Here is a 57,085-nt window from a genome sequence, read left to right as displayed (position 1 = left end):
TTCTTGTTTTGAATGCCGTGTCTCGCGGCAGCCGTGCAACGAACCCGGTGTCTGACACCCGTGTGGGACGGTCATCAGCTTGGGCCGTCGTCGCAGGGGTGTCAGACACCTGCCGACCTGCCGCAGTCGTGAATAGAACCCGGTGTCTGACACCCGTGTGAGACGGTCGTCAGCTTGGGCCGGCGTCGCAGGGGTGTCAGACACCTGCCGACCTGCCGCAGCCGTGAATAGAACCCGGTGTCTGACACCCGTGTGAGACGGTCGTCAGCTTGGGCCGTCGTCGCAGGGGTGTCAGACACCTGCCGCCCTGCCGCAGCCGTGAATAGAACCCGGTGTCTGACACCCGTGTGGGACGGTCGTCAGCTTGGGCCGGCGTCGCAGGGGTGTCAGACACCTGCCGACCTGCCGCAGTCGTGAATAGAACTCGGTGTCTGACACCCGTGTGAGACGGTCGTCAGCTTGGACCGGCGTCGCTTGGGTGTCAGACACCTGCCGCCCTGCCGCAGCCGCGAATAGAACCCGGTGTCTGACACCCGTGTGAGACGGTCGTCAGCTTGGGCCGGCGTCGCAGGGGTGTCAGACAACTGCCGACCTGCCGCAGCCGTGAATAGAACCCGGTGTCTGACACCCGTGTGAGACGGTCGTCAGCTTGGGCCGGCGTCGCGGGGGGTGTCAGACACCTGCCGACCTGCCGCAGTCGTGAATAGAACCCGGTGTCTGACACCTGCCTGCGTGTCAGGGCCGCTTGTACGCCACGCAGTCGACTTCCACTTTCGCGTCAACGACCAGGCTCGACTGCACGCAGGCACGCGCCGGCGGGTTGGCGCCGAAGTATTCCTTGAATACCTTGTTGAACGACGCAAAGTCACGCGCGTCGTCCAGCCAAACGCCGCAGCGCACGACGTGTTCGGGGCCGTAGCCGGCTTCCTGCAGGATCGCCAGCACCTGCTGGATGGCCTTGTGGCTTTGCGCGACGATGCCGCCTTCGATCACTTCGCCGTTGTCCATCGGCACCTGGCCGGAAACATACAGCCAGCCGTCGGCGGCGACGGCGCGGGCGAAGGGCATGTGCGAGCCGCCCTGGCCGGTGCCGCCGGCCACGCCGAAGCGGGTGATGCCGTTGTTGTCGGGAGTGGGGGTAGCGCTCATGAGATGGTTCTCCTTGAAGATGTCCGGATGCCGCTGCGGTCAGGCGGCCGAAAGATCGGGGTAAGACGCGCGCAGGTCGCCGCTGCGCGGCAGCCAGCGGCCGGCGCGCTCGCCGGTGGCCTGGCCCTTGCGGTAGGACAGGACGCCGTTGACCCACACCGCCTCGATGCCCGCCGCGGTTTGCACGGGCGCGGCGAAAGTGGCGCTGTCGATGACGGTGTCGGGGTTGAACAGCACCAGATCCGCGTGATAACCCTCGCGCACGAAGCCGCGCTCGGCCAGGCCGAAGCGGGCGGCGGACAGCCCCGTCATCTTGTGCACGGCCTGGGCCAGCGGGAACAGGCCGACGTCCCGGCTGTAATGGCCCAGCACGCGCGGGAAGGCGCCCCACAACCGCGGATGCGGCATCGGATCGTTCGGCAGGCCGTCCGACCCCACCATGGTCAGGCGGTGTGACAGCACGCGGCGCACGTCGTCTTCGTGCATGTTGTGATACACCGCGCCGGCCGGTTGCAGTCGTTGGGCTGCCTCCAGCAGCGTCACGCCCCAGTCGGCCGCAATGGCGGCGAGCTTGCGGCGCGCCTGTTCCGGATGCGGCTCGGACCAGGTGATGTCGATGTCGAATTCGTCCGTGACCTGCTTCAAGTCCAGCGTCGACGAACTGGCGGAATACGGATAACAATCGCAGCCCACGTGCTGCATGCGCCCCGCGTTTTCCAGCGCGAACAGCACCTCTTTCGTGCGGCCCCAGTTGCCGGCGCCCGCGCATTTCAGGTGCGACACCACCACTGGCACGCGTGCGTGCAGGGCGATGTCGAAGGCTTCCTGCATGGCTTCCAGGATGGCGGCAAATTCCGAGCGCAGATGCGTCGTGTACAGCGCGCCGAACTCGTCCAGGGCCTCGGCCAGCAGTTTGACCTCGGCCGTGTCCGCTTCGAACGCGGACGCATAGGCCAGGCCGGTGCTCAGGCCGATCGCGCCGTGTGCCAGCGCGTCGCGCAACTGCTCGCGCATCGCCAACACCTCGTCGCGCGTGGCGGGCCGGTCCAACCGGTCCATGTGATTGCTGCGCAGGGCCGTGTGTCCGACCAGCGCGGCCACGTTCACGGCCGGCCGGGCGGCCTCGATGGCGCGGGTGTAGTCGGCAAAGGTGGCATAGCGGAAGTCCTCGCGCTTGCCCAGCAGGTTCATCGGGTCGGGCGGATCGCCGCGCAGCGTCACCGGCGAGGCGCTGATGCCGCAGTTGCCCACGACCACGGTCGTCACGCCCTGCGACAGCTTGGGCAGCATGTCCGGCGTGCGGATGACGGTGGTGTCGTCGTGGGTGTGGACGTCGATGAAGCCGGGGGCCAGCGCCAGGTCGGTGCCGTCGATGATCTGGCGCGCGGGGGCGCCGGGCAGGTCGCCGATGGCGGCAATGCGGCCGCCTTCCAGCGCCACGCTGGCGCGGATTTCCGGGCCGCCGGAGCCGTCCAGGATCCGGACGTTGCCTATGAGGGTGTCGTACATCTTGGTTTCCAGATCAATCGCCCAGCGGCAGGCGGTTCGGCCCGCCGCGGTGCTCGTCCAGCGCCAGCTTGATGCGGCGCAGGCGTTCGCGGTTTTCTTCCTGGTTCAGCATGGCCAGTTCGGTCGACAGCAGGTCGATGGCCAGCATCATCGCGTAGCGCGAGGCGGAGGGCTTGTAAATGAAGTCGGTCTCGTCGGTGCGGATGGGCAGCACCACGTCGGCCAGCTTCGCCAGTTCGGACGAGGCGTCGGTGATGGCGACGATCCTTGCGCGGTATTGCTTCACGATGCGCGCCGCGCCCACGATTTCAGGCGTGAGGCCCGATGCGGACAGCACCAGCACGGCGTCGCGCTCGTCCAGCGTGGCTGCCACCATGCGCAGCAGCACGGCGTCGCTGTAGACGGCAATGGGATAGCCCAGCCGCACCAGGCGCGACTGCACTTCCTGCGCCAGCACCGCCGACGCGCCGCCCATGCCGAAGACGTAGATCATGCGCGCCCCGTCCACGATCGACGCGGCCGCCTCGAAGAGCTGCTCCGTGAATGCGGGCAGGTGCGCGCGCAGCGTGCTTTCGATGTCGGCGTAGATGCGGGCGTAAAACGTGCTTTCCTCGGCCGGGGCGCTGGGATCCAGGAAGCGGCTGCCCACCGTGCTGGCCTGCGCCAGCTTCATTTTCAGGTCACGCGTGTCGTCGCAGCCGACCGTGCGCGCAAAGCGCGAGATGGTGGCGATGCTGACGCCGGCCTTGGCGGCAAGCTGGTCCACGGTGGCGCTTGCGCTCCAGATGATGTCGTCCAGAATGGCGTCGGCCACCTTGCGCTCGGTCACGCTCAATGCGTCCCGCCGACTGCGTATCTGGAAGACGATGTCGCGGATGATGTTCATGTGTGATTCCTGGATCAATTCGGGCGGGCTCAGGCCGCGAGCGCGGGATCGTCGAGGCGGATGCAGGACACGTAGTGGTCCGCGCTGACGCTGACGGCCGGCGGCACGGCCGCAGCACAGGCGTCGATGGCGTGTGGGCAGCGCGTGCGGAACACGCAGCCGGAAGGCGGGTTCACCGGGCTCGGGATATCGCCCTTCAGGAGGATACGCGAACGCGGCGCGCGCGGATCCGGCACGGGCGCGGCGGACAGCAGCGCGCGCGTGTAGGGATGGCGGGGGCGGGCGTAGACCTCGCTGGTAGGCCCGCGCTCCATGACGCGGCCCAGATACATCACCACCACGTCGTCGCACAAGTAATCCACCACGGCCAGGTCGTGCGCCACGAACAGCATGGTCAGGCCCAGGTCGCGCTGCAGGTCCTGCAGCAGGTTCAGCACCTGCGCCTGCACCGACACGTCCAGCGCGGACACCGGCTCGTCGGCCACGATGAAATCCGGCTCCACTGCCAGCGCGCGCGCAATGCCGATGCGCTGGCGCTGGCCGCCGGAGAACTCATGCGGGTAGCGGCGGCTGTGATCCGCGTTCAGGCCCACGCGCTCAAGCAGTTCGCCGATCCGCTCGGCGCGGCGGTTCTGCGCCAGCTTGTGCGTGTCCAGCGCCTCGCCCAGGATCTCGGCCACCGTCATGCGCGGATTCAGGCTGGCGTACGGGTCCTGAAACACGATCTGCATGCGGCGGCGCCACGGCAGCATCTGCTTCTCGTTGAGCGTGGTGATGTCCTGTCCGTCGAACACGATGCGGCCGGCAGTGGGGGCGAACAGGCGCAGCAGCGCGCGCCCGGTCGTGGTCTTGCCGGAACCGGATTCGCCCACCAGGCCGACGATGGTGTTGCGCGGCACGTCGAAGCTCACGCCGTCCACCGCGCGCACGACGGGGGCGTTGCGCGCTTGCGAGGTCGGAAAGTGGACCTTCAGGTCATCGATGCGCACCAGCGGCTCGGCGGCGCGGGGAGTCGGAATGCTCGTCATATCTGATTCACCTTGATGCAGCGGGCGCGGTGTGCGGTCTGCACCGTCACCAGGTCGGGCACGCCGGCGCGGCAGTCGTCCGCGGCCAGAGGGCAGCGCGGCGCGAACGTGCAGCCGGGCGGCAGCGACAGGACGCTGGGCACGTTGCCCGGAATGGCGCGAAGACGTTCGCCCGACGCCAGCAGCGCGGCCGTCGGCAGACAGGACAGCAGGCCGCGCGTGTAGGGATGCGTGGGCTTTTCGAACAGGTCGTAGACGCCGGCGTCCTCGACCACGCGGCCGGCATACATCACGGCCACGCGATGCGCGATCTCGGCCACCACGCCCAGGTTGTGCGTGATGAAGAGGATGCTCATGTTCATCTCGGCCTGCAGGCGGCGCAGCAGATCCAGGATCTGCGCCTGCACCGTCACGTCGAGCGCCGTGGTGGGCTCGTCGGCGATCAGCACCGCGGGGTTGCATGCCAGCGCCAGCGCGATCATCACGCGCTGCCGCATGCCGCCCGACATCTGGTGCGGGTATTCGTTGACGCGGCGATCGGCCGCCGGTATCTCCACGCGCTCCAGCATCTCGCGGGCGCGCTTCAATGCCGCGGCGCGCGAGCCGCCTTCGTGCTGCAGCACCGCCTCGGCGATCTGGTCGCCCACGGTGTACAGCGGGTTCAGGCTGGTCATGGGCTCCTGGAAGATCATCGCGATCTCGGCGCCTCGGATGCGTTGCAGCGTGGCGGGCGTCGCGTGCGCCAGGTCGTGCTGGACGCCCTGGCGGTCGCGGAACAGGATTTTGCCGGCCTCGATGCGGCCCGCCGGCTTGGGCAGCAGGCCCATGATGGACAGGCTGGTCACGGACTTGCCGGAACCGGATTCGCCGACGATGGCCAGCGTTTCGCCGCGGGCCAGGTCGAAGGTGACGCCGTCCACCGACTTGGCGATGCCGTCGCGGCTGTGGAACCAGGTTTTCAGGCCTTCCACCGACAGCACGATGTCTCGGGTGCTTGCGGTCATGTTTACAGCTCCTTGCGCAGGCGCGGATCGAGAACGTCGCGCAGGCCGTCGCCCACCAGTTGCAGCGACAGCACGGACAGCACGATGGCGATACCGGGAAAGATCATGATCCAGTCCGCCGAGCCCATGTATTGCTGGCCGGCGTTGATCATGGTGCCCCAGGTCGGAATGTCGGGCGACACGCCCACGCCCAGGAACGACAGGCCCGCCTCGGCCAGGATTGCGTACGCGAAGATGAAGGTGCCCTGCACCAGAATGGGCGACACCAGGTTGCGCAGCACGTGCACGGTGACGATGCGCCACGTGGGCACGCCCAGCGCGCGGGCGGCCTCCACGAAGGGCAGCTCGCGGATCACCAGCGTCGAGGCCCGCACGATGCGCGCCAGGCGCGGCGTGTACACGATGCCCAGCGCAATCACCACGTTGACCAGCGACGGCCCCAGCGCGGCCACCAGCGAGATCGCCAGCAGGATGTCCGGGAACGCCATCATCGCGTCGATCAACCGCGACACGAACTTGTCGGCGGTGCGGAAGAACCCGGCGATCAGCCCCAGCGCAATGCCCAGCACGCTGGACAGGATGACGACGGAAAAGCCCACCATCAGTGACAGCCGTCCGCCGTGGATGACGCGGCTGAAAACGTCGCGGCCGAAGTCGTCGGTGCCGAACCAGTGCGCGGCGCCCGGCGCCTTCAGACGGTTCATGATGGACAGCTTGAACGGATCGTAAGGGCTGATCCACGGCGCCAGCAGCGCGGCGGCCGCCAGCACCACGATCACGATGAGGCTGATCAGCACCGTCTTGCGCGACACCAGCAGGCGCAGGACCTGCCAGCGGTCCGAGCCGGGATTCATGGAAGTTGCAGTCGTCATGTCGATGGCTCAGTAACGCACGCGGGGGTCGACCACGAGATACAGCAGGTCGATGAACAGATTGATCAGCACGTAGATGGCCGCGATGATCAGCAGCGCGCCCTGGATGACGGGATAATCCCGCCGCAGCACGGCCGACACCACAAGGCTGCCCACGCCGGGCAGGCCGAACACGGTCTCGGTCACAACCGCGCCGCTGATGAGCAGCGCCGTGGTCAAGCCCAGCACCGTCAAAATCGGGATCAACGCGTTGCGCACCGCGTGCTTCAGGATGACCTTGCGTTCCGGCAGGCCCTTGGCGCGCGCCGTGCGCACGTAGTCGTCGCGCAGCACGTCCAGCATGCTGGCGCGAATGAAGCGGGTAATCAGCGCCGAATTGACCAGTCCCAGCACGACCGCAGGCAGGATCAAGTGCGACAGGCGCGTGGCGAGCGAGGCGTCCGGCCCGCCATAGCCGGCCACCGGCAGCCAGCCCAGCTTCACGGAGAACACCTGCATCAGCAGCAGTCCCAGCCAGAAGCTCGGCACGCTGGAGGTGAACATCGAAAACGAAAGCACCGACTGGTCCAGCGTCGTGCCGCGCTTGACCGCCGACAGAATCCCCACCGGCAGCGCGATGGCGCTGGCAATCAGCAGCGACATCAGCGTCAGCAGGATAGTCGGTTCGGCGCGGTCGGCCAGCGCCGACAGCACCGGCTTGTTCATGAAAATGGACTGGCCCAGATCGCCCTGCACAAGCTTGCCCAGCCACGACACGTACTGCATCGCCACAGGCTGGTCCAGCCCGAGCTGCGCGCGCAGGGCGGCGATGTCCTGCTGGCTGGCCTGCGGTCCGAGCATCACGGCGGCCGGGTCGCCGGGCGTGAGGCGGATGATCACGAACACGATGGTCGCGACGATGAACATCACGGCCACCAGCCCGACCAGCCGATTCAAGAGATAACGCAACACGGTGACATCCTAGAAATCATTGCGTGGGCGCGAGCAATCGCGCGCGCAGGTCCGCGGCGGCGGGCGGCAGCGGCCGCCCGCCTGGCAGGGGCTTACTTGGGCGCCTTCCAGGCATTCCAGAAGTACGGCCACGGCACCGCCTGTGTGCCTTGCAGCGCGGGCGAGCGCGCGGCTTGCGCGTTGAAGTCGCCCACCTTGATGAACGGCACCTCGTCATACACGGCCTGCTGCACGTCGGCCCAGCGCTTGACGCGCTCTTCCTGTGAGCCGGCTTGATTGAAGGCGTCCAGCACCTGATTGCGGCGCGGCGTGTCCCACCAGCCCGGCGCGTCCTTGGACGGGAAGTCGATCAGCGCGGGTTCGGGCAGGAAGGGGCTGTGGGTAATGAAGATGTCCCACACGGCCGGATCCTGGCGGCGCTGCGTCAGCGTGGCCCAGTCCACGACCTGCATGTCCACCGTGAAGCCCGCGGCCTTCAGGTATTCGGCGGCGACCAGCGCCATCTTGTAGTGGAACTCGTACTGCTGGCTGGTCAGGATGCGGATCTTGCGGTCCTGCACGTTGGCGCCGTCCACCAGCTTCTTGGCCGCCGCGGCGTCGCCCTTGTTGTAGACCTTGCCGCCCAGCGACGTGGCCCACGGGAAGCCTTCCGGATACAGGTCGCCGTTGAGCTTGTAGAAGTTCTTGTCGCCGAACGCCGCGAACAGCATGTCTTCTTCGTTCAGGGCCAGCTGCACCGCCTGGCGCACGGCCTGGTTCGACATGATGCCCTGCTTGGTGTTGAGCACCAGGCGCGGCCAGCCGAAGGGCTTGAGCATGACGGGATCCGAGCGGCCGTTCTTCAGCTTGGCCAGCGACTCCACGGGCAGCGAATCCACATAGTCGAACTGGCCTGCCACCGCGCTTTCCACGCGGGTGTTGGCATTGCTGACCGGCACGAAGCGGATTTCGTCCAGGTATTGCTTGCGCGCGCCGCCGTAGCCGTTGGGCTCACCTTCGCGCTGCTTGTAGCCCTCAAAGCGGACAAGCTGCACGTACTGGTCGGGCACCCGGGCCTTGAGTTGATAGGGGCCGGTGCCGACGAATTCGGTCAGGGCCGGCGCAATCTTGCCCTTGGGCATGACGACAGCGGCGCTGTTGTTCATGGCCAGCAGCGCGGTCAGCGGCGCGTACGGCTGCTTGAGCGTGATGCGGATCGTGTTGGCGTCCGGGGCCTCGATGCCACTGATGATCTTGGCGGCCATCTTGCCGCGCGTGGCGGTCTCGGTCCAGCGCTTCAGGGACGCCAGCACGTCGGACGAATCCATCTTCGAGCCGTCATGGAACGTGATGCCCTGGCGCAGCGGAATCGTGTAGACCAGGCCGTCGGCCGACACTTCCGGCATCTTGTCGGCCAAGAGCGGCGTCAGGTTCCACTTGGCGTCAAAGGTGTACAGCGTCTCGAAGAAATGCTGGGTCAGGATGCCCACCAAGTCCGCGGTGCTGGTCATCGGGTCCAGCGTCGGCGGCTCGCCGATGGTGGCGACAGAAATCGTGCCTCCCTTGACCGGCGTGGCACAGAGGGCGGGGGTCGACAAAGCGGTCAAGCCAATTGCGCCGGCCGCGAGCAGGCTCTTCAGCCCACCGCCTCGCCGGGAGGTACGGAAGTTCATGATTCTCTCTCCAGAGGAACAGAAACAGGTTGTCGCGTGAAATCGGATGAGCGCCGGGTGCCCGGATGCTGCGGTCCCCGTCGGGCCTGGCGCGGTGCCGCGGGCAGGGGGACTAGAAGAAGGTTTCGGCCACGCCGGTGACGCCGTAGTGCTCATTCACCAGCAGTACCTGACGCCATTTGTCGAACGTCAGGCAGGGATGCGAAATATCGAAGGCGATCATGTCGCCGACCTGGATGTCGTCGCCGTCGCCCACCTGCATGAACGCGTGCTGATCCATCATGGCGGACAGCTTCCAGTGGGACGGCGCGGCGCCAGGCTGCACCGAACCGGGCCGGTACAGCAGGGCGGGAGTGGGCAGGCCCGCGTCAAAGGCCGCGTCGCGCTTGCCCAGGGCGATGATGGCGCGGCCTGGTTCGGGCAGCGACTGCACGTAGGCCCAGACCTGCAAGGCGGGCTGCAGGCCAGGCTCCATCTTGCGCGCCACCGGGTTCTGCGCATTGATGCGCTCGGCCGCGGTGCGGTAGATGCCCACGTCGTGCGACAGGTAGCAGCCCGGACGCAGCACCACTTCCAGGGGGCTGCCGATATCCAGTTGCGAGAATTCCTCGGCCACGACGTCGAACCAGGCCGAACCGGCGCCTGAGATGATGGCTGGACCGTTCTTGCGCAGACGGCCGGCGGCGGCCAGGCCGCGCAGCGCATCCGTGGCGCGGCGCAGGAACGCGCGGATGGCGCCTTCTTCCTGCAGCACGCCTTCGTAGACCTCGATGCCGGCCAGCGCCAGGCCGGGCCAGCGGGCGATCTCGTCGGCCACTGCCTGCAACTGCGCGTCGTCGCGCACGCCGGTGCGTCCGCCGGCCGGACCCAGTTCGATCAGTACGGGCAGCACCTTGCCCTCGTCGCCGAAGAACTTGCCCAGTTGTGCGGCGTTGGCGGCGGAGTCCACGATGCAGAAGAATGTGAAAGCGGGGTCTTGCAGCAGACGCGCGATGATCGCCATGTTGGCGCGGCCTACGAGCTGGTTGGCCATCAGCACCCGGCGCACGCCGTGCTGGTAGGCCGCCAGGACCTGCGGCGCGGTGGCCAGGGTGATGCCCCAGGCGCCATTGTCGATCTGGCGCTTGAACAGCGCAGGGCTCATCGTCGTCTTGCCATGCGGCGCCAGCTTGACGTGATAGGCCTCCATGAACTGCTGCATCCACTGCAGGTTGTGGCGCACGCGCGCTTCGTACAGCACGGCCACGGGCAGGCTCACGTCTTCGTTCAGCAGATTCCAGTTGAGCGCCGCCACGTCGGCGGTGGTACAGGACTCGGGAAACGCGCCCAGGCCTTTGCCATTCACGTCCAGCGGCGCTGCGGGGGAGGAGGAGTTGGTCATGGGAGCGGCCTGTTTTGGAAAATATTTACGTCAAATCCGGTTTTTTTCATTATCGTGAAAGAAATTTACAAGCGGGAGCTAGGAGTTTCCCGTAGCCCGGGCCGCGCCGACGGTGGGAAAATAGGTCCATTGCTGCGCGCCCCCACAGGGCGCGCCCGTGCTTCGACAAAGGAAAAGCCATGCTGAAAGTCGCCCTGGGCCAGTTCGCCGTCAGCCGCGTATGGGAAGAAAACGCGCAGGTCTGCATCGATCTGATGGAACGCGCCCGCGCCGGCGGGGCCGGCCTGCTGGTCCTGCCCGAGGGCATCCTGGCCCGCGACATCACCGATCCGCAGATCGTGCTCAAGGCCGCGCAGCCGCTGGACGGCCCCTTCATCACCCAACTGCTCGAGGCCAGCCGCGGTTCGGACCTGGCCACGATGATGTGCGTCCACGTGCCGACGGGCGAGGGCCGGGTGTGGAACACGCTGGTCACGATCCGCGACGGCCAGATCCTGTCGCAGTACCGCAAGCTGCACCTGTACGACGCCTTCACCATGAAGGAATCCACCAATGTCACCGCCGGCACCGACATCCCGCCGTTGCTGGATATCGCCGGCCTGCGCGTGGGCCTCATGACCTGCTACGACGTGCGCTTTCCCGAACTGGCCCGCCGCCTGGCGCTGGACGGCGCCGACCTGCTGGTGCTGCCAGCCGCCTGGGTGCGCGGTCCGCTCAAGGAAATGCACTGGGAAGTCCTGGTGACCGCGCGAGCGCTTGAAAACACCTGCTACGTCGCGGCCACCGGCGAATGCGGCGAACGCAATATCGGGTGCAGCATGGTCGTGGATCCGCTGGGCGTCGTCACGGCGCGGGCCGGCGAAGCGTCCGCGCTGGTCTTTGCCGATATCGACCCCGAACGGCTGGCTCATGCGCGCAAGGTCCTGCCCGTGCTGGCGAACCGCCGGTTCGGCTCGCCCGAACTGGCGTAGGCTTGGCGCGTTGCTGCCTCGCGGGGCGGCAGGCAGGCAAGGGGGCTGGGCATGGTGTAATGCAGGCTTGAAATCCTTGCTGTATTCCTTCATCTGCTGCCAATGAGCAACGATCTCTTCGCGGCCGATCCTGCGCATCGGCCATACGTTCCCCTGGCCGAACGCCTGCGTCCCCGCACCCTGGCCGACGTGGTCGGCCAGTCGCACCTGCTGGGACCCGACAAGCCGCTGCGCGTCGCCTTCGAATCCGGCCGTCCGCACTCCATGATCTTCTGGGGGCCGCCGGGCGTGGGCAAGACCACGCTGGCGCGCCTGATGGCCGACGGCTTCGATGCGCAGTTCATCGCCATCTCGGCCGTGCTGGGCGGCGTGAAGGACATTCGCGACGCCGTGACGGTGGCGCAGATCGCGCAAGGCCAAGGGCGCCGCACGATCCTGTTCGTCGACGAGGTCCACCGTTTCAACAAGGCGCAGCAGGATGCCTTCCTGCCCTATGTCGAAAGCGGGCTGTTCACGTTCATTGGCGCGACCACCGAGAATCCCTCGTTCGAGGTCAATTCCGCCTTGCTGTCGCGGGCGCGCGTGTACGTGTTGCAGTCGCTGACGGCCGAAGAGCTGCAGCAGCTGGTCGACCGCGCCGTGCAGGCGCTCAACGAAGGCCAAGACGATGGCGCGGCCATCCGCATCGAGCCCGACGCGCGCGAGCAGCTTGCCGCCTGGGCCGATGGCGATGCGCGCCGGCTGATCAGCGCGGTGGAAGTCGTGGCTGAATCGGCACAGTCCGCCGGACGCGATACGGTGGATGCCGCCTGGCTGGAAATTTCCCTGTCGCAGAACCTGCGGCGCTTCGACAAGGGCGGCGACGCCTTCTACGACCAGATCAGCGCGCTGCACAAGTCGGTGCGCGGCTCCAACCCGGATGCCGCGCTCTACTGGTTCTGCCGCATGATCGACGGCGGCGCCGATCCCAAGTACCTGTCGCGGCGGCTCGTGCGCATGGCGGTGGAAGACATCGGCCTGGCCGACCCGCGCGCCACGGACCTGGCCGTGAATGGCGCCGACATCTACGAACGCCTCGGCTCCCCTGAAGGCGAACTCGCGCTGGCACAGGCGGTGGTCTACATGGCGTGCGCCGCCAAGTCCAACGCCGTCTACAACGCGTACAACCAGGCGCGCAAGTTCGCGGCGGAGCACGGCAGCGCGCCGGTGCCCATCCACCTGCGCAACGCGCCGACCAAACTGATGAAACAGCTGGGCCACGGCAAGGCCTACCGCTACGCGCACGACGAGCCCCACGGCTACGCTGCGGGCGAGCAATATTTCCCTGATGGACTCAAGCCTTCCTTCTATCGGCCGACCGATCGCGGCCTGGAGGCTAAAATCCAGCAGAAGCTGGCATTCCTGCGCGAGCTGGACGCGCAGGAACGCGCCAAGAACCGGTGACGGGCAAGCCCCGCCGCCATTTTTTGCAACCTCACCGACCTCACCATGCTAGACCCGATACTGCTGCGTAAAGACCTGCAAACCGTCGTAGACCGCCTCAAGACCCGCGGCGTCGCCTTCGACACGGAACGGTTCAACGACCTGGAGTCTCGCCGCAAGGCCGTCCAGACCGAGACCGAGTCCCTGCAAGCCCGCCGCAATGCGCTGGCCAAGCAGATTGGCCAACTGAAGGCCAAGGGCGAGGACGCCAGCGCCGTCATGGCGGAATCGCAAGCCGTGCCCGAGCGCCTGAAGCAGCTCGAGGAAGAGCTGGCCGCCCTGCAGCAGCCGCTCAACGACTTGCTGATGTCGGTGCCGAACCTGCCGCACGCCAGCGTGCCGCTGGGCGAGTCCGCCGACGACAACGTCGAGGTCCGCCGCTGGCTGCCCGGCGAAGCCGGCGCCGACGGCAACCCGCCCGCGCTGGGCTTCGAGGCGCGCGACCACGTGGCGCTGGGCGAACCGCTGGGCCTGGACTTCGACATGGCCGCCAAGCTGTCGGGCGCGCGCTTTTCGTTCATGCGCGGCCCCATCGCCCGCCTGCACCGCGCGCTGGCCCAGTTCATGCTGGACCTGCAAACCGGCACGCACGGCTATACCGAGTGCTACACCCCCTACATCGTCAACGCGTCGACGCTGTACGGCACCGGCCAGCTGCCCAAGTTCAAGGACGACATGTTCGCGGTCTCCAAGGGCGGCGACGACGATCCCAAGGTCGACGACCAGGGCAAGCCGTACGTGCGTGAAGACCAATACCTGATCTCCACGTCGGAAATCACGCTGACCAGCGTGGCCAGCGGCGCGATCCAGGCCGCCGCCGACCTGCCGCTCAAGCTCACCGCCCACACGCCGTGCTTCCGCTCTGAAGCTGGCAGCGGCGGCCGCGACACCCGCGGCATGATCCGCCAACACCAGTTCGACAAGGTCGAAATGGTGCAGATCACGCAGCCGGACCAGTCGTACGAGGCTCTCGAGGAAATGGTCGGCCACGCCGAACGCGTGCTGCAATTGCTGAACCTGCCGTACCGCGTCGTGCTGCTGTGCACGGGCGACATGGGCTTCGGTTCGGCCAAGACCTATGACCTGGAAGTCTGGCTGCCGGCGCAAAACACCTGGCGCGAGATCTCGTCGGTGTCCAACTGCGAAACCTTCCAGGCCCGCCGCATGCAGGCGCGTTTCCGCAATGCCCAGGGCAAGCCGGAATATGTGCACACGCTGAACGGTTCGGGATTGGCCGTGGGCCGGGCGCTGGTCGCCGTGCTTGAAAACCACCAACAGGCCGACGGCAGCGTGCTGATTCCTGAGGCGCTGCAGCCTTACATGGGCGGTATTACAGTACTCAAACCCTGATATTCACCCCGCGTCCATCGGCCATATGGCGGATAAAAAGACGGAGCCTTCGGGCTCCGTTTTTTTTTATCATTGCCGACATATTCCTGTCGCTTTGGAACGCTATCTTGCTCGCGTGAGTGCTTGATTTTTGATGTGAGCAATTGTGTATTTGGCATAAAAGGGCCGGATAGTTACGGCACAATACACCGGCGTTCGACACGCGTCATTCACTTATATAACAAGGAGTTGTCCATGACTTCAAGAATGATTGGAGATTTTCGTGTGAGATGCTCTGTGGCAAAGGAAGACGAACAGGGCTATCGGGTGCAGATATGGACCCGCCGCGTTGGCGGTACCGCACCGGAAAAATGCTGGACCGTGCCGGGACAGCCGCCCTTCGCGGAATTGCACGAAGCAGAACAGGAAAGCCGTCATCTGTTCCAGGGCATTAATGGTGTGCGTTTCAACGGTGAACCGGAGTTTGCTCATGCGTCCGCATAATGGTTGGTGGCGGGCGTCCAGTGCGCCGCGCCGCTGGATTGATCTCGTTCAGGAATCGCCGCGTTGGGCCGATGACAAGGCCAAACCGGTATCGCAACAACCGGCCTCACTGGCCGCCAAACCTGTGCAGGCACCCGCTGCCTGACAGGGCATCGCGCGGGGCACCGGACATTGCCTCGACGAAATAAAAGGCCACTCGCTAGAGTGGCCTTTGCTTTTGCCGCAAGGTGGAATCAGTGACGGCCGTGACCGTGTCCATGGCCGTGGCCGCGGTAATAGCCGTGGCCGTGCCGGGGGCCGCGCCACTCGCGGCGATCGTAATACCGGCCGCCACCGTAATACACCGGCCCCGGGTAAACCACCGGCGGCGCCACATACACAGGCGGCGGACGGTAATACACCGGCGGGGGCGGGGCCACGTAGACGGGCGCCGGGGCCACATAGACGGGCGCGGGGTAGACGACGCCAGGCACGCCGATGGAGATGCCGACGTCCACGCGCGCCAGGGCTACGCTCGAGATCATCAAGCCCGCGGCGCCGAGACCTGCAATAAGCCATTTTTTCATTTTGCACCTGCCCGCTGCGAGCCGCAGCAAAGTTGAGTATTCGTTGACGCCATTTTCGGCGGTTTCCGCCAGCTATTCGTAAGCATGGCGACCGCAATGGCGACAATCCGAAACTGCCCCCATTTAAAATCTCGCGCATATGCTGCACTGCGGCAGCGGGCGTCCGCTCTGACGGATTTCGTGTTGAAGTCGATTGAAATAGGCTGGAATCAGCTGAATCCGAACGCCGCCGTTACACCTGGACACCATCTCTGGAGGCCGGCGGCGAGGAATGTTGCTGCGGCACGCCAGGTGCCTAATAGTCCGACTTGTTGTAAGGGGTGGTCTGGCGGTATTCCACGACCCACACCCACGGGTTGGCCGCCCACGCATGAGAGCCATACCGTTCGCACCACATCAGCGCGAACGCCGTTTGCAGAGGCACGCCCGGCAATAGCGCAGAACTCTGATAAAGCGATTGCGTGCCTTCGGCGCGCGCGTCGGCCTCGGTCAGGCTCTGTAGCCGTTGGATGCGTACGCCCACGACGACGGCGCTTGCAAAAGGCGCGCCCGCTTCATCAGCCAGGATGATGGTCTCGCCCGATTTGCCATACGGGCATCTGACCCAGCTCGAGGTCTTGCGCAATTCGGAAGGGTTATCGGGTGACGGTCCCATGGCCACCCATCTTCCGGAATCCGCAGCGTCCGCATACCAGACCGTGGTGAACTTGGACGGCTGCGGCTTGAGGATGCGCCGGCTCTGCACCTTGGCTCCATCCAGAATGGCTTGCTTGAGCGGTCCGCTGAATTGAAGTAACTGCCGTTTCATGTGCTAGCTGTATCCCTCGCGATGAACGCTTGCGCGCTTATTGCTGTTACGGCCGGGGCCGGCACGTGCCACCTGCTCGAAACGTACTCAATCTCTGTCCGGAGTATGACGTGTCACGACTTACCTGTCAGGAGGGCGCTTCATTTCTGTTGTCTTTTTGAAAACGGCGAGGCGTTATTTGTATACTCGACGCATGACTACCGACCTCCACAATCTCAAGCCCGGTTACTACTGGTACACCATGGCCAACGACCCGCTGGCCGTCATCCATATTCATGAAGACGGCGGCGCCACGCTCATGGGCACGGACTATCGCATCGGCGCCGAAGGCGTCGCCGACATGGTCCGGCAAGGCGAGCGCTTCTTCTGGATCGAGCCGCCTCAAGTCTGAGATGGCGGATCTGCTCCTCAAGAACGTTCGCACGGCAAAAGGCGAGGGCGTTGACGTTCTGGTGCGCGGCGGCCGCATCCTGCGGATCGGACCGGGGCTCGATGCCGATCCCGGCATAGCCGTCGAAGACGGCGGCGGCGCCTTGCTGCTGCCCGCCCTCATCGAGGGCCATACCCATCTGGACAAGACGACCTGGGGTTCCGCCTGGTACGTGAACCAGGTCGGACCGTCCCTGACCGATCGCATCGACAACGAACGCAACTGGCGCGCCGCCACCGGACACGACGCCGCCAGCCACGCGCACGCATTGGCCCTCGCATTCCTGCGTGCCGGCACGACGCGGATCCGCACCCATGTCGACGTCGACACCGACGCCGGGTTGAAACACCTGGAAGGCGTGCATGCCACGCGGCAGGCGCTGGCCGGCCGCGTCGAAATCCAGACGGTGGCCTTTCCGCAGTCGGGCCTGTTGGCGCGTGCCGGCACGGCCGAGCTGCTGGACCAGGCACTTGCCGGCGGGGCAGACGTGCTGGGCGGGCTGGATCCGTCCGCCATCGACCGCGATCCCGTGACATCCCTGGATGTGCTGTTCGGCCTGGCCGACAAGCATGGCAAGCCCCTGGACATTCATCTGCACGAGCCCGGCGAACTGGGCGCCTTCACGCTCGAATTGATCCTTGATCGGGTGCAGGCGCTGGACATGAAAGGCAAGGTCGTGATCAGCCACGCCTTCTGTCTGGGCGCCCTCGACGCCGCGCGTCTGAACGGGTTGCTCCGGCGGCTGGCGTTGCTTGACGTGGCCCTGTTGACCACCGCGCCGGCGTCGCGGCCGGTGCCTGCGGTGCGCGCCTGCCGCGAGGCAGCCGTGACGCTGTTTGGCGGCAACGACGGCATCCGGGACACCTGGACGCCGTACGGCAGTCCCGACATGCTGGAACGCGCCGCGCTGATCGGGCTGCGCAACGATCTGCGCCGCGACGACGAGATCGAGTGGGCGTTTGAATGCGTGACCCGCGCCGCCGCCCGTGCGTGCGGGTTTGCGGATTACGGTCTGGTCCCGGGCGCGCGCGCCGACCTGGTGCTGGCCGATGCGAGCTGTGTCGCCCAAGCCGTGGTGCAGCGCACGCCCCGGCGCCTGGTGGTGTCCAGCGGCGTGGTCGTGGCGCGCAACGGCGAAGACGCCATCGCCTAGCGGGCGCGCGGCACGGCCGCGGCACCCAGGCCGAGTTGCGACTCGGCCAATTCCACGAAGGCCCGCATCAATTCCGATCGCACGCCTGACCGCAGCCAGATCGCGCCCACGGTTCTGACCGGACAAGGCTCGGGCAGCGGCCAGCGTTTGACGTGCGCGGGCGGCGTGCCCGTGCTGGCCCAATCGGGCAGCAGCGCGACGCCCAATCCTTCGGCGACCAGTTTGGCAATGGATTCGATGCCGTCCAGTTCAAAGCGGACGCGCGGACGCAGGCTGCGCGCGCGCAGGTAGTCGTCCGCCATCTTGCCGCCCACCACGCTGCGGTCGTAGCAGATGTACGGTTCCTGGGCGATAACGGCCAAGGGGTCGTCGACCTTCATGTCGGCCGGTGTGACCAGCACCAGGGGTTCGTGCCGCAGGTCGCGCCACGCGCAGGTCTTGGGAATGGGAAACAGCGGATGCACCAGCAGCGCGCCGTCCAGTTCGCCGGACAGCACTTTGCTGTACAGCAGCGTGGTTGGCGCGGGTTCTATATAGATCTCGATGCCTGGGTGCCGCGCCACCCAGGTGCGGAGCACCGGCGGCATGATGCCGGTCAGGGCGGTGGGCGTTGCGCCCAGCCGCAATGGGCCCGCTGGCAGGTCCGTGTCCGAGGCGGCCGAGCGCAGGTCGCGCACGTCGCGCAGGATGGCGCGCGCGCGTTCCAGGATGCGCACGCCGGCGGGGGTGGGCTTGACGGTGCGGCCCGAGCGCGCAATCAGTGCGCTGCCCACGTCCGCTTCCAGCGCGCGCAGCCGCTGCTGCACCGTGGCCGGTGTCAGCCCCTGATGCCGGGCAGCCTGGGCGATGGAACCGAGTTCCACCACATGCACATATGTTTGTAGAAAGCGCGAATCCAAAGCGGTGAGCTCTACTCGGAAAATGGTTTTTCCATATTCTAAAGATGCATGAAGATAATTGTTGTTTTCTTTGGGGGCGGGAAGAATAGGGTCTTTCACTGCTACGAAGGAGCCACCCGTGCCCATCATTGAATCCATAGACGTATGCGCCGCGGCGGTGCCTCTGGATAAAGTCACCTCGTTTTCCAACCGCACCGTGTCCACCCGCCACTACGGCCTGGTCAAGGTGCGTTCCACCGATGGCGTCGAGGGCATCGGCTTCTGCTACGTCGGCAGCGCCGGCGGCGCGATCTTCGAGGCCGCCGTCCAAACCCTCTTGGGCCCCGTGCTGCTCGGCAAGGACTCGCACGCGGTCGAAGGGCTGTGGCAGTCCATGTATCAGGAAGCGCTGCTGCAGGGCCGCCAAGGCACGGTGATGCGCGCGTTGAGCGCGCTGGACATCGCGCTGTGGGACCTGAACGCCAAGACCGCGGGCCTGCCGCTGCACAAGTTCCTGGGCGCGGTCGAACTGGAATCCGTGCCGGCCTACGCCAGCGGCGGCTATTACCTCGATGGCAAGACCCCGCAGCATCTGGGCGAGGAAATGGCCAGCTACGTGGCCAAGGGGTTTGGCGCGGTCAAGATGAAGACAGGCCGCCTGTCGCCGCGCGAGGAAGAAGCACGCCTGAAGGCCGCGCGCGAAGCCGTGGGCCCGGACGTCGAGCTGATGATGGACTGCAATAACGCCTGGCAGGACGTCACGCAGGCCATGCAGTACATCCGCCGCTTCGAACAATACGAGCCGTACTTCATCGAAGAACCGTTCAGTCCGGACGACATCGACAGCCACGCCAAACTGGCGCGCCTGACCCACCTGCCGATTGCCACCGCCGAGATCGGCTACGGCCGCTGGTATCACAAGGAACTGCTGGACAAGGGTGCGGCGGGCATCCTGCAGACGGACGCGGCCGTGTGCGGCGGCATCACCGAGTGGAAGCGCATCGCCGCCACGGCCGCCAGCTACGGCGTGGTCGTGTGCCCGCACTGGTTCCACGACGTGCATGCGCCGCTGGTCGCGGCCACGCCCAATGCGCGCTATGTCGAGTTCTTCTGGGATGACCAGGTTCTGAACTTCCGCAAGCTGGTCGACCGCCAACTGACCCACAAGCAGGGCCGCGTGATCCTGCATCAGGAGCCGGGGCTGGGGTTCGGCTTTGACGAGCGCATGGTTGAACGCTTCGGCAAGTGGACGCGCGTCGCCCGCTAGGCCCGTCGCCCGGCGCCGCGCGCAAAGGTCGCGTGCCGTGCACATGCGGCAGCGGCGCCGGTTCATGCAGGCGTAGTACCGAAGGTCCGCATCGAGGCCGCGTCAGATGGCCGGATGCAACAGAGGCAGGCAGTTCCACATAACCAGTTGCCGGCCTTTGGACCGGCGCGCGAGGAGACAACAATGCAACGTAGGCAATTCATGACCGGCGCCGCGGCGCTCGGGGCGGCCCTTGTGCTGCCGTCGGCGGCGCGGGCGCAGGACATGCCGTCCGGGCCGGTGAAGATCGTGGTGGGGTTTCCCGCGGGCGGCGGCACGGACGTGCTGGCCCGGCTGCTGGGACAGAAACTCGGCGTGCTGTGGAACATGCCCGTGATCGTCGAAAACCGCGCGGGTGCGGCGGGCATCATTGCGGCCGAGCAGGTCGCGCGCCAGCCCGGCGACGGCAATACGCTGCTGATGGCGCACGTGAACAGCCACGGCATCGCGCCGGGCTTGCAGCCCAAGCTTGCGTATTCGGTGGACAAGGACTTCACGCCCATCGCGCTGGTCGGCAAGACGCCCACCATCCTGATCGGCGGCGCCAGCCAGCCGGCCAAGACGTTGCCCGAACTCGTCCAGCTGTGCCGCGCGCAGCCCGGCAAGATCGTGTTCGGGTCGGCGGGCAGCGGTTCGGCCCAGCACCTGGCGCTGGAAATCTTCAAGGCGCGCGCGGGCATCGACGTGCTGCACGTGCCGTACAAGGGCTCGGCGCCGCTCATGAACGACCTGCTGGGCGGCCATGTGCAATATTGCTTCGAGGGCATGACGACGGCCACGCCGCTGATCCAGTCCGGCAAGGTCATCGCGCTGGCGCAGACGCTGCAAAAGCGCTCCAAGAGCCAGCCCAATGTGCCGACGGTCGCGGAGCAGGGCTATCCGGGCTTCGAGGCCAGCATCTGGTTCGGAATGGTCGGGCCGGGCGGAATGCCCGCCGCCATGGTCCAGCGCATGAATCGGGATATCGACCAGGTGCTGGCGATGCCCGACGTGCAGGAAAAGCTGGCGCAGGTGGGCGCGGAAGACGGCGGCGGGGGCGTGCAGCGATTTGCCGAGTTCATGAAGAGCGAACAGCAGAAGTACGCCAAGACGATCCAGGACGCGAAGATCGTGGCGGAGGGATAAAGCTAAATACGGGCGGTGTCTGACACCCGGTGGCGCGGATCCGACACTTGATGACAATCTTGCTCGGGTGTCAGACACCGCGTGAATCAGATGGTGTCTGACACCCGGTGGCGCGGATCCGACACTTGATGACGGTCTTGCTCGGGTGTCAGACACCGCGTGCCAAATATGGGCGGTGTCTGACACCCGGTGGCGCGGATCCGATACTTGACGACGGTCTTGCTCGGGTGTCAGACACCGCGTGCCAAATATGGGCGGTGTCTGACACCCGGTGGCGCGGATCCGACACTTGACGACAATCTTGCTCGGGTGTCAGACACCGCGTGATTAGTTGGGATCCACCCAGCCCGCCGTCGCCGAGATCGAGCGGGCTTTTTCGCTGAGCAAGCGCGCCGTGTCGGATTCCAGGTCGTCGTCCACCGCGCCCACCGGCCCCATCAGCGTGATGGCCGCCTTCATTTCGCCCAGCATGTCGAAGATGGGCGCCGACAGCGATGTGAAGTGCGGCAGCAGCGCGTGGCGGCAGCGGCTGATGTGGTGTTTCTGCACTTCGTCGCGGATGGCCTGCACGTCCGCCATCGTGTAGGTGTTGCCGGCCGTGCCGCCGTGGCTTTCGGGCGTCGGCGAGGCCATTTCCTGTTCCAGCAGCTCGCGGGTCAGCGCATCGGGCAGGTGCGCCAGGAAATTGCGGCCCAGGGCGGATGACAGCAACGGCATCACCGTGCCCACGCGCAATTCCAGCAGCGGCCGGCTGCGGCTGCCTTCGACGCGGTAGACGATCGTCGGGCCCTTGTTGCCCCACACGCCCAAAAACACCGTGTGACCCGTCGCTGCGGCCACCTCGGCCATGATGGGACGAGCCGTCGTGAACACGTCGAATTGCTCCAGGGCGGCCAGCCCCATCCGCAACGCATACGGACCCAGCCCGTAATGGCCGGTGTCGGCGTGCTGCTGCACCACGCCGACTTTCTGGAAACTCACCAGGTAATAGTGGACGTTGGGAACCGTGAGCGCACAGGCGTCCGCGATTTCCTTCAACGGCATCGGACGGCCGGTCTTGCGGATGACGTCCAGGATCCGGAACCCGACCTCGATCGACTGAATGCCCCTGCGCGCCGTGGCCGGCGCCTGTTCCGAATTCTTCTCAATCTTGCCGGCGGGCCTTGCCATTGCTGCCTCCACAGTGTGCGTGGCGGCAGTGTAGCAGCGGCCTTTCTGCCGTTTTCCGGCCCGCGCCGGGTTTCCCCTAGCTTTTTCCCGCCCGGGCTTAGCTTTGATAATAGTTAATGCGTACAGCAGTATCAATCTAAAACGACAGGGGAAAGCAAGCATGGAAGCAAATGTCGCAATGCCCAGGCTCGACGCCGGGCCGACGCTGAGCCGCAAGGAAGAACGCCAGGTCGTGGTCGCCTCGACGCTGGGCACGCTATTCGAGTGGTACGACTTTTTCATCTACGGAACGCTGGCCGTCTTCATGAGCCAGGTCCTGTTTCCGCAGGACAACCCCACCGTCGCGCTGCTGGCTGCCCTGGGCGCGCTGGCCGTGGGCTTCATCATCCGGCCGCTGGGCGCGGTGATGTTCGGCTACCTGGGCGACAAGCTGGGCCGCAAGTACACCTTTCTGATCACCGTCGTCATGATGGGCGGCGCGACGGTGCTGATCGGCTGCCTGCCCACCTACGAGACGGCGGGCCACCTGTCGTGGATCCTGCTGCTGACGCTGCGCATCGTGCAGGGCCTGGCGGTGGGCGGGGAATACGGCGGTGCGGTGATCTACGTTGCCGAACACTGCGAACCCCGCCGCCGGGGCCTGCTGACCGGGTGGATCCAGATCACCTCGTCGGCCGGCCTGATCCTGTCGCTGGTCGTCATCCTGCTCGTCCAGGCCTCGATGAGCGCCGAGGACTTCCGCCAGTGGGGCTGGCGTCTGCCGTTCATTCTGTCCATTGTGATGCTGGCCATTTCGATCTACGTGCGCGCCAAGCTGCACGAATCGCCGGTCTTCACGCGCATGAAGCAGCAGAACCGTCTGTCGAAGAATCCCGTCAAGGAAACGTTCGGCCAATGGCCCAGCCTGCGCCTCGTGCTGCTGGCGCTGATCGGCGTTACCGCCGGCCAGGGCGCCACGTATTTCACCGGCCAGTTCTACGTGATGATCTTCCTGCAGCAGGCCGTGCAGCTTGACCAGACCACCGTCTACCGGCTGATCCTGATCGGCTTCATCATCGGTGCGCCGACCTTCGTGCTGTTCGGCTGGCTGTCGGACAAGGTGGGCCGCAAGTGGATCATGATGGCCGGCCTGTTCATTGGCGCCGTGGGCTACCACGCGATGTTCAACGTGCTGCTCAATGCCGGCAACCCGGCGCTGGCGCAGGCGATGCAGACGACCCCGGTCAGCGTGCATGCGGACACCAGCGGCGGCGCCTGCGACTTCGGGCTGCAGGCTGCCATGATCGGCAGCCATGCCGACCACAAGAAGGTGTGCGTGCAGGCCAAGAAATTCCTGGTCGGCAAGGGCATCAACTTTGAATATGCCGCGCCGATCCCGGGGCAGGAGATCGCGATGAGCGTGGGCGGTGTCACCGTCAACGGCTTTGACCGCGCGGCCTATGCCAAGGCGCTGACGGCGGCCGGCTATCCGGAGAAGGCGGACCCCGCGCGCATCGACCGCGCCACCATCATCCTGATCCTGGTGTTGATGACCGCCGTCGTCGCGATGGTTTATGGCCCGGTCGCGTCCTATCTGGTTGAATTGTTCCCGGCGCGCATCCGCTACACGGCGCTGTCGTTCCCGTATCACATCGGCGCGGGCATTTTTGGCGGTATCGTGCCCTTTACCGCCACGTACCTGGCGCAGGCCAGCGGCAATATCTTCGGCGGCTTGATGTATCCGGTGGCGGTGATGGTGGTCGTGGGCGTGATTGGCAGCTTGCTGCTGCCCAACACGCGTGCGAAGGCCATCGACGAAGATCCGGCCCACTGACAATAACGAGACAAAAAGGAAGCGAGCATAGATATGTCCATGCAAAAGACCTTCAAGGCCGCCGTCATCCAGGCGGCGTCCATTCCCACCGACAGCGTGGCGTGCGCCCAGAAGGCCGCCGCGCTGATCCGGCAGGCGGCCGAGCAGGGCGCCCGCGTGCAGGTGTTTCCGGAGGCCTTCCTGGGGGGATATCCCAAGGGCAATTCCTTCGGCGCGCCCATCGGGATGCGCAAGCCCGAGGGCCGCGACGCTTTTGCCGCCTACCATCAGCAGGCCATCCGCCTGGACGGTGAAGAGGTCGCGCTGGTGGCGCAGGCAGCGGCCGACACCGACAGCTTCGTGGTCATGGGCTGCATCGAAGCCGACGGCGGCACGCTGTACTGCACCGTGCTGTACTTCAACGGCCAGGCCGGCTTGGCGGGCAAGCATCGCAAGCTGATGCCGACCGCCGGCGAACGCCTGATCTGGGGCTTTGGCGACGGTTCCACGATGCCCGTCATCGACACGCCCTACGGCAAGATCGGGGCGGTGATCTGCTGGGAAAACTACATGCCCATGCTGCGCATGTACATGTACAGCCAGGGCGTGGCCCTGTACTGCACACCCACCGCGGACGACCGGGACACCTGGGTGCCCAGCATGCGCCACATTGCGCTGGAAGGGCGCTGCTACGTGCTGACGGCGTGCCAGCATCTGCGCCGCAGCGCCTACCCCGACGACTTCGAATGCGCGCTGGGCGACGCGCCGGACACGGTCCTGATGCGTGGCGGCAGCGCCATCATCGGTCCGCTGGGCGAGGTGCTGGCCGGCCCGGATTTCTCGGACGAGACCATCCTGTACGCCGACATCGAACCCAACCAGATCCTTCGCGGCAAGTACGACTTCGACGTGGCCGGGCACTATGCCCGTCCCGACGTCTTCCAGCTTCAGGTGGACACCCGCGAAAAGCGCGCCGTCTCGGCCACGGGCGCCGCCGCCGGGCAGCAGGAGGTCTGATCGATGCATTTTGATTTCAACGCCTTGCCGGCGCAGACGGTCTACAACATCCTCACCTCGACCGTCACGCCGCGCCCGATCGCCTGGGTCACCACCGTGTCGGGAAAAGGCGTCGTCAACGCCGCGCCGTTCAGTTTCTTCAACGTGATGGGGCATCAGCCGCCGACGGTCGCGATCGGCCTGATGCGCCATGCCGGCGGGGAGTTCAAGGACACCGGCGCCAACATCATCGAGAACGGCGAGTTCGTGGTGAATCTGGTGCCGGAATCCCTCGTCCGCGAAATGAACCAGACCTGCGCCGACTACCCCGCCGACGTGAACGAGATGGCCGCGGCCGGTCTGACCGCGCTGCCTGCCACCCATGTGCGTCCGCCGCGCATTCAGGGCAGTCCGGTGTCGCTGGAGTGTGTCAGCCAGGCAACGGTCGTGACCGGTCCGCGGCAGATTGTGGTTATCGGGCGCGTGCTGGGCGCGCATGTCGACGACGCCTATGTGCGCGACGCCGAACGCGGGCATGTGGACACGCCGGCGCTTGGCTTGATTGCCCGCATGCACGGCGGCGGCTGGTATGCCCGCAGTACGGACACGTTTCAGTTGGCGCGGCCGACGTCGCCGACCTGACTGCCACGGCCTTCGGGCCGTTTTTTTTGCCCGGATTTTGGCGGTCATTTCTGTCAGCGGTAGCGGCTTTTTTACAACGCTGCCGTCGCCTTTCACGCAATGCGAAGAGGTTGCGTCAATAACGCCTTCATTTCCCCGGATGCCGCCGAAATCCGGACTGCTAGCATCCGTTCGACCGTCGCGAGAACCCTCGGCAAACCGACCTCTCCGCCGGCAATTTCAGACACAACGGACACCATAATTGGGGGCGGATAACCAGGGGCTTGCGAGCATCTGGCTTGAATTGGCGGCGGCGCAATCCCGCCGCCGAGGCATCCGCCCGAGCACGCATTCACACTTGCCCTGGAAGTCGCCGGAGGCAGTATGAAAAACATGAAGCTTGGAACCCGCCTTGCGGGTGGTTTCGCCATCTTGCTGGCCATGATCATGGTCATGTGCATCGTCGGGCTCGTCAGCTTGGCCAACATCAACGACTCGGTCGAAACGCTGACGCAGCGTTCCCTCACGAAGGAACGTCTGATCAACGATTGGGCGCGCAACATCCAGTCCGGCGTCACCCGGACCACCGCGATCGCCAAGAGCGCCGACGCCAGCCTGGCAGGCTTCTTCACCGAGGAAGCCGCAGCGTCGACCCGCAACTCGTCGGCCTTGCAGCAGAAGATCGAGCCGCTGATCGAAAGCGACGAGGAAAAGGCGCTGTGGCAGGGGATCAGCAAGGCGCGTGCAGATTACCTGCGCACCCGCGATGGCATCTTCAAGGCCAAGCAGGAAGGCAACGTGGACGCCGCCAACAAGATCTTCACGCAGGAGTTCGTGCCCGCGACGCGCCAGTTCATCGACAACATCAATCGCCTGTCTGAACTGCAGCGCGCCGATATCGACGCGCGGGCCACGGACATCGAAGCCTCCTACGGCACCGCGAACCTGTGGATGATCGTGATCGGTTCTATCGCGGTGGTGTGCGGCCTCTTGATGTCCGTGCTGCTGACGCGCAGCATCACCCGTCCGCTGTCCGACGCCGTGCGCGTCGCGCGCACGGTTGCCGCGAACGACCTGACCAGCACCATCGTCGTGCGGTCACGCGACGAGATCGGCCAGTTGATGGCGGCGCTGGAATCCATGAACGCCAACCTGGTCAGCACCGTCGCCCGGATCCGCACCGGCGTGGACAGTATTGCGTCCGCCTCCGGCGAGATCGCGGCGGGCAACACCGACCTGTCCTCGCGCACCGAGCAGCAGGCGGCCTCGCTGGAGGAAACCGCCGCGTCGATGGAGCAGTTGTCGTCCACCGTGAAGCAGAACGCCGACAGCGCCAAGCAGGCCAACCAGCTTGCCGCAGCCGCCTCGGAAACGGCGTCGCGCGGCGGCGCCACCGTGTCGGAGGTCGTGAGCACCATGACGGCCATCTCCGCCAGCTCGGTGAAGATCTCGGACATCGTGTCGGTGATCGACGGCATCGCATTCCAGACCAACATCCTGGCGCTGAACGCCGCCGTGGAAGCCGCGCGCGCCGGCGAGCAGGGCAAGGGCTTCGCCGTCGTGGCCGCCGAGGTGCGGACGCTGGCGCAGCGCAGCGCCCAGGCCGCCAAGGAGATCAAGGTCCTGATCGAAGACACCGTCCAGAAGATCGGCCAGGGCTCGGGCAGCGCAGAGCGCGCCGGCGCGACGATGCAGGAGATCGTCAGTTCCGTGCAGCGCGTGACTGACATCATGGGCGAAATCGCCGCAGCCTCGGCCGAGCAGGCCGACGGCATCGAACAGGTCAACCGCGCCGTGTCGCAGATGGACGAAGTGACTCAGCAGAACGCGGCGCTGGTGGAAGAGGCCGCCGCGGCGGCGGGTTCCATGCAGGATCAGTCGGCGGATCTGACGCGGGCGGTGAGCGCGTTCCGGTTGCCTGGCGGCGGGGAGCGGGTGCTGGCGGTCGAGGCGGTGTCGTCCGTTCAGGCCGGCGGGGCGCAGGCATCGCTGCGGCTGGCTGCTTATTGAGCGTGCGGCAACGGCGCGAATGACGCTGGAAAAAATAGCCCCGATCGTCTCGGGGCTACTTTTTTGTTCTGCGGGAGGGTGCCTGATTCATGCCGCGAGCGCGATTAATCCACGACTTTGACGAAAACTGCCTTGAAAACGGGCATCACACGCCCCGTCTTTCTGATGGTGGTGTACGGCATGTTCCCTACGTAGTTGCCCACGATAAACAGTTCGGAGTCAGCGCGCGCGGTCGGAGGCATTTTTGTGCTTCGGGTGTCGATTTCCACGTATGCGTATGCATGGTCTCGATAATTCGACGAGCGCATCAGGAAGCGATCCGGGTGCAACCCCTCTCCCTGGTCGATAAAACCTGAGAACGTGTATTTGCGATTGTCAGGCTGAAGCATGGGGCTATACGCCAGGTCTTGGCCGTTGGCCGCGTCGTAGATTGTCGCCGCTTCGCTTATCGTCAGGATTTCTGCCTTGTTCTCGCGGATCAACGCGATGCGCTCTTTTTCGGCTTGCTTGCTGAGCCTGATCGCCAGATTCTCGGTGCACTGCTGAAGATCGCGCTCTTTGCTGCCGAACTTTAACCCCATCCCCATCTGGCTCCGCGCGTCATCACACGCCGCCATGATTGAGGACCCCTCAAGGTAGATTGGCCATGCCAAGTCCGCCATTCTGCTTATCTCTTCCTGCGACGCCCACGCCCGCCGGGGCGGGCTGCTCCCTGTGAGCGCGCCCACGGTCGTCTCCTGCAGGAATTGCCCAAAGCCGCCACTGGTGGCACAACCCACCATTAAGAACGACGCAAGAACAACCGCAGCTTTCGTTTTCATCTGTCCGTCTTTTTTATGGCTGTCGATGGGGGCTTTTTATCTGCGCGCGAACGCATGAGAAGAGGCACGGAATGCGAGCGGGTCACATTTTGACATGAGCCTCAGGACGCGGTGCTCCGTTGGCCGCACGCAGTTGCTGCAATCGGTTGCAGTTCGGCGAAGGGATGGGGCGAGGGCTTGGGCTAAGCAGGCTCGGGCTAGGCCGGCTTTGGTTTGCGTTATCTCTATGGCCAGCCCAAAAGCAAAAGGCCCCTTGCGGGGCCTTTGCAAAGCGCTTAGATATTATCCAGACGCTTGAATACTGGCGGAGAGGGTGGGATTCGAACCCACGGTACGGGGATACCGTACGCCTGATTTCGAGTCAGGTACATTCGACCACTCTGCCACCTCTCCGTGGCTGGGTTCCGCAGCGGTGAAGTTTTTCATTCACTAAAGATCCCTGGTCGGAAGGACCTTCGTTGTCGGAGCAGCGAAGCCCGCAATTCTACAGGATTTTTTTCTTTTGTGTAAAGGGGCGGAAAAAAGAACGGGTAAAAGGACCACAGCGGGTTTCATCCGGCTTTCAGTCGGCGCAATCTTTGGCCAGAATTCACCCCATTCCGCCCTCTGCCCATCCCATGGACCTCATTCTCATCCTTCTGCTCGCGGCTGTGCTTTGCGTGCCTGTCACGCAAAGGCTGGGTTTGGGCGCCATTCCCGGCTACCTGATTGCCGGCGTGCTGGTCGGTCCGTCGTGTTTGAAACTGGTCACGAACGTGGACACGATGATCGGCGTCTCGCAGTGGGGCGTCGTGATGATGCTGTTCATCATCGGATTGGAACTGTCGCCCAAGCGCCTGTGGGCGATGCGCAACGAAGTCTTCATCCTGGGCACCCTGCAGATGCTGGTCTGCGGCCTGTTGCTGGGGGTGGTGTTCGGCGCGGCGCTGCGGCACCTGGCGGGCATGGAGTGGCAGGCGGCGGTGCTGTGCGGCCTGTCGCTCGCGTTGTCGTCCACGGCGGTGGCGCTGCGGCTCCTGGACGAGCGCCAGTTGACCCGCACGCCGCTGGGGCGCTCTGCGCTGGGCGTGCTGCTGTTCCAGGACATGGCCGCGATTCCGATGCTGGTCGCCGCCGGCTTGCTGGGGGCGGACGGGACATCCGCGCCGTCCTTCAAGGAAGCGCTGGTGGCCGTGGCGGTCGTGGCGCTGGCCTACCGGCTGCGTCTTCTGGGCTGGGCGGCCAAGGCGGAATTGAACGAACTCTTTACCGCTGCGGCGCTGCTGATGGTGGTGGGCGCGGCCCAGTTGTTCGACTACGCAGGCCTGTCGGCCGGCCTGGGCGGTTTCCTGGTGGGCGTGCTGATGGCCGAATCGCGCTACCGGCACGAACTGGAAAAGGCGATCGACCCGTTCAAGGGCTTGCTGCTGGGCCTGTTCTTCGTGGCCATCGGCATGTCCATCAACCTGAAGGTTGTGGCCAATCATTGGATGTTCATTTGCGCGGGCGTGGCGGCGCTGCTGGCGGTCAAGGCCGTCATCCTTTATGGATTCGCGCGCTTCCTTGGGCTGCCCCGTTACCACCGGCTGCTGTTTGCGCTGGTGCTGGCCCAGGGCGGCGAGTTCAGCTTTGCCATCTTCAACGAAGCGTGGGACAACCATCTGGTGAACCTTGAGCAGCGCGACGTGCTGTCGGTGATCGTCGCGGTGTCGATGGGCGTCGTGCCGGTACTGATCAAGGTGCTGGAACGCGTGCCGGAAAAATACGGCGGCATGGCGGGCCTGCCTGTGACAGACGCCTTACCGGTCACGGACTCGCCGCCGGCTGCCGACGCCGCGGCGTCCTCCCCAGCGGACAAGCCCCCCGTTGCTTGACCCCGCAGCGGGTAAGGGCATGGCATGATTGGCGCCTTGCCGGGCAGCTACACTTGAAGCCCGTTTCGTTTTCCCCACGCCAGCTCACAGGAGAAAGCTCATGCTCAAAGGAAAAGTAGCGCTTGTCACCGGTTCCACCAGCGGCATCGGCCTGGGTATCGCCACGGCCTTCGCCCAGCAGGGCGCTGATATCGTCCTGAACGGTTTTGGCGATGCGGCTGAAATCGAAAAGCTGCGCGCGGAACTTGCCGCCAAGCATGGTGTGAAGGTCATCTACGACGGGGCGGATCTTTCCAAGGGCTCGGCCGTGCGCGAACTGGTCGAGAACACGGTGCGCCAGCTCGGCCGCATCGACATCCTGGTCAATAACGCCGGCATCCAGCACACCGCGTTGATCGAAGACTTTCCGGCCGAAAAGTGGGACGCCATCCTGGCGCTGAATCTGTCCGCCGTGTTCCACGGCACGGCCGCCGCCTTGCCGCACATGAAGAAGCAGGGTTCTGGCCGCATCATCAATATCGCGTCCGCGCATGGCCTGGTGGCCTCGGCCAGCAAGTCGGCCTATGTGGCCGCCAAGCACGGCGTCGTGGGATTCACCAAGGTCACGGCGCTGGAAACGGCCGGGCAGGGCATCACCGCCAACGCCATCTGCCCTGGCTGGGTGCGCACCCCGCTCGTCGAAAAGCAGATCACCGCGCTGGCTGAAAAGAACGGCGTGGACCAGGAAGCCGCGGCCCGCGATCTGCTCAGCGAAAAGCAGCCGTCGCTGCAATTCGTGACCCCGGAACAACTGGGCGGCACCGCCGTGTTCCTGGCCTCGGACGCCGCCGCGCAAATCACCGGCACGACCATCTCCGTCGACGGCGGCTGGACGGCGCGCTAAATCAAGGAAACCCTGAATGCTGTTGTTGCTTTCCCCCGCCAAGAAGCTGGACTACGACTCGCCGCTGCACATCGAGACGCACACCCAGCCAATGTTCGTGGATCAGGCCGCCGGCCTGATCAAGGTCCTGAAGACCAAGACCGCCGAGGACATCTCGGCACTCATGAGCCTGAGCCCGGCCCTGTCCGAGCTGAACGTCCAGCGCTACGCGCACTGGAAGCGCAGCTTCACACAGGCCAACTCGCGCCAGGCCGTGCTGGCCTTCAATGGCGACGTCTACGAAGGCCTGGACGCCGCCACCCTGTCGGCCAAGCAGCTCGACTGGGCGCAGGAACACGTTGCCATCCTCAGCGGCCTGTACGGCGTGCTGCGCCCGCTTGACCTGATGCAGCCGTACCGCCTGGAAATGGGCACGCGTCTGGAGAACCCGAAGGGCAAGAACCTGTACGAGTACTGGGGCAGCACCATCGCGGACTACCTGAACGAGCGTCAGGCCGGCCAGAAGTCACCGGTCATCATCAACCTGGCTTCCGAGGAATACTTCAAGTCCGTCGACCTGAAGGCCCTGAAGGCACGGGTCGTGCAATGCGTGTTCCAGGACTGGAAGAACGGCGCCTGGAAGATCATCAGCTTCCATGCCAAGCGCGCACGCGGGCTGATGGCGCGCTACGCCATCCAGCACAAGGTCGCCAAGCCGGAAGGGCTGCAGGGGTTTGATCTGGAAGGCTATGCGTTTGACGCCTCGGCGTCGTCGGCGGACAAGCTGGTGTTCCGCCGCAAGCTGGATTGACGGAGTCGCTGGGTGGGGAGGGTGTCAGACACCCCGGAAGCGGTGCGGTCGCTTGAAGACTGTCTCGTTGGGGTGTCAGACACCTGGTTGAGACTTGGTGAGAGGTGTCTGACACCCTGGAATTGGTGCGGCGGCTTTTAGCGGTATCGCTCAGGTGTCTGACACCGGCGCAATCAAGCAACGCCGCCACGCGCGCGATTGGATGTCACCTCACAAAAATGCCGGCCTGGCATCTCCACCTGGCCGGCATTTTTTTCGCCTGCACAACCGGCGAATCCCGTTTACGACGCCGCTGCCGCCACCGGCGGCGTATGGAGCGGATCGGCCAGCGCCTGCAATTCCTGGCGGATCATGTGGGTGGCCTTGAGCATCTGCTTCACGGGATAGACCAGCGCGGCCTGATCGCCCGCAGTGTCGAACTGCGTGGGCAGGTCCAGCGGCACGCGCGGGGTGTTCTCATCCAGCAGGACGGTCATGCCGTCCAGCGCCTGCCGGACCGGCTCGGGCGTGGCGGGCAGCGCCGCCAAAATGGGAATCGCCGCGGTGATCTGCGAGGCCAGCACATGGTTCTGGATCAGCAGATTGTTCAGCTCAGGCACGTCGACCTGATGCGATTTGGGCTCGCTCATCATGCGGTAGAACGCCTCCGCGAAATTGCTGAAGGCGATGTGCACGTTTTTGCGCGCCAGGCGCCAGGCCAGGTCGGCGTCGATGACGGCGGGCGTGTCGGCGGCGGCTCCGCCCACCGGCGCGCCGTGCGCTTGCATGGCTTCGACATAGCGCAGGCCGGCCAGCAGATACTCACGGTTGGCGCGGGTCGCGGCCGAGGCCAGCGGCTTCAGGTAGCGCGCCTCCCACCACGGCAGGATGTAGCTGCAGACCAGCGCCAGCGCGCAGCCCAGCAGCGTGTCGATGGCGCGTTCGCCGATCACCGACATGGACACGGTGCCCGGCGACACGAAATGGAACACCAGCACCACGAACAGCGTGTTGAAGATCGCGCTGGCCATGTAGTTGAGCTGCACCATGCTGTTGCCCATGATGCAGGCGCCCAGCAGGACGGCGAAGAGGATGCTCGGCTCGTCGGTCACGTTGAACAGCAGCAGCGCGGCGATGCAGCCGATCAGGGTGCCGGTCAGGCGCCAGCCATTGCGCTGGCGCGTCAGCGCGAAGCCCGGCTTCATGATGATGACGATGGTCAGCATGATCCAGTAGTTGTGCGCCGAGAACTCGGGCGACAGCCAGCGGCTGGCCAGCGTCATGGCGATGGCCGCGGCGGCCGTCACGCGCAGGGCGTAGCGAAAGTGCGGCGAATCCAGCCGCAGGTTGCTGGTCAACAGGCCAAAACGGAATTCCTGGCGCGAAATGAACCGCGTCAGCGACTTGTTGATGCGCAGCACGTCGGTGGGCTTGGCATCGGGCGAGGCCGCGGTGTGGTCGGCCAGCCGGTCGACGATGCGCGCCGAATTGCGCAGGCGCCGCAGCACCTGGATGATGAGCGCCAGCATCTCCGGATCGCGTTCGCCCAGCCCCTGCTGCTTGAGCTGCTCGATCTCGTATTCGATGGCGCGCAGCTCGGCCTTGGCGCTGCTGCGGTACTGCACCTTGCGCCCGCGCGACACGTCCAGCGCGATGCGGTTCAGTTCCAGCGACATCTTCACCAGCGCGTCGCGCATGAACATGAGGCAGTCGTTGCCGGCCAGCGTGCGGCGCAGCGCCGCGTAGTCTGTGTGCGTGGCGACCAGCGTGTCCAGCAGTTGCAGCATGTCCACGAACATGTTCCAGATCATCACGCGCTGGCGGTCGCCCAGGCCCTTGCCGCGGGGCAGGGCGCGCAGCACCATGTCGCGCGCGGCCTGATGTTTTTCGGTCATGACGGACTGGCGCTGGATCAGATCGCGATAGGCCTCATCCAGGTCGGCGGTTTCGTCGTAGAACGCCGCGCGCGCCGCCACATAATCGGCGGTGGCAAACAGCGCCACCGACATGGCCTGCTGCTCTTCGCGCAGCCAGAACAGGCGCGAAAACCCCAGGCTGAACATCACATAGAACAAAGCGCCGCCCAGCGTGGCGGCGGCATGGGCCAGCACTTCGTGCGGCGCCAGCGGCGAGTGCATGGTCAGCGTCATCAGCAGGAGGCCCGCAAAGCCGATCAGGCCGCCGCGCTTGCCGAACACCGTGAACATCGAATAGACGAAGCACTGCGCAATGACCGCCAGCCAGATCAGCACCGGATGCGAGGACGCCAGCCCCGTGATGATGACGGTGATCGTGCCCAGCGCCGCCCCGCCCAGCATTTCGTTGGTGCGGTGCCGCTGCGGGCCGCCCGGCTGGTCGATGATCGCCAGGCATTGAGCGCCGAAGGTCGCCACCAGTCCAGTCGTGTAATTGCCGAAGATGCCGCCCAGCACCAGCACGGGCAACAGCATGCCGACCCCCTGGCGCACCCCTCCGAAGAAGTAGTGGCTGTAGAGGAAGCGGCGAATGCTGGCAATGCGTAAATCCATGGGCGGCGGCTCGGTTCTGGACAACGCAACAAGTATAGAGAGGCCATCGCGGGTTTTGGGGCCGGATAGTTACCGAACCCTCCACGCAACGGTCGGCAAAAGCCGATTTGCCACCGTTGACGCAACGCGGTAAATTGCTCCACTTGCTTCGGTCTGCCTATCCGATACCGGAGCGTTGATGCGAACGGCCAGGGTCACATCCCAGCCGTTGTGCAGCAAGTCTCACCTGCCGTTGGCCGCGCCACAAGCGTGTGTTGCCAAGGCTTCCATTTCGACCTCCAGCGTCCCCCAGGGGCGTTTGCACTGCGTTCTGTCGAGCGTGTGCCGGGTCGGCAAGGTGTCCGGGTGGCGTGGCTCCGTGAGCCGCTAAGCGCCGGATCATGTTGTCGTAACCGGTATGGGTTCAGTTGCCGCCGTATCCGGGCGCGCAGCAGTCAGGGTTGCAGGGCCGGTTTTGAAAGGAACTACAACATGGAAATGAATGGCGCCGATATCGTCGTGCGCTGCCTGGCCGATGAAGGCGTGGAACACGTTTTCGGCTACCCTGGCGGCGCGGTGCTCTACATCTACGACGCAATCTTCAAGCAAGACAAATTCCAGCATATCCTGGTTCGTCACGAGCAAGCTGCCGTGCACGCGGCCGATGCCTATTCGCGCTCGTCGCAAAAGGTCGGCGTCTGCATCGTGACCAGCGGTCCGGGCGTGACCAATGCCGTCACCGGCATTGCCACCGCCTACATGGACTCCATACCGATGGTCATCATCAGCGGGCAGGTGCCCACTGCGGCCATTGGCGAGGACGCCTTCCAGGAATGCGACACCGTCGGCATCACGCGTCCCTGCGTCAAGCACAACTTCCTCGTGCGCGACGTGAAGGACCTGGCCGAAACCATGCGCCGCGCGTTCTACATTGCGCGCACGGGCCGTCCCGGCCCCGTGCTGGTGGATATCCCCAAGGACATCACCGTCGCGCAGTGCAAGTACGTGCCGCCCAAGGGCGAGATCTCGATGCGTTCCTACGCGCCCGTCAACAAGGGCCATCAGGGACAAATCAAGAAAGCCGTGCAGATGCTGCTGGCGGCCGAGCGCCCCATGATCTACACCGGCGGCGGCGTCATCCTGTCGAACGCCGCGCCCGAGCTCAACAAGCTTGTGACGCAACTGGGCGCGCCCTGCACCAGCACCCTGATGGGTCTGGGCGGCTATCCGGCCAGCAGCGGCCAGTTCGTGGGCATGCCCGGCATGCACGGCACGTACGAGGCCAACATGGCCATGCAGCACTGTGATGTGCTGCTTGCCATCGGCGCCCGTTTCGATGACCGCGTGATCGGCAATCCCAAGCATTTCGCCCAGAACGCCCGCAAGATCATTCATATCGACATCGATCCCTCGTCGATCTCCAAGCGCGTGCGCGTGGATGTCCCGATCGTGGGCAACGTCAAGGACGTCCTGGCCGATCTCAGCGCGCAGTTCGAGATCGCCGCCGCCGAGCACAAGCCGGCCTCGCTCGCCAAATGGTGGGACCAGGTCGAGACGTGGCGCGGCAAGGAATGCCTGAAGTTCGCCAACTCGGACGAAGTCATCAAGCCGCAGTACGTGGTGGAAAAGCTCTGGGAAGTGACCGGCGGCGACGCCTTCGTCACCTCGGACGTCGGCCAGCACCAGATGTGGGCCGCCCAGTATTACAAGTTCGACAAGCCGCGCCGCTGGATCAACTCCGGCGGCCTGGGCACCATGGGTGTGGGCCTGCCGTACGCCATGGGCGTGCAGATGGCCAATCCGGGCAAGGACATCGCCGTGATCACCGGCGAGGCCTCGATCCAGATGAACATCCAGGAACTGTCGACCTGCCACCAGTATCGCCTGACGCCCAAGATCGTCTGCCTGAACAACCGGTTCCTGGGCATGGTGCGCCAATGGCAGCAGATCGACTACGGCTCGCGCTATTCCGAGTCGTACATGGATTCGCTGCCCGATTTCGTCAAGGTCGCCGAAGCCTATGGCCACGTGGGCCTGCGCATCGAACGCCCGGCCGACGTCGAACCGGCGCTGCGCGAAGCGTTTGGCAAGCACAAGGAGCGCCTGGTCTTCCTGGACTTCATCACCGACCGCACCGAAAACGTGTGGCCGATGGTCAAGGCCGGCCGCGGGCTGACTGAAATGCTGCTCGGCTCTGAAGACCTGTAAGGAGGCCCCGCAATGAAGCACGTGATTTCCGTCCTCCTCGAAAACGAACCCGGCGCGCTGTCTCGCGTGGTGGGCCTGTTTTCGGCGCGGGGCTACAACATCGAAACCCTGACCGTGGCGCCCACCGAGGATTCCACGCTGTCGCGCATGACCATCGTCACGACCGGTTCGGACGAAGTCATCGAACAGATCACCAAGCATTTGAACCGCCTGGTCGATGTCGTAAAGGTGGTGGACCTGACCGAAGGCGCCCACATCGAGCGCGAGCTGATGCTCGTGAAGGTGCGCGCCGTTGGCAAGGAACGCGAGGAAATGAAGCGCATGGCGGATATCTTCCGCGGCCGCATCATTGACGTCACCGACAAGTCCTACACCATCGAATTGACCGGGGTGCAGGAAAAAGTACAGGCCTTCCTCGAGGCCCTGGACCGCAGTGCCATCCTTGAAACCGTACGCACCGGCGTGTCCGGCATCGGACGCGGTGAACGGATTTTGAAGATTTGACCGGCCTTCCAGGCCTGCCTCACCCTACATCTGAATCAAACGAATATCCAAATACTGGAATCTGGAGCACAACATGAAAGTTTTCTACGACAAAGACTGCGATCTGTCCCTCATCAAAGGCAAGACCGTTGCCATCATCGGCTACGGTTCGCAAGGTCACGCGCACGCGCTGAACCTGCATGAGTCGGGCGTGAAGGTCATCGTCGGCCTGCGCAAGGGCGGCGCCTCGTGGAACAAGGCCGCCAACGCCGGCCTGGAAGTCAAGGAAGTCGCGGAAGCCGTCAAGTCGGCCGACATCGTCATGATGCTGCTGCCCGACGAGAACATCGCCTCGGTCTACAACAACGAAGTCCACGGCAACATCAAGGCGGGCGCCGCCCTGGCGTTTGCCCACGGCTTCAACGTGCACTACGGCCAAGTCGTGCCGCGCGAAGACATCGACGTCATCATGATCGCCCCGAAGGCCCCCGGCCACACGGTGCGCAACACGTACAAACAGGGCGGCGGCGTGCCCCACCTGGTGGCCGTGTACCAGGACAAGTCGGGCGCCGCGCGTGACGTGGCCCTGTCGTACGCCAGCGCCAACGGCGGCGGCCGTGCCGGCATCATCGAAACCAACTTCCGCGAAGAAACCGAAACCGACCTGTTCGGCGAACAGGCCGTGCTGTGCGGCGGTACCGTCGAACTGATCAAGGCCGGTTTCGACACGCTGGTGGAAGCGGGCTACGCGCCCGAAATGGCTTACTTCGAGTGCCTGCACGAGCTGAAGCTGATCGTCGACCTGATCTACGAAGGCGGCATCGCCAACATGAACTACTCGATTTCGAACAACGCCGAATTCGGCGAGTACGAAACGGGTCCGAAGATCGTCACGGACGAAACCCGCAAGGCCATGCGCCAGTGCCTGACGGACATCCAGACCGGCGAATACGCCAAGAAGTTCATCCTGGAAAACGCCGCCGGCGCCCCGACGCTGACCTCGCGCCGCCGCATCAATGCGGAATCGCAGATCGAGCAAGTGGGCGGCAAGCTGCGCGCCATGATGCCCTGGATCGCTGCCAACAAGCTGGTGGACAAGTCCAAGAACTGATCCCCTGGGCAGGCGGGGCGTGGCCCCGCCGGTCAGGATCGAAGCGGCATGCCTTTCAAGGGCATGCCGCTTTTTTCTTATTTTTGGCCTTTTTGCGGCCATTTGGGCCCTTTGGCGCCAATTGGGGCCGGGCACGATCCTTGCTATGACCCGCAAGCAGGGCCAGATAGGTTAACCTTTCAAAGTCCGACGTAAGTTATTGAGACCATGCCCAATTTTTCCATGCGCGATTCCGAGAACCGCCACCGGAGCATTTACCTGCTCCCCAACGCGTTCACCACCGCTGCTTTGTTTGCCGGGTTCTACGCCGTTGTGCAGGCCATGAACGACCGCTTCGAAGTCGCCGCCATCGCCATTTTTGTCGCCATGGTGCTGGACGGCATGGACGGCCGGGTGGCCCGGCTGACCAACACGCAGTCCGCATTCGGCGAGCAATACGACTCGCTGTCCGACATGACGTCGTTCGGCGTGGCGCCGGCGCTGGTCATGTACGAGTGGATTCTGAACGACCTGGGCCGCTGGGGCTGGCTGGCGGCCTTTGTTTACGTCTCGGGCGCGGCGCTGCGTCTGGCGCGGTTCAACACCAACATCGCCGTCGTGGACAAACGTTTCTTCCAGGGCCTGCCCAGCCCGGCCGCGGCCGCGCTGGTGGCCGGTTTCGTCTGGCTGGCCGTGGACAACAAGCTGCCCATCCATGACAGCCTGATGGCCTGGGTGGCGTTCACGCTGACCATGTACGCGGGCATCACCATGGTGTCGAACGCGCCGTTCTTCAGCGGCAAGAGCTTTGCCTTGGGCCGCAGCGTGCCGTTCTGGGGCATCCTGCTCGTCGTCGCGGTGTTCGTGTTCGTGTCCAGCGATCCTCCCGTCGTGCTGTTTGGCTTGTTCGTGCTCTATGGCCTGTCGGGCTGGGTCACGTGGGCATGGCGCTGGAACAAGGTGCGCCGCCTGCAGCAGGAGCGCCGGAGCGAGTCCTCCTGATCTTTCGCCCTGTAAAAAACCCGCCGTTGCAAATCGGCGGGTTTTTTCTTTGGGGCTCGGGTGACAAGCCACGGGTCCGTCAGCGGCGGGTTACCACCAGTTGAACTTGTCGTCGTCGTACATGGGATCCGGCCCAGGGTGGAAGTGGGTCACCTTGCTGCCGTCGCGGCTCATGTAGACGTACATCAGCGAATTCCACACGCTGTTTTCCCGGTAGCGGTATGACCAGACGACCTCGCGTTTTTCGCCCAGGCCGGCCTGATCGATGCGGGCGGGCGGTCCGAATTCGCAGCGCACGCGATCCGGCCCCCAATCTCCCGTCTCCAGCACCTTGAAGTGCGCGTCGGTCAGCAGCGGCAGCACGCGGTCGATCCGTCCATCCGGGCTGACGTTGGCGCCCCAGGCGTACTGGCCCATGGGCTGCTGCGTCCAGATCACGCGCCGGCCGCCGTCGGCCAGCGGGCACTCGAAATTGGGGTTGCCGAACTGGGCCTGGACCTGCGAAAGCGGAGAGCCGGGCGGCACCTCGGCCATGTTGGCGCAGGCGGCCAGCCCGGCCAGCGCGATCGATGCTACGGCCACGCGGACCGTTCTGTAATGGCGGATCATGTCCTTGCTCCTTCGGGTGGGCGTTGCCGCCTTGGCCGGCCATGGGCCGGGTCCAGTCTCGTTGCTGGGGTAATTCTAGCGAATCAGCTATAATCGCCGAGCTTTATCAAATGTATTGATTCTGCAAGATACTTTGCGCCAGCCGCTGGCGGCTTGTCGCAGTACCCGCAACATGGCGTTATGCCTTATGTGCCGGTCCTGCCCGATCCCGCCAATGGCAGCAGTGAGAAAGCGAATTCAAGCCTGGCTCGCGCAAATTTTTTCCAAACCACGTCAGGGCGCCTCGGCCCTGTCGCATGTCCGAAGAGGTCATCAATGTCTGTAGCTGACATCAAGAAATCCGATATCGTTGCGCAATTCCAACGCGCTCAGGGCGATACCGGCTCCCCCGAAGTTCAGGTGGCTCTGCTCACCGCCCGTATCAACGAGTTGACCGGTCACTTCAAAGAACACATGAAGGATCATCACTCGCGCCGCGGTCTGCTGCGTATGGTCAGCCGTCGCCGCAAGCTGCTCGACTATCTCAAGGGCCGCAATCCCGATTCGTACCGCGCACTGATCGAAAAACTCGGTCTGCGCAAGTGATCGACGGGGCTGGCTCCCCATGACGCAACCGTGGTCGGTGCGACGCATGTCGCAGCGGCCACGGTTTTTCATTTGTAAGGAATAATCGTCATGTTCAACAAAGTGACTAAATCGTTCCATTACGGCCAGCACACGGTCGTCCTGGAAACTGGCGAAATCGCTCGCCAGGCCTCCGGCGCCGTTGTGGTGTCGATCGAGGACACCGTCGTCCTGGCCACTGTCGTGGCTTCCAAGAAGGCCAAGCCGGGTCAGACGTTCTTCCCGCTGACCGTCGACTACATCGAAAAGACCTACGCCGCCGGCCGTATTCCGGGTGGGTTCTTCAAGCGCGAAGGCAAGCCGTCCGAAAAGGAAACGCTGACCTCGCGCCTGATCGACCGTCCCCTGCGTCCGCTGTTCCCCGAAGACTTCTACAACGAAGTCCAGGTGGTTCTGCACACGCTGTCGGTCAATCCTGAAATCGATCCCGACATCGCCGCCATGATCGGCGCCTCCGCCGCGCTGGCCATTTCGGGCATCCCGTTTAACGGCCCGATCGGCGCCGCGCGCGTGGGTTACATCGATGGTCAATACACCATCAACCCGACCGCATCGGACCTGAAGTCGTCCAAGCTGAACCTGGTTGTCGCCGGTACGGAAAACGCCGTGCTGATGGTCGAATCGGAAGCTGACCAGCTGTCCGAGGAAGTCATGCTGGGCGGCGTGGTCTACGGCCACCAGCAAATGCAGACCGTCATCAACGCCATTCACGAACTCGTGAAGGACGCCGGCAAGCCCGATTGGGACTGGCAGGCTCCCGCCAAGGACGAGGCCCTGATCGCCGCGGTCACCGCCGCTGCCCAGGACGGCCTGAACGCCGCCTACCAGATCCGTGAAAAGCAGGCCCGCACGACCAAGCTGCGTGAAGTGTCGGCTGACGTGTCGGCCAAGCTGGCCGCTGCCGCCGCCGAAAAGGGCGAGCCGCTGCCGGACGCCGTCACCGTCGACAACATCATGTTCTCGCTGGAATCGGCCATCGTCCGCGGCCAGATCCTGAACGGCGAACCGCGCATCGACGGCCGCGACACCCGCACCGTCCGTCCGATCAGCGTGCGTCTGGGCGTGCTGCCCCGCGCGCACGGCAGCGCCCTGTTCACCCGTGGTGAAACCCAGGCGCTGGTCGTGGCCACGCTGGGCACCAAGCAAGACGAACAGATCATCGACGCGCTCATGGGTGAATACCGTGACCGCTTCATGATGCACTACAACATGCCTCCGTTCGCCACCGGCGAAACCGGCCGCATCGGCGTGCCGAAGCGCCGCGAAATCGGCCACGGCCGTCTGGCCAAGCGTTCGCTGGTGCCGCTGCTGCCGGCGCCCGAAGACTTCCAGTACACGATTCGCCTCGTGTCGGAAATCACCGAATCCAACGGCTCCTCGTCGATGGCCTCGGTCTGCGGCGGTTCGCTCGCCATGATGGACGCCGGCGTGCCGGTCAAGGATCACGTGGCCGGCGTGGCCATGGGTCTGATCCTGGACGGCGGCAAGTTCGCCGTGCTGACGGACATTCTGGGCGACGAAGATCACCTGGGCGACATGGACTTCAAGGTTGCGGGCACCGAAAACGGCGTCACCGCACTGCAGATGGACATCAAGATCCAGGGCATCACCAAGGAAATCATGCAGGTTGCGCTGGACCAGGCCCGCGAAGGCCGTCTGCACATCCTCGGCAAGATGAAGGACGCCCTGGACGGTTCGCGCGGCGAGCTGTCGGCGTTCGCGCCGCGCATGCTGACCATCAAGATCAACCCCGAGAAGATCCGCGACGTGATCGGCAAGGGCGGCGCCACCATCCGCGCGCTGACCGAAGAAACGGGCACGCAGATCGACATCTCCGACGACGGCACGATCGTGATCGCCAGCGTCGACGAAGCGCAGGCCAAGGAAGCCCAACGCCGCATCGTCGAACTGACCGCCGACGTCGAAGTGGGCCAGATCTACGAAGGCTCGGTCCTGCGTCTGCTGGACTTCGGCGCCATCGTGCAAGTGCTGCCTGGCCGCGACGGTCTGCTGCACATCTCCGAAATCGCCAACTACCGCATCGCGAACATCAACGATGTGCTGAAGGTCGGCCAGCAAGTCCGCGTCAAGGTCATCGAGGCCGACGACAAGGGCCGTCTGCGCCTGTCCATCAAGGCGATCGGCGGCATCGAGCAGCAGCAAGCCGCTGCCGCTCCCGAAGCTGCTCCCCAGTCGGAACCGCAAGCTGAATAAGCCTGCAGCCTTCTGATTGAAATACGGCGCCGCAAGGCGCCGTATTTTTTTGCCTTTTGCCGCAGCAAGGATGTGGGACGGTCCGCAGCTCCCCAGTTCGCCCGCCTTCCTGTAAAGTCTTGCGCGAGAGACGCGCCGGGGTGCAGCGGCGCGCTTCACGCTTGATCGAAGGGGGCATACGGATGAGCAAGGCATGACGGCGTGGCCGATAACCGCAGTCACCGCAGCGCTGTTGGCTGCGTTGTTGACGGGCTGCATGTCGCCCCCCGGGCCGGGCCAGCGCGGCCCCAAGGGCGAGGACATGACGGCGGACCAGTTCGCGCAAACGGACTTCAACCGCACCGTCACGCTCGAGGTACGCGACAACCTGACCAGCCTGTATTCGCTGCTGGACAAGCTGTACCGCCGCAATCCGCGGGAATGGCGCAAGACCGGCGTGCCGGACCTGGCCACGGCGGTCAACCGCGTCAAGCACTCTATTGAAGTCCGTGTACCGCCCGGCGACCTGAGCGGACTGCGCGACATCCAGATCCTGGCGGTCGCCCTGGATCCCAACTATCCGGGCGACCGGGTTGGCGCCTTCATCTACGGCCTGGCGGACACCATCATCGCCGCGCACAACGGCAAGACGCGCCTGTATGCGACTGACGCCCTGGACGGCCAGCGGGTCTACAATGCCGCACGGAACGTCGAGGCCGCGGCCTGGCTGCTGGCCACGCGCCGCAACAACCATGGCGAATTGCTGCTGCTGGCCAATGAAATTTCCCCGACTGCCACCAATCTCAGCTTCGAGCGCGAGTTCGGCGCCATCATCGGCCGGCTGGACCTGATCGCCAACCTGCTCGGCGAGAACTCCCGGCGCATCGGCATCAACTACGCCCAGGGCCTTTTGCTGTTCAACTTCCTGCCTGTGCGTTAACCGGATTTCCATCGTGATCGACATCGCATCCATCCAGGCCGCCCGCGAAAACCTGCGCGGGCAGGTCCTGAAGACCCCGTTCACCCTGTCCCGCACCCTGTCCGATATCTTCGGCGCCGAGATCTGGCTGAAATTCGAGAACCTGCAGTTCACGGCGTCCTTCAAGGAGCGCGGTGCGCTGAACCGCATGCTCACGCTGTCGGACGAGGAGCGCGCCAAGGGAGTTATCGCGGTATCGGCGGGCAACCACGCGCAGGGCGTGGCCTACCACGCGCAGCGCATGGGCGTGCCAGCGGTGATCGTCATGCCGCGCTTCACGCCGACGGTGAAGGTCGCCAACACGCGGCGTTTCGGCGCCGAGGTCGTGCTGGCGGGCGACACCTTCGATGACGCCAAGGCGAGAGGCTACGAACTGGCCCGCGAACGCGGACTCATCATGATTCACCCCTATGACGACGAAGCCGTCATGGCCGGGCAGGGCACCGTCGCGCTGGAAATGCTGGAAGACCAGCCCGAGCTCGACACCCTGGTCATCGCCATCGGCGGCGGCGGGCTGATCTCCGGCATCTCCACGGCCGCCAAGGCCGTGAATCCCGCCATCGAGATCGTAGGCGTGCAGACCGAGCGCTTTCCGGCCATGTACGCGGCCGTCAAGGGCGTCACCATGCCGCCGGGGCAATACACCATCGCCGAGGGCATCGCCGTCAAATCGCCCGGCGACCTGACGCTGCCCGTCGTGCGCAGGCTGGTCGACCGCGTCGAGCTCGTCAGCGAGGCGGACATCGAACACGCCATCGTCGTGTTGCTGGAAATCGAAAAGACCGTCGTCGAAGGCGCCGGCGCCGCGGGCCTGGCCGCCTTGCTGCGCGCGCAAGAAGAGGGTAGTGACCGCTACAAGGGCAAGCGCATCGGACTGGTGCTGACGGGCGGCAATATCGATCCGCTGATGCTGGGCGAACTGATCGAGCGCGGCATGGTGCGCGCCGGGCGCCTGGCGCGCATCCGCGTCGATCTGCGCGATCTGCCCGGGGCCCTGGCCCACGCCACCAAACTGATCGCCGACGCGCAGGCCAACATCACCGAAGTGCATCACCAGCGGGCGTTCACGTCTCTGCCGGTGCGCAATGTGGAGGTGGATTTCGTGCTGCAGACGCGTGGTCCCGAGCACATCCAGGAAGTGATCGACATCCTGAACGCGGCCGGGTTTGCCGCCAGCAACCACGACCACTGACCTGCCCGGCAGCCTGCGGCCGCCATCGAAACTTTCAATCTGCTGTCGTGAATCTGTCGCTCCGGTCGAGTTTTCGGCCGGAGCGATTTTTCTTGCGTGGTCGGATTAAGGTTGCCCCTTCAAGGCTCTGCGTCTGCTGTCCCGAGACCCGGCCGATGGACGATTCGGAACCGTCCCTTTCAAAAAAATGCATCTGCATATTTCCCCGCCGGCCATTGTGTGATCGGACGTGGAACTTTTCCCGCCAGCGCCAACTTCCGCGAAAAAACGGTTTTTCAAGAGAATTTCTACGATTTCAGCGGCGCTTCCGCCTTTGATTTGGACGAAATATGTCCATTGCATGGTCGCGGGATATCCCGAAGAAAGTCATGGTTCCTACCGATATGAGATATGTCGTTCTACGATTTAATATCCCGCGTTCATGTCGTTGCCGTGGTTGAAGCGGCTGCGTGGAAAGAGAAATGCTCGCGCCTGAAATCCTGATTTTCCTGGCGCGACGAATTAGGGAGAAAGCAGATTGATAAGAAACAGACAGGATTTCTGGTCTGGCGTGATGTTCATCGTGGTGGGAGGAGGCTTCGCCTTGCAGGCGACCACGTATTCCATGGGAACCGCGGCGCGCATGGGCCCTGGCTACTTTCCGTTCTGGCTCGGCATCGTGCTGGCGTTGATGGGCGCGACGGTGCTGATGAGCGCCTTGTCCCCCCGCGCCGAGACCACGACCATCGGCCGCTATGACTTCCGCATCCTTTTTCTCGTCGTCGGGTCCGTGTTCCTGTACGGCTTTTCCCTGCGCTATCTCGGCCTGTACCTCTCGGTATTCCTGCTCGTCCTGATCAGCAGCGTCGCCAGCCACGAATTCAACTGGAAGGTCGCCGTCGCCAACGGCCTCTTTCTCGTGGCGTTCTCTTACCTCGCGTTCATCCGCGGGTTGGGCTTGATCTTTCCGCTGTGGCCCAGCGTGCTGACCAACTGAGGGACTGGACATGGAATTGCTTCAAAACCTGATGCTGGGTTTTTCGGTGGCCTTCACCCCCGAAAACCTGACTTACGCATTCATCGGCTGCCTGCTGGGCACGCTGGTCGGGGTGCTGCCGGGATTGGGTCCCGTGCCGACCATCGCCATGCTGCTGCCCATCACCTACGTGCTGCCGCCCACGGCCGGCCTCATCATGCTGGCCGGCATCTACTACGGCACGCAGTACGGCGGGTCGACGACCGCCATCCTGGTGAACCTGCCGGGCGAGACCTCGGCGGTGGTGACCGTGCTGGACGGGCACCAGATGGCGCGTAACGGACGGGCGGGCGCCGCGCTGTCGCTGGCCGCCATCGGCTCGTTCTTCGCGGGCAGCGTCGCCACCGTGCTGATCGCCGCCTTTGCGCCGCCGCTGGCCGAAGTGGCGTTCGCATTCGGCCCGGCCGAATACTTCTCGCTGATGGCGCTGGGCCTGATCGGCGCCGTGGTGCTGGCGTCCGGCTCGCTGCCCAAGGCGATCTGCATGATCCTGCTGGGGCTGCTGCTGGGCATGGTGGGCACGGACGTGAACTCGGGCGTTGCGCGCTACGACTTCAGCATCCCCGAACTGCAGGACGGCATCGACTTCGCCATCGTGGCCATGGGCGTCTTCGGGCTGTCGGAAATCATGAGCAACCTGGAACTCAAGGAGAACCGGGTCGAGATCACCGACAAGGTGGGTTCGCTGTATCCCAGCCGCCAGGAATTCCGCGAGGCCGCGCCCGCCATCGTGCGCGGCACGGCGCTGGGTTCGGCGCTGGGCATCCTGCCGGGCGGCGGTTCCGTCCTGTCCGCCTTTGCGTCCTACACGCTGGAAAAGAAGCTCTCGAAAGAGCCGCAGCGCTTCGGCAAGGGCCATCCTGCCGGGCTGGCCGGTCCCGAATCCGCCAACAACGCGGGCGCGCAGACCTCCTTCATTCCGTTGCTGACCCTGGGCATCCCGGGCAACGCGGTGATGGCGCTGATGGTGGGTGCGATGACCATCCACAACATCCAGCCGGGGCCGCAGGTCATGTCCAGCCACCCCGAACTGTTCTGGGGCCTGATCGCTTCGATGTGGATCGGCAACCTGATGCTGGTGGTGCTGAACCTGCCGCTGATCGGCATCTGGGTGAAGCTGCTGCGCGTGCCTTACCGCATGCTGTTCCCCGCGATCCTGGTCTTCTGCACGATCGGGGTGTATTCACTGAACTACAACGCCTTCGACATATTCATGTTCGCCATCTTCGGCATCATCGGCTACGTGTGGAGCAAGCTGGGTTGTGAAGGCGCGCCGCTGCTGCTTGGCCTGGTGCTGGGGCCCATGATGGAAGAGAACTTCCGCCGGGCGCTTTTGCTGTCGCGCGGAGAGTTCTCCACCTTCGTCACGCGCCCGTTGTCGGCCACGCTGCTCGCGCTTGCCGCGATCCTGCTGGTGCTGGTGGCATTGCCCGCGCTGCGTAAGAAGCGCGAAGAGGCTTTCGTCGAGGTCGATTGACGGTTTGGTAACGGTTGGCTCCGGGTCTGGTTCGGCGCAAGCCGGCCAGGCCCCTTTTTATTGCCGGGCCACCAGATTCTTCAGGCCGTACAGGCGTTCCCGATGCAGGGTCGCCGCCAAGGGCTCCGGCTCGCGGCCGAGCGCGACGTAGTCGGCGGGAATCTGGGCAATGGCGGCCTGCATGTTTTCAGACCCCGCCTGCCACCACTGCACCAGCATCCGGTCGGGGTTGTAGACGTCCAGGCCCTGCCGGCGCAGCTCGGAGCGGTTGAAATCCTTCAGATTCCACGTCAGCACCTGCACGATTGGCGTTCGAGGCAGCCCGCAGCGCGCACGCCGCGCGAGCCCAGCCGCGATCACGTGAAAATCCTTGGGATCGCTATAGCGCAGCGACGCCTCATAGATCTGCGTGTCCGATTCCATGGCTGCCGGAAACCGCGCGTTCATGTCCGCCCAGAATTCGGCCATCACCTCCGGCGGAATGTCCCAGATGCGGCAGGCGTTGCGGCGCCATTCCTCGCCGATGCGCTCGGTCCACACGGGCTGGAACACGCCGGCGTCGGCCAGGCGCAGCAACAGCCGGCGCAGGATGCCGGACATGAGGACGCACGCGTCCAGAACGATGAACGGGGGAGAAGCGGGAAGGGAGGTCAAGATCGGTTCAATCGCCGTCCCGGGACGCGCGCACCAGCCGTGCGCCGATGGCCGCCGGGCGGGCGGGGAAATAAGAGGCGAGGCAGAAGAATAGTGGTTTTTTCCGTGTTCTGCCGGGCGAGGCGCCGCGGCAAATTCACGCCATGGGCGTGGCCGTCAGCATGTCCGCCGGAAACGGAACCAGCATTTCGCGGCTGTGGGCTGCAGAGGCGGTCAGCCAGTCGCCGTAGGCGCCTTCGGGCAGGACGACCACCATGCGCTTTTCCGTGTTGGGCTGGTGATAGCGGCTGAACAGGGGATCGTTGTCGGCGTTGATGGTGAGCATGGTGTAGCTCTCCTGCCATTGCCCCGCCGCATCGCGATACCGGTCCCACAGGCCCGCAATGCCTAGCGGCTTGCCGTCGGCACGGGTGAATCGGGTGGCCACGGCCTTGCCGGACGTCCAGTCCGGCTCGAAGATCGCGTCGGCGGGAATGATGCAATGCTGCGCGCGCCGCCAGGCGTTGCCGAAGGTGTACGAGCCCGCGGCCGTCTCCGCGCGGGCGTTGAAGGTGGAAAGCTTGCTGGCGCGTTCCAGGCCACCCGAGCGCGTCACGGCGCTGATCAGACCCCAGCGGCCCGCGGTGGCCTCACGCTCAGGAACGGCGTCGTCGCCGGCGTCATGTTCGGGCGGACGCCGCACGAACAGCCCTTCATAGCGGGGCCACATATCGTATTTGCCAATCGCGGCGGGTTTGGCGCGCACGCCAAATTTCTGCAGCAGCAGTTCAGCGTCTTTGAGCGTCTGATAGTGCGAACACATGCACGGCTCCCGGCATGACGGGAGGCGCGGGGTGGCGCCTCTGGGGTATCCAAGCTTGCCGTGTTGGCGTGGGATTTGTCCAGCGGGAGGGGAATGCGAGGGGTGGTGCCCGAGACCGGAATCGAACCGGTACGGCCGCGAGGCCGAGGGATTTTCTTACCACTTCGGCTTTCGCCGCCAGCACAGGCTTGCTGTTCGTGGTCTGGAGCACGCCTTCACCATAGCCTTCTCGGCCTTAGGTGCCCGCCGTCTGCTCTCTACACCTTCCCCGATATGCATCGGGGCTTGGCTCGGCGTTAGCGCGGAACGGGTCCAGGGCCTTCGCCGAGTTTGACGGGCTTCACCTTTGGAGTTTCCTCCAGAGGGCTCAAATTTGTTCAAGTCCCTTGTGTCTACCAATTTCACCACTCGGGCGATGCGCGTCCCGCAAGGGGCCGGCAGCGGGCGAGACTATACCACCTTGGGTGCGGGATATTGGCGGAGCGCGCGCGGGAAAGCGTAATCACGACAGGAATCCGACCGGCGGGCGGGTAAACCCCGATCCCTGCGCGGCGGGACTACGGACGACACTTTGCGCCATGAAGCCCAGCCCGCCCGCCCCGCCGTCCCGCGACATCGACCCCGTTTCCCTGCGCCTGTTCCTGGCCGCGCTCGAGGAGGGCAGCCTTGCGCGCGCCGCCGCCCGCGAGAACATCGTGCCGTCGGCCGTCAGCAAGCGCATGTCGGAAATGGAGGACGCGTTCGGCGTGCCGCTGCTCGAGCGCGGCGTGAAGGGCGTGCAGCCCACGCCGGCGGGCGATGCGCTGGCCGCACACGTGCGCCGCGTGCTGGAGGACATGGATCGCATGCACCGCGACATGGCGGGATTTGCGACCGGGGTGCGCGGCCATATCCGGCTGGCGGTCAGTTTTGCCGCCTTGTCGGGCGACCTGCCCGCGCAGATCCAGTCGTTTCGGCGCGCGAATCCGCAAATCGATATCTCGCTGGAAGAGGACACGACGCAGACGGCGTTTCGCGCCGTGCTGGAAGGGCGGGCGGACGTGGCGGCCGGCTCCGATTTCGGGCATGAAGGGCTGCAGGTTTTTCCCTTTGGCCATTGCGAACTGGCGGCGGTGGTGCCGGGCCGGCACGTGCTGGCCGACCGCGAGACGCTGGGCTATGCGCAATTGCTGCCGTTCGAGCAGATCGAGTTGAACCGCGACAACGGCATCAGCAGCGTGTTCGACCAGGCGGCGCGCGAGGCGGGCATGACGCGCCGCATCAGCGCGCGCGTCAGCTCGCACGAAACGATCTGCCTGCTGGTGTCGCGCGGCATGGGCGTGGCGGTGGTGCCGCATTATTTGAAGCCGCGCCTGGCGCACCTGGATATCCGCTTCATACCGCTGGAAGGGCCGTGGTCCAGCACGCCGCTGTGTGTTGCGGTGCGGGATCCGGAGGCGCTGTCGCCGGCCGCGCGTGCGCTGCTCGCGCATCTGGGCGTGCTGGGGGAATGAAGCGCGCGTCAGGGCTAACCCGGACGTTCCCAAACGAGAATGCCCCCATGCTGAAAGACCGCTACCCGCCATTGGCGCCTGCCCGCGATCATGCAGGCATGCTGGCGGCGGGCAAGATTTTCCGGCCGACGCCGCGCTTCCGTTGAACAGGCAGGCAAGAGGAATCCCAGATGACAGCAGCACCGGCTTCACCCTTCATGGACAGCACCGAACTGCCTCTTCGCGGCATCAAGGTCCTGGAACTGTCTCACATGATCATGGGGCCGGCCGCCGGCCTGTCTTTGGCGGACTTGGGCGCCGACGTCATCAAGGTCGAACCGATTGACGGCGATCGCACGCGCCGCTTGAAGGGGTCCGGCAGCGGCTACTTTCCCGTCTTCAACCGCAACAAGCAGAGTCTTGCGATCGACCTCAAGTCGCCCGAGGGGCAGGCGGTCGTGCGCCAGTTGGCGCTGCAGACCGACATGATCGTCGAGAATTTCCGCGACGGCAGCCTGGCCCAATACGGGCTCGATTACGAATCGCTGTCGGCCGAGAATCCAGGGCTGATCTATGTGTCGCTCAAGGGCTTTCTGTCCGGTCCCTACAAGCACCGCACGGCGCTGGACGAAGTGGTGCAGATGATGGGCGGGCTGGCGTACATCAACGGCGGCGCGGACACGCCGCAGCGGGTGGCGGCGTCGGTCAACGACATCCTGGGCGGCACGTTCGGCGTGGTGGGCGCGCTGGCCGCGCTGCACGACCGTCATGCCACCGGCCGCGGACGCCATGTGCGGTCCGGCCTCTTTGAAAACAATCTGCTGCTGGTCGCCCAGTTCATCGCGCAATTCCAGTTGACGGGCACGGCGCCCAAACCGATGGGCGCGGAGCGCAAGCCGCCATGGGGTGTGTACGACGTCTTCGAGACGGCCGACGGCCGCGTGTTCGTCGCGGTGGTGGGCGACGCGCAATGGCGCAACTTCGCGCAGAAATTCCTGCCGCCCGAATGGGCCGAGGATCCGCGTCTGGCCACTGCCGTCGACCGCGAGGCCGCGCGTTCGTGGCTGGTGCCGGGCGTCGGTGAAATTCTGAAGAAGTGGAAGACCGATGCGCTGTGCGCCGCGCTTGAGGAAGCCAACCTGTCGTATGGCCCGATCCGCCAGCCGCACGACCTGCTCGACGACGCGCACCTGAACGCGGGGGGCGCGCTGCTGCCGACCCGGCTGCCGGACGGCGGCGAGATCTCGGCGGCCGCATTGCCCATCGAGTTCGATGGGCGCAAGGCGGGCAAGCGGTTCGATCCGCCCACCCAAGGCGCGCAGACGCACGCCATTCTTCAAGGCCTGGGCCTGGATGCCGCACGCATCGACGCCCTGCGCACCGCGGGAGTAATTGCATGACGCCAGGGCGTTAGCGCCCGATTTCTGTCGAGGCGGCGTCAGACCGCCAAGACATCCATCAAAGAGGAGACACCCATGATCCGCAAACTCGTTGCGCTGGCCGCACTGGCCGTCGCATGTACCGCCACTGCGCAGGACTATCCGAACAAGCCCATCCGCATCATCATCCCGTCCACGCCGGGCGGCGGCACCGACTACATCGGCCGGCTGATGAGCACCAAGCTGCATGAACTGAACGGCTGGGCGGTGGTGCCCGAGAACAAGCCCGGCGCCGGCACCGCGCTGGGCCTGGCCGAAGCGGCGCGCTCGCCCGCGCAGGGCTATGACCTGGTCATCGGCCAATCCGACAATGTCACGCTGATCCCGCTGCTGATGAAAGTGGCCTACGACCCGGTCAAGGACCTGACGCCGGTGGCGCTGGTGGCCACGACGCCGATGGTGCTGCTCGTGGCCGAGGCCTCGCCCTACAAGACGCTGCCTCAGGTGATCGAGGCGGCCAAGAAGGAGCCCAACACGATTTCGTACGGCACATCGGGCACCGGCGGGGGCGTGCACATGGCGATGGAGATGCTGCAGCACGAAGCCGGCTTCAAGATGCAGCATGTGCCATATAAAGGCTCGGCGCCGGCGCTGGCCGACCTGATGGGCGGCCATCTGCAGTTCGCGGGCTCGTCGATCTCGTCGGCCGCCACGCTGATCAAGTCGGGCAAGGTGCGCGCGCTGGCGGTGACCTCGCCCAAGCGCAATCCGGCCCTGCCCGACGTGCCGACCGTGGCGGAGCTGGGATACAAGGATTTCAGCGTGGTGACCTACTACGGCGTGCTGGCCCCGGCCAAGACGCCCGACGCCATCGTCACGCGCCTGAACAGCGACTTCAACAAGCTGCTGGCGCGCCAGGACGTCAAGGACGCACTGGCGTCGCAGGGCCTTGAGACCGATCCGATATCCAGCGCACAGTTTGCCGCGCTGATCCAGTCGGACATTGGCAAGGCGCAACAGACCATCAAGAGCGCCGGCATCGTCATCCAGCAATAAAACACGGGAACACACATGAACCAGGAAGTCAGGCTTTGCGAAGTCGGGCCGCGCGACGGGCTGCAGATGGCCAAGGGCATGATGGCGGGCGCCGACAAGCTGCGCTGGATTCGCCAGTTGGCCGATGCCGGCCTGCGCGAGATCGAAGTCGGCAGCTTCGTCTCGCCGCGGCTCGTGCCGCAGATGGCGGACACGGGCGACATCCTGCCCGAGGTCCTGAAGATCGACGGGCTGACGGTGTGCGCGCTGGCCTGCAACCTGAAGGGCGCCATTGCCGCTTACGAGGCCGGGGCGCACGTGCTGGCGTTTCCCGTGTCGGTCAGCGACACACACAGCCGCGCCAACGTGGGCAAGGGCACCGACGCGCAGGTCGAGATGCTGGCCGCCATCGTCGACTGGGTGCGCGCGCAGGCGCGGCCGATGCGCATCGACGCCGCCGTCGCCACGGCGTTCGGGTGTTCGATGGAAGGCGAGGTTCCGGTGCGGCGTGTGGCCGAGGTTGCGGCAGCGGTGGCGCGGGTGGGCGCCGATGAAATCGCGCTGGCCGACACCGTGGGCTACGCGCATCCGGCGCGCGTGCGCGAGGCGGTGCGGGCCACGCAGGACGTCGTGGGCGCACGGCTGACCAAGCTGCATCTGCACGACACGATGGGATTGGGCCTGGCCAATGCGCTGGCGGGGCTGGACGAAGGCATCCGCGCCTTCGATTCCTGCCTGGGCGGACTGGGCGGCTGTCCGTTTGCGCCGGGGGCGTCGGGCAACATCGTCACCGAGGATCTGGTGTTCATGCTGGAAAGCATGGGTTATCGCACGGGCGTTGACCTGACCCGCCTGCTTGCGGCGCGGCCGCTGCTGGCCGAGTCATTGCCGCAGGAAACACTGCGCAGCGGCGTGGCCGCCGCCGGCATTCCCGGCAATTACGCGGCGGCCGTTTAGGTCAGCGATACACCAGGACGGGCAGGGTGGTGTGCGCCAGCACCTTCTGCGTCTGGCTGCCCAGCAGCAGGGCAGCCATGCCGCCGCGCCCGTGCGAGGACATGGCGATCAGATCGCAATTGCGCGTCATGGCCACGTCGACGATCACCTGATAGGGCGAGTCGCTCTCGCGCATCTCCGTGACGCAGGCCACGCCCGCGGTGCTGGCCTTGCCGGCGGCTTCAGACAAATAGGAACTGGCCAACTCCCGCGCCTGGTTCTCGTACACGCCCCGCACGCCTTCGAGCTGCACGGATTCCATGGAAGGCATCTCGAACGGGCTGTACACCGTCAGGACCGTGACGCTGGCGCCTAGCTCGCGAGCGAGCGCAAGGCCCTGTTCAAGGCCGGAATTAGCCAGGCTGGATCCGTCGATGGGGATGAGAATGTGCTTGTACATGGCAACCTCCAGGAGATGAGCCGCGGCGCCTCTTTAAAGGAACCACGAGTCAAGAAGCGGGCACGGGCAGGTTACATCCTACTCCGGGCTCCGTCGTCATGACATCCCGGAGAGTAAGGCGTCATGCGCCAGCGGCCGCATCCCGTGGCCGGGCGAACGCCAGCGTGCTGAGCAGCATCATCATCAGCACGGCGGGATAGGCGTAGCGGTAAGCGGGAAACGGTATCACCACGAGCAGCAGAAGAACCGACGCAACGGGCGCAACGGCCGCCATCAAGACGCCGGCGTCCCGCGTCCGGGCCGCAAACATCAAGACGATGAAAAGTCCGGCGCATAGGGGAAGGGCGGGTTTCCAGAATAGCCAGAACCAGCTCGCCGTCTCGGTCTGGTACTTGTACTGCTCGATGGTTTCGGTCAGCGCGGGAATCAGGCTTCGATGCGGGCCGGCGAGGGGCAGAAATCCGCGCTCCTGATCATCGATACCCAGGGCGGCCGTGGTCTGGAACGGCAGTTGGCCCACGCCGATGTGCCAGATCATTCTGGTGACGCATAGTTGCCTGTCCAGCAGAATCTTGGGGTGCGCCCAGAGGATCCTGCCGACCGCTTTGGCCAGATCGAGTTGGTGATTCCACAGGAATGTCAGATATGCATTCCGGTCCAGCAGGATGTTCCGCGAAACCGAGGTTTGCGTCGTATCCGTCATCAGGCAATTGAAATCCGCCCAGGCTTCGCGGGGCGCCAGCTGATAGAAAAGGGCGGAATCCTCTGGGTCGATGGGAACGCCACTGGCGACCGACGCGGCGAAGAGATGGTAGATGTACAGATTGGCGAAGAGGCGCGGCGGCCGTTCCGAAACGTCTTCAACGGCGCGCTCGGCAAGGAACTCCCGGCGTTCTGCCTTTGCCAGGATGGACAGGGCGTTGGGAATGGCGATGGCCAGCGCCATGAAGACCACGCCGGTCACGATTGCGTCGCGCTTGGCGTGGCGCCGGTACAGCAGGATCAGGACGCACAGCATCGCCACCATGATGGCGGGCATGACGTTGCCGCGCATGAGGCCCGCGGCCAAGGCCGAGCACACGATTGAGGTCAGCAAGAACGCTGGAACGCGCGCGCCGCGCGGCGTACGGAAGGCGGCCATGAGTGCCCAGCTGAAAAAGAGGACAGCGACTGCGCTGATGGCATCTTTGCCAAGGTTGGTGAAAAACAGAGGGTATTGCGGCGTGAAAGCCAGAACAAGTGCGGCTGCCGCCGCGCTCCAGGCCGGGACGCCGCGAAAGCGCAGTTCCCGCAAAATCAGCCCCACCGCAAGCGCGGCGAGTATTCCTTGCACCGCGACCAGCAAGGCGGGCGAGGTGTCGATTCGCGCGAACAAGCGCATCAGGTAAGTCGCGGCATAGCCGAGCGGCTCGGAAAGCTCGCCGCCGATCGCCGCTTGTACCCATTGGAGGGCGGCGTCGTACCCCACATTGGCAGGGTAGTAGCTTAACTGCGTCGCCGCTGTCGACAGCGCAAGCGGAAATGCCAGCCACAGCGTCTCGCGGCGTTTCGGCGTGCTCGCTGGTCCTGCGCCCGAGACCGTCATCAAACGCAAGGCGATGGCGGAAGTGGCCAGGAAGATCAGCGCGAAGATACCGACGCGCGCAGGCAAGCTGTAAAGGGCTTGCGTGGCGTTGGAGGGCACTACCGAATTGGCGCCGCCGACCTCGATGGGCAGGATCGACTCCGTGGCGCTTTGCAGTTCGATCTGATCCTTGTATCCCGCGCCATCGCTCAAGACGGCCGCGCTGGGCTGGGGATAGCGAAGCAAGGCAAAGAGGATGGGCTCGTCCGCCGTTCTGATCACCAGGGGCGGCGCATCTGCGTCCGCGCTAAACGTGACCGAGTCGAGGGCGCGGATTTCCGTCCATCCCGATGCGGGAACTGAAATGGCGTCTTCCTTGCGGAGCGCATCAATCCGCAAGCCGTAGAACACGACCTTGAGTGATCCGCTGTAGCCGGCGGCAGGCGCCACTTTGAGTTGATAGACCGGCCGTTCTTGAGCCAGGTCGAGGGACAGGAACAGTAGGGTCGCGGTCAACAAACTGGCCAGCCATACCCAAGGCGGCGCATACCGCCGCGAAAATGCGCTCATGAACTGCATAACGCCGCGGTGCTTCCTTATTTCAGTACGTTAGTGCGCGTGCCCGGTGGGTTTGAACGGCAAAACACCAGGCCGCTTAGTAGCATCATCACCAACACCGCCGGGTAGGCGTATCGGTAGGCGGGAAACGGGATCACGAGCAGCAATTGCACGATGGTCAGTACTGGCAGCAGGGCCACAACCATCACGCCAACGTCTCGGGTGCGCACGAGATACAAGCCGACGATGAACAGGCCGAACGCCAACGGCAGCGCCGGCTTCCAGAAGAACCAGAAACCGCCGGGGCTTTCTGCCCACAGCGCGTAATCCTGGATGTGCTGGCGCAGCGAAGGCCAGGGCGTCCGGCTTTCTCCGGCAAGGGGGGGGAAGCGCTTATCGACGACGTCGTAACCGAGCATCGCGGTGGCTTGGAACGGGCGGTCACCCACTCCGATCTGCCACAGCACACGGGTTATGCAGGCTTGCCGTTCAAGGAGAAGTGCTGGATTGTCTCGAATGATGCGCAGCACGGTTTGCGCCATGGCCGGCTGATGCGCCTGCAGGTGCGCGTTGTATTCGTCCTGCGTGAAGCGGATGTTCTGGCCAAGACTGGCCATGGTCGTATCCGTCATGTAGCAGGAGTAGTTCTTCCACTTCTCTTGCGGAATGATCGCAAAAAAGGGCCTGGCCTCGTCGTCCGTGACGGCAATTTCGTTGGCCATGGCGGCGCTGAACAAATGGTATAGGTAAAGATTGGTGAAGACGCCGAGCGGCAAGTCGGCATTGGGCAGGATGCGTACCCGTTCCGCCGGCCGCTGATATTGCTCCACTTCCTGTGCCGCCAGCGCCGCGAGGCTTTTCGGAATCACCAGCGCGACGACGAGAAAGACCACGCCAGCGCCGATCAGCCGGTAGGCGCGGCGACGCCAGAACAGCAACGCCAGGGC

At 64.9% G+C, this 57,085-nt stretch carries 50 protein-coding genes and 1 tRNA gene (1 of these 51 cut by a window edge); 29 read left to right on the top strand and 22 right to left on the bottom strand.

All coding sequences use genetic code 11. The features are described 5' to 3' along the window. Positions 1-735: 735 nt before the first annotated feature. From ASD71_RS19995 to ASD71_RS19955, 9 genes are all read right to left on the bottom strand, one after another. Positions 736-1,149: a RidA family protein gene (locus tag ASD71_RS19995; RefSeq protein WP_056568642.1), complete on the bottom strand. Its 414-nt coding sequence runs from the start codon at positions 1,147-1,149 to the stop codon at positions 736-738. A gap of 39 nt (positions 1,150-1,188) precedes the next feature. Then, complete coding sequence (locus ASD71_RS19990; RefSeq protein WP_056568640.1) at positions 1,189-2,658, bottom strand: amidohydrolase family protein; 1,470 nt, start codon at positions 2,656-2,658, stop codon at positions 1,189-1,191. A 13-nt stretch (positions 2,659-2,671) separates the two neighbouring features. Next, the gene (locus ASD71_RS19985) at positions 2,672-3,544 is read right to left on the bottom strand and encodes a MurR/RpiR family transcriptional regulator (RefSeq protein WP_056568637.1); all 873 of its coding nucleotides are present in this window, start codon (positions 3,542-3,544) and stop codon (positions 2,672-2,674) included. Between the two features lie 29 nt (positions 3,545-3,573). After that, entirely contained in the window at positions 3,574-4,572 is a 999-nt protein-coding gene (locus tag ASD71_RS19980; RefSeq protein WP_056568635.1) for an ABC transporter ATP-binding protein, read from the bottom strand. After that, positions 4,569-5,576 carry an ABC transporter ATP-binding protein gene (locus ASD71_RS19975; protein ID WP_056568632.1) on the bottom strand — a complete coding sequence of 336 codons (1,008 nt, stop codon included), beginning with the start codon at positions 5,574-5,576 and terminating at the stop codon, positions 4,569-4,571. Before ASD71_RS19975 ends, ASD71_RS19980 begins: the two co-directional genes overlap by 4 nt. Before the next feature lie 2 nt (positions 5,577-5,578). Further along, positions 5,579-6,448, bottom strand: coding sequence for an ABC transporter permease (locus tag ASD71_RS19970; protein WP_056568629.1), 870 nt, complete (start codon positions 6,446-6,448; stop codon positions 5,579-5,581). A 9-nt stretch (positions 6,449-6,457) separates the two neighbouring features. Then, complete coding sequence (locus tag ASD71_RS19965; RefSeq protein WP_056568626.1) at positions 6,458-7,399, bottom strand: ABC transporter permease; 942 nt, start codon at positions 7,397-7,399, stop codon at positions 6,458-6,460. A 92-nt stretch (positions 7,400-7,491) separates the two neighbouring features. Continuing rightward, a complete protein-coding gene (locus tag ASD71_RS19960) occupies positions 7,492-9,051 on the bottom strand; it encodes an ABC transporter substrate-binding protein (protein WP_082579001.1) in 1,560 nt (519 codons plus the stop codon). A 112-nt stretch (positions 9,052-9,163) separates the two neighbouring features. Next, the gene (locus tag ASD71_RS19955) at positions 9,164-10,432 is read right to left on the bottom strand and encodes an amino acid deaminase (RefSeq protein ID WP_056568623.1); all 1,269 of its coding nucleotides are present in this window, start codon (positions 10,430-10,432) and stop codon (positions 9,164-9,166) included. Between the two features lie 179 nt (positions 10,433-10,611). On the opposite strand from ASD71_RS19955, the gene ASD71_RS19950 reads away from it, so the two are divergent. From ASD71_RS19950 to ASD71_RS19935, 4 genes are all read left to right on the top strand, one after another. Beyond that, a complete protein-coding gene (locus ASD71_RS19950; protein WP_082579000.1) occupies positions 10,612-11,403 on the top strand; it encodes a deaminated glutathione amidase in 792 nt (263 codons plus the stop codon). 102 nt (positions 11,404-11,505) lie between these two features. Further along, complete coding sequence (locus tag ASD71_RS19945; protein ID WP_056568621.1) at positions 11,506-12,846, top strand: replication-associated recombination protein A; 1,341 nt, start codon at positions 11,506-11,508, stop codon at positions 12,844-12,846. 45 nt (positions 12,847-12,891) lie between these two features. Next, positions 12,892-14,235 (top strand): serine--tRNA ligase, encoded by a 1,344-nt coding sequence (serS, locus tag ASD71_RS19940; protein ID WP_056568618.1) that lies wholly within the window; start codon positions 12,892-12,894, stop codon positions 14,233-14,235. A 234-nt stretch (positions 14,236-14,469) separates the two neighbouring features. Then, entirely contained in the window at positions 14,470-14,718 is a 249-nt protein-coding gene (locus ASD71_RS19935) for a hypothetical protein (protein ID WP_082578999.1), read from the top strand. A 233-nt stretch (positions 14,719-14,951) separates the two neighbouring features. On the opposite strand, the gene ASD71_RS19930 is transcribed toward ASD71_RS19935, so the two are convergent. Then, complete coding sequence (locus ASD71_RS19930) at positions 14,952-15,284, bottom strand: hypothetical protein (RefSeq protein ID WP_056568612.1); 333 nt, start codon at positions 15,282-15,284, stop codon at positions 14,952-14,954. Between the two features lie 295 nt (positions 15,285-15,579). Continuing rightward, on the bottom strand, positions 15,580-16,092 hold the full coding sequence (locus ASD71_RS19925; protein ID WP_056568609.1) for an ASCH domain-containing protein: 513 nt from the start codon (positions 16,090-16,092) through the stop codon (positions 15,580-15,582). Positions 16,093-16,285: 193 nt separating this feature from the next. Here ASD71_RS19925 and ASD71_RS19920 point away from each other — a divergent pair, with 193 nt between their 5' ends. Together ASD71_RS19920 and ASD71_RS19915 are read left to right on the top strand one after the other, a co-directional pair. Next, on the top strand, positions 16,286-16,483 hold the full coding sequence (locus tag ASD71_RS19920; RefSeq protein ID WP_056568607.1) for a hypothetical protein: 198 nt from the start codon (positions 16,286-16,288) through the stop codon (positions 16,481-16,483). Between the two features lies 1 nt (position 16,484). Next, positions 16,485-17,675 carry an amidohydrolase family protein gene (locus ASD71_RS19915; RefSeq protein WP_056568603.1) on the top strand — a complete coding sequence of 397 codons (1,191 nt, stop codon included), beginning with the start codon at positions 16,485-16,487 and terminating at the stop codon, positions 17,673-17,675. Here ASD71_RS19915 and ASD71_RS19910 read toward each other — a convergent pair. Beyond that, a complete protein-coding gene (locus tag ASD71_RS19910) occupies positions 17,672-18,574 on the bottom strand; it encodes a LysR family transcriptional regulator (RefSeq protein ID WP_056568600.1) in 903 nt (300 codons plus the stop codon). The two genes, ASD71_RS19915 and ASD71_RS19910, sit on opposite strands and share 4 nt — an antisense overlap. Positions 18,575-18,692: 118 nt before the next feature. On the opposite strand from ASD71_RS19910, the gene ASD71_RS19905 reads away from it, so the two are divergent. Then, positions 18,693-19,820, top strand: coding sequence for a mandelate racemase/muconate lactonizing enzyme family protein (locus ASD71_RS19905; RefSeq protein WP_056568597.1), 1,128 nt, complete (start codon positions 18,693-18,695; stop codon positions 19,818-19,820). 183 nt (positions 19,821-20,003) lie between these two features. After that, positions 20,004-20,984, top strand: coding sequence for a tripartite tricarboxylate transporter substrate binding protein (locus ASD71_RS19900; protein ID WP_056568594.1), 981 nt, complete (start codon positions 20,004-20,006; stop codon positions 20,982-20,984). Between the two features lie 327 nt (positions 20,985-21,311). Here ASD71_RS19900 and ASD71_RS19895 read toward each other — a convergent pair whose 3' ends face one another. Continuing rightward, complete coding sequence (locus tag ASD71_RS19895; protein WP_056568591.1) at positions 21,312-22,154, bottom strand: IclR family transcriptional regulator; 843 nt, start codon at positions 22,152-22,154, stop codon at positions 21,312-21,314. A gap of 160 nt (positions 22,155-22,314) precedes the next feature. Between ASD71_RS19895 and ASD71_RS19890 the strand changes: the two genes are divergently transcribed. From ASD71_RS19890 to ASD71_RS19875, 4 genes are all read left to right on the top strand, one after another. Next, positions 22,315-23,967 (top strand): MFS transporter, encoded by a 1,653-nt coding sequence (locus ASD71_RS19890; protein WP_056568588.1) that lies wholly within the window; start codon positions 22,315-22,317, stop codon positions 23,965-23,967. Between the two features lie 33 nt (positions 23,968-24,000). Then, positions 24,001-24,963, top strand: a complete 963-nt coding sequence (locus ASD71_RS19885) for a carbon-nitrogen hydrolase family protein (protein ID WP_056568585.1) — start codon at positions 24,001-24,003, stop codon at positions 24,961-24,963. Positions 24,964-24,966: 3 nt separating this feature from the next. Beyond that, positions 24,967-25,584 carry a flavin reductase family protein gene (locus tag ASD71_RS19880; protein ID WP_056568584.1) on the top strand — a complete coding sequence of 206 codons (618 nt, stop codon included), beginning with the start codon at positions 24,967-24,969 and terminating at the stop codon, positions 25,582-25,584. A gap of 372 nt (positions 25,585-25,956) precedes the next feature. Then, a complete protein-coding gene (locus tag ASD71_RS19875) occupies positions 25,957-27,573 on the top strand; it encodes a methyl-accepting chemotaxis protein (RefSeq protein ID WP_304438794.1) in 1,617 nt (538 codons plus the stop codon). A gap of 104 nt (positions 27,574-27,677) precedes the next feature. On the opposite strand, the gene ASD71_RS19870 is transcribed toward ASD71_RS19875, so the two are convergent. Beyond that, complete coding sequence (locus tag ASD71_RS19870; RefSeq protein WP_156395233.1) at positions 27,678-28,394, bottom strand: hypothetical protein; 717 nt, start codon at positions 28,392-28,394, stop codon at positions 27,678-27,680. A gap of 302 nt (positions 28,395-28,696) precedes the next feature. Continuing rightward, positions 28,697-28,787 (bottom strand) — tRNA-Ser (locus tag ASD71_RS19865). Positions 28,788-29,011: 224 nt separating this feature from the next. On the opposite strand from ASD71_RS19865, the gene ASD71_RS19860 reads away from it, so the two are divergent. The 3 genes from ASD71_RS19860 (at position 29,012) to yaaA (ending at position 31,920) form a co-directional block, all read left to right on the top strand. After that, entirely contained in the window at positions 29,012-30,247 is a 1,236-nt protein-coding gene (locus tag ASD71_RS19860) for a cation:proton antiporter (protein ID WP_056568574.1), read from the top strand. A 100-nt stretch (positions 30,248-30,347) separates the two neighbouring features. Further along, entirely contained in the window at positions 30,348-31,130 is a 783-nt protein-coding gene (locus tag ASD71_RS19855) for a 3-hydroxybutyrate dehydrogenase (protein WP_056568571.1), read from the top strand. 16 nt (positions 31,131-31,146) lie between these two features. Next, entirely contained in the window at positions 31,147-31,920 is a 774-nt protein-coding gene (gene yaaA, locus ASD71_RS19850; RefSeq protein ID WP_056568568.1) for a peroxide stress protein YaaA, read from the top strand. 281 nt (positions 31,921-32,201) lie between these two features. Here yaaA and ASD71_RS19845 read toward each other — a convergent pair whose 3' ends face one another. After that, on the bottom strand, positions 32,202-34,427 hold the full coding sequence (locus ASD71_RS19845; protein WP_056568565.1) for an FUSC family membrane protein: 2,226 nt from the start codon (positions 34,425-34,427) through the stop codon (positions 32,202-32,204). A gap of 417 nt (positions 34,428-34,844) precedes the next feature. Here ASD71_RS19845 and ASD71_RS19840 point away from each other — a divergent pair, with 417 nt between their 5' ends. The 4 genes from ASD71_RS19840 (at position 34,845) to pssA (ending at position 39,189) form a co-directional block, all read left to right on the top strand. Beyond that, entirely contained in the window at positions 34,845-36,614 is a 1,770-nt protein-coding gene (locus ASD71_RS19840; protein ID WP_255357206.1) for an acetolactate synthase 3 catalytic subunit, read from the top strand. 12 nt (positions 36,615-36,626) lie between these two features. Beyond that, entirely contained in the window at positions 36,627-37,118 is a 492-nt protein-coding gene (gene ilvN / locus ASD71_RS19835) for an acetolactate synthase small subunit (protein ID WP_006223608.1), read from the top strand. Positions 37,119-37,191: 73 nt separating this feature from the next. Beyond that, positions 37,192-38,208, top strand: coding sequence for a ketol-acid reductoisomerase (gene ilvC, locus ASD71_RS19830; protein WP_056568560.1), 1,017 nt, complete (start codon positions 37,192-37,194; stop codon positions 38,206-38,208). A 207-nt stretch (positions 38,209-38,415) separates the two neighbouring features. Next, a complete protein-coding gene (gene pssA / locus ASD71_RS19825) occupies positions 38,416-39,189 on the top strand; it encodes a CDP-diacylglycerol--serine O-phosphatidyltransferase (protein ID WP_056568557.1) in 774 nt (257 codons plus the stop codon). Positions 39,190-39,279: 90 nt separating this feature from the next. Here pssA and ASD71_RS19820 read toward each other — a convergent pair whose 3' ends face one another. After that, entirely contained in the window at positions 39,280-39,798 is a 519-nt protein-coding gene (locus tag ASD71_RS19820; protein ID WP_056568555.1) for a hypothetical protein, read from the bottom strand. Between the two features lie 315 nt (positions 39,799-40,113). Here ASD71_RS19820 and rpsO point away from each other — a divergent pair, with 315 nt between their 5' ends. The 6 genes from rpsO (at position 40,114) to ASD71_RS19790 (ending at position 47,278) form a co-directional block, all read left to right on the top strand. After that, a complete protein-coding gene (gene rpsO, locus ASD71_RS19815; protein WP_006223612.1) occupies positions 40,114-40,383 on the top strand; it encodes a 30S ribosomal protein S15 in 270 nt (89 codons plus the stop codon). Between the two features lie 90 nt (positions 40,384-40,473). Beyond that, positions 40,474-42,636: a polyribonucleotide nucleotidyltransferase gene (pnp, locus tag ASD71_RS19810; RefSeq protein WP_056568552.1), complete on the top strand. Its 2,163-nt coding sequence runs from the start codon at positions 40,474-40,476 to the stop codon at positions 42,634-42,636. A gap of 193 nt (positions 42,637-42,829) precedes the next feature. Next, positions 42,830-43,555: a hypothetical protein gene (locus ASD71_RS19805; RefSeq protein ID WP_056568550.1), complete on the top strand. Its 726-nt coding sequence runs from the start codon at positions 42,830-42,832 to the stop codon at positions 43,553-43,555. A gap of 13 nt (positions 43,556-43,568) precedes the next feature. Next, the gene (locus tag ASD71_RS19800; protein ID WP_056568547.1) at positions 43,569-44,786 is read left to right on the top strand and encodes a threonine ammonia-lyase; all 1,218 of its coding nucleotides are present in this window, start codon (positions 43,569-43,571) and stop codon (positions 44,784-44,786) included. 553 nt (positions 44,787-45,339) lie between these two features. Then, positions 45,340-45,762 carry a tripartite tricarboxylate transporter TctB family protein gene (locus ASD71_RS19795; protein ID WP_056321452.1) on the top strand — a complete coding sequence of 141 codons (423 nt, stop codon included), beginning with the start codon at positions 45,340-45,342 and terminating at the stop codon, positions 45,760-45,762. A gap of 10 nt (positions 45,763-45,772) precedes the next feature. Then, entirely contained in the window at positions 45,773-47,278 is a 1,506-nt protein-coding gene (locus ASD71_RS19790; RefSeq protein WP_056568544.1) for a tripartite tricarboxylate transporter permease, read from the top strand. A gap of 57 nt (positions 47,279-47,335) precedes the next feature. Here ASD71_RS19790 and ASD71_RS19785 read toward each other — a convergent pair whose 3' ends face one another. Further along, complete coding sequence (locus ASD71_RS19785; protein WP_082578998.1) at positions 47,336-47,932, bottom strand: PIN domain-containing protein; 597 nt, start codon at positions 47,930-47,932, stop codon at positions 47,336-47,338. A gap of 136 nt (positions 47,933-48,068) precedes the next feature. After that, positions 48,069-48,734: an SOS response-associated peptidase gene (locus tag ASD71_RS19780; protein WP_056568537.1), complete on the bottom strand. Its 666-nt coding sequence runs from the start codon at positions 48,732-48,734 to the stop codon at positions 48,069-48,071. A 578-nt stretch (positions 48,735-49,312) separates the two neighbouring features. Here ASD71_RS19780 and ASD71_RS19775 point away from each other — a divergent pair. The 4 genes from ASD71_RS19775 (at position 49,313) to ASD71_RS19760 (ending at position 53,577) form a co-directional block, all read left to right on the top strand. Further along, positions 49,313-50,227, top strand: a complete 915-nt coding sequence (locus ASD71_RS19775) for a LysR family transcriptional regulator (protein WP_056568535.1) — start codon at positions 49,313-49,315, stop codon at positions 50,225-50,227. Between the two features lie 170 nt (positions 50,228-50,397). Next, a complete protein-coding gene (locus ASD71_RS19770) occupies positions 50,398-51,606 on the top strand; it encodes a CaiB/BaiF CoA-transferase family protein (protein ID WP_082578997.1) in 1,209 nt (402 codons plus the stop codon). Positions 51,607-51,681: 75 nt separating this feature from the next. Next, positions 51,682-52,641, top strand: coding sequence for a tripartite tricarboxylate transporter substrate binding protein (locus ASD71_RS19765; RefSeq protein WP_056568530.1), 960 nt, complete (start codon positions 51,682-51,684; stop codon positions 52,639-52,641). Between the two features lie 15 nt (positions 52,642-52,656). Further along, a complete protein-coding gene (locus ASD71_RS19760; protein ID WP_056568527.1) occupies positions 52,657-53,577 on the top strand; it encodes a hydroxymethylglutaryl-CoA lyase in 921 nt (306 codons plus the stop codon). Between the two features lies 1 nt (position 53,578). Here the strand turns inward: ASD71_RS19760 and ASD71_RS19755 are convergent, their stop codons facing one another. The 3 genes from ASD71_RS19755 to ASD71_RS19745 form a co-directional block, all read right to left on the bottom strand. Beyond that, entirely contained in the window at positions 53,579-54,016 is a 438-nt protein-coding gene (locus ASD71_RS19755) for a universal stress protein (protein WP_056568525.1), read from the bottom strand. Between the two features lie 121 nt (positions 54,017-54,137). Beyond that, positions 54,138-56,150 carry a hypothetical protein gene (locus ASD71_RS19750; protein WP_156395232.1) on the bottom strand — a complete coding sequence of 671 codons (2,013 nt, stop codon included), beginning with the start codon at positions 56,148-56,150 and terminating at the stop codon, positions 54,138-54,140. A gap of 26 nt (positions 56,151-56,176) precedes the next feature. After that, positions 56,177-57,085, bottom strand: partial view of a hypothetical protein gene (locus ASD71_RS19745; protein WP_056568519.1) — the end only. The gene runs 1,137 nt beyond the window's last position; 909 of the gene's 2,046 nt are visible here — the last part of the coding sequence; its start codon lies off the right edge, out of view; the stop codon is at positions 56,177-56,179.

It is taken from the genome of Achromobacter sp. Root565, assembly GCF_001427425.1.
Lineage (GTDB): Bacteria > Pseudomonadota > Gammaproteobacteria > Burkholderiales > Burkholderiaceae_B > Achromobacter > Achromobacter spanius_D.
This window is presented reverse-complemented; position numbering and strand designations above follow the sequence as displayed.

Excerpts from the sequence above, each read along its gene's own strand:
- pnp (WP_056568552.1), top strand. The coding sequence starts at position 40,474 with ATGTTCAACAAAGTGACTAAATCGTTCCATTACGGCCAGCACACGGTC.
- ASD71_RS19960 (WP_082579001.1), bottom strand. The coding sequence starts at position 9,051 with ATGAACTTCCGTACCTCCCGGCGAGGCGGTGGGCTGAAGAGCCTGCTC.
- ASD71_RS19750 (WP_156395232.1), bottom strand. The coding sequence starts at position 56,150 with ATGAGCGCATTTTCGCGGCGGTATGCGCCGCCTTGGGTATGGCTGGCC.
- ASD71_RS19780 (WP_056568537.1), bottom strand. The coding sequence starts at position 48,734 with ATGTGTTCGCACTATCAGACGCTCAAAGACGCTGAACTGCTGCTGCAG.
- rpsO (WP_006223612.1), top strand. The coding sequence starts at position 40,114 with ATGTCTGTAGCTGACATCAAGAAATCCGATATCGTTGCGCAATTCCAA.
- ASD71_RS19770 (WP_082578997.1), top strand. The coding sequence starts at position 50,398 with ATGACAGCAGCACCGGCTTCACCCTTCATGGACAGCACCGAACTGCCT.
- ASD71_RS19870 (WP_156395233.1), bottom strand. The coding sequence starts at position 28,394 with ATGAAAACGAAAGCTGCGGTTGTTCTTGCGTCGTTCTTAATGGTGGGT.
- ASD71_RS19775 (WP_056568535.1), top strand. The coding sequence starts at position 49,313 with ATGAAGCCCAGCCCGCCCGCCCCGCCGTCCCGCGACATCGACCCCGTT.
- ASD71_RS19790 (WP_056568544.1), top strand. The coding sequence starts at position 45,773 with ATGGAATTGCTTCAAAACCTGATGCTGGGTTTTTCGGTGGCCTTCACC.
- ilvN (WP_006223608.1), top strand. The coding sequence starts at position 36,627 with ATGAAGCACGTGATTTCCGTCCTCCTCGAAAACGAACCCGGCGCGCTG.
- ASD71_RS19895 (WP_056568591.1), bottom strand. The coding sequence starts at position 22,154 with ATGGCAAGGCCCGCCGGCAAGATTGAGAAGAATTCGGAACAGGCGCCG.
- ASD71_RS19875 (WP_304438794.1), top strand. The coding sequence starts at position 25,957 with ATGAAGCTTGGAACCCGCCTTGCGGGTGGTTTCGCCATCTTGCTGGCC.
- ASD71_RS19845 (WP_056568565.1), bottom strand. The coding sequence starts at position 34,427 with ATGGATTTACGCATTGCCAGCATTCGCCGCTTCCTCTACAGCCACTAC.
- ASD71_RS19930 (WP_056568612.1), bottom strand. The coding sequence starts at position 15,284 with ATGAAAAAATGGCTTATTGCAGGTCTCGGCGCCGCGGGCTTGATGATC.
- ASD71_RS19900 (WP_056568594.1), top strand. The coding sequence starts at position 20,004 with ATGCAACGTAGGCAATTCATGACCGGCGCCGCGGCGCTCGGGGCGGCC.
- ASD71_RS19995 (WP_056568642.1), bottom strand. The coding sequence starts at position 1,149 with ATGAGCGCTACCCCCACTCCCGACAACAACGGCATCACCCGCTTCGGC.
- ASD71_RS19855 (WP_056568571.1), top strand. The coding sequence starts at position 30,348 with ATGCTCAAAGGAAAAGTAGCGCTTGTCACCGGTTCCACCAGCGGCATC.
- ASD71_RS19925 (WP_056568609.1), bottom strand. The coding sequence starts at position 16,092 with ATGAAACGGCAGTTACTTCAATTCAGCGGACCGCTCAAGCAAGCCATT.
- ASD71_RS19860 (WP_056568574.1), top strand. The coding sequence starts at position 29,012 with ATGGACCTCATTCTCATCCTTCTGCTCGCGGCTGTGCTTTGCGTGCCT.
- ASD71_RS19985 (WP_056568637.1), bottom strand. The coding sequence starts at position 3,544 with ATGAACATCATCCGCGACATCGTCTTCCAGATACGCAGTCGGCGGGAC.
- yaaA (WP_056568568.1), top strand. The coding sequence starts at position 31,147 with ATGCTGTTGTTGCTTTCCCCCGCCAAGAAGCTGGACTACGACTCGCCG.
- ASD71_RS19980 (WP_056568635.1), bottom strand. The coding sequence starts at position 4,572 with ATGACGAGCATTCCGACTCCCCGCGCCGCCGAGCCGCTGGTGCGCATC.
- ASD71_RS19890 (WP_056568588.1), top strand. The coding sequence starts at position 22,315 with ATGGAAGCAAATGTCGCAATGCCCAGGCTCGACGCCGGGCCGACGCTG.
- pssA (WP_056568557.1), top strand. The coding sequence starts at position 38,416 with ATGCCCAATTTTTCCATGCGCGATTCCGAGAACCGCCACCGGAGCATT.
- ASD71_RS19950 (WP_082579000.1), top strand. The coding sequence starts at position 10,612 with ATGCTGAAAGTCGCCCTGGGCCAGTTCGCCGTCAGCCGCGTATGGGAA.
- ASD71_RS19795 (WP_056321452.1), top strand. The coding sequence starts at position 45,340 with ATGTTCATCGTGGTGGGAGGAGGCTTCGCCTTGCAGGCGACCACGTAT.
- ASD71_RS19760 (WP_056568527.1), top strand. The coding sequence starts at position 52,657 with ATGAACCAGGAAGTCAGGCTTTGCGAAGTCGGGCCGCGCGACGGGCTG.
- ASD71_RS19920 (WP_056568607.1), top strand. The coding sequence starts at position 16,286 with ATGACTACCGACCTCCACAATCTCAAGCCCGGTTACTACTGGTACACC.
- ASD71_RS19915 (WP_056568603.1), top strand. The coding sequence starts at position 16,485 with ATGGCGGATCTGCTCCTCAAGAACGTTCGCACGGCAAAAGGCGAGGGC.
- ASD71_RS19820 (WP_056568555.1), bottom strand. The coding sequence starts at position 39,798 with ATGATCCGCCATTACAGAACGGTCCGCGTGGCCGTAGCATCGATCGCG.
- ilvC (WP_056568560.1), top strand. The coding sequence starts at position 37,192 with ATGAAAGTTTTCTACGACAAAGACTGCGATCTGTCCCTCATCAAAGGC.
- ASD71_RS19975 (WP_056568632.1), bottom strand. The coding sequence starts at position 5,576 with ATGACCGCAAGCACCCGAGACATCGTGCTGTCGGTGGAAGGCCTGAAA.
- ASD71_RS19945 (WP_056568621.1), top strand. The coding sequence starts at position 11,506 with ATGAGCAACGATCTCTTCGCGGCCGATCCTGCGCATCGGCCATACGTT.
- ASD71_RS19990 (WP_056568640.1), bottom strand. The coding sequence starts at position 2,658 with ATGTACGACACCCTCATAGGCAACGTCCGGATCCTGGACGGCTCCGGC.
- ASD71_RS19935 (WP_082578999.1), top strand. The coding sequence starts at position 14,470 with ATGACTTCAAGAATGATTGGAGATTTTCGTGTGAGATGCTCTGTGGCA.
- ASD71_RS19885 (WP_056568585.1), top strand. The coding sequence starts at position 24,001 with ATGTCCATGCAAAAGACCTTCAAGGCCGCCGTCATCCAGGCGGCGTCC.
- ASD71_RS19755 (WP_056568525.1), bottom strand. The coding sequence starts at position 54,016 with ATGTACAAGCACATTCTCATCCCCATCGACGGATCCAGCCTGGCTAAT.
- ASD71_RS19970 (WP_056568629.1), bottom strand. The coding sequence starts at position 6,448 with ATGACGACTGCAACTTCCATGAATCCCGGCTCGGACCGCTGGCAGGTC.
- serS (WP_056568618.1), top strand. The coding sequence starts at position 12,892 with ATGCTAGACCCGATACTGCTGCGTAAAGACCTGCAAACCGTCGTAGAC.
- ASD71_RS19880 (WP_056568584.1), top strand. The coding sequence starts at position 24,967 with ATGCATTTTGATTTCAACGCCTTGCCGGCGCAGACGGTCTACAACATC.
- ASD71_RS19805 (WP_056568550.1), top strand. The coding sequence starts at position 42,830 with ATGACGGCGTGGCCGATAACCGCAGTCACCGCAGCGCTGTTGGCTGCG.
- ASD71_RS19955 (WP_056568623.1), bottom strand. The coding sequence starts at position 10,432 with ATGACCAACTCCTCCTCCCCCGCAGCGCCGCTGGACGTGAATGGCAAA.
- ASD71_RS19765 (WP_056568530.1), top strand. The coding sequence starts at position 51,682 with ATGATCCGCAAACTCGTTGCGCTGGCCGCACTGGCCGTCGCATGTACC.